Annotated in this window: 47 protein-coding genes and 3 pseudogenes; 24 read left to right on the forward strand and 26 right to left on the reverse strand. The window is 65.2% G+C overall.

The window, feature by feature from the left end; translation table 11 throughout:
* Both NV1_RS36980 and NV1_RS36985 read left to right on the forward strand, forming a co-directional pair.
* A partial coding sequence (locus tag NV1_RS36980) for a hypothetical protein (protein WP_218027327.1) occupies positions 1-777 on the forward strand: 777 nt, incomplete at its 5' end.
* Between the two features lie 367 nt (positions 778-1,144).
* Complete coding sequence (locus NV1_RS36985; RefSeq protein WP_067902663.1) at positions 1,145-1,627, forward strand: hypothetical protein; 483 nt, start codon at positions 1,145-1,147, stop codon at positions 1,625-1,627.
* A gap of 797 nt (positions 1,628-2,424) precedes the next feature.
* Here the strand turns inward: NV1_RS36985 and NV1_RS36990 are convergent.
* The 6 genes from NV1_RS36990 to NV1_RS42840 form a co-directional block, all read right to left on the reverse strand.
* Positions 2,425-3,927: a cutinase family protein gene (locus NV1_RS36990; RefSeq protein ID WP_067902666.1), complete on the reverse strand. Its 1,503-nt coding sequence runs from the start codon at positions 3,925-3,927 to the stop codon at positions 2,425-2,427.
* A gap of 122 nt (positions 3,928-4,049) precedes the next feature.
* Positions 4,050-5,054: a C40 family peptidase gene (locus NV1_RS36995; RefSeq protein ID WP_067902669.1), complete on the reverse strand. Its 1,005-nt coding sequence runs from the start codon at positions 5,052-5,054 to the stop codon at positions 4,050-4,052.
* A gap of 11 nt (positions 5,055-5,065) precedes the next feature.
* Positions 5,066-6,073: a replication-relaxation family protein gene (locus tag NV1_RS37000; RefSeq protein ID WP_067902671.1), complete on the reverse strand. Its 1,008-nt coding sequence runs from the start codon at positions 6,071-6,073 to the stop codon at positions 5,066-5,068.
* A 75-nt stretch (positions 6,074-6,148) separates the two neighbouring features.
* The gene (locus NV1_RS46530) at positions 6,149-8,656 is read right to left on the reverse strand and encodes a type IV secretory system conjugative DNA transfer family protein (protein WP_157117621.1); all 2,508 of its coding nucleotides are present in this window, start codon (positions 8,654-8,656) and stop codon (positions 6,149-6,151) included.
* Entirely contained in the window at positions 8,653-9,648 is a 996-nt protein-coding gene (locus NV1_RS37010; RefSeq protein WP_084526400.1) for a TRM11 family SAM-dependent methyltransferase, read from the reverse strand. Before NV1_RS37010 ends, NV1_RS46530 begins: the two co-directional genes overlap by 4 nt.
* Before the next feature lie 94 nt (positions 9,649-9,742).
* Positions 9,743-10,420, reverse strand: a complete 678-nt coding sequence (locus tag NV1_RS42840) for a hypothetical protein (RefSeq protein ID WP_084526402.1) — start codon at positions 10,418-10,420, stop codon at positions 9,743-9,745.
* Positions 10,421-10,879: 459 nt separating this feature from the next.
* Here NV1_RS42840 and NV1_RS37020 point away from each other — a divergent pair, with 459 nt between their 5' ends.
* Genes NV1_RS37020 through NV1_RS37030 form a run of 3 tightly spaced genes read left to right on the forward strand, consistent with a single transcriptional unit; the run spans position 10,880 to position 13,892 of the window.
* Positions 10,880-11,863, forward strand: a complete 984-nt coding sequence (locus NV1_RS37020) for a hypothetical protein (RefSeq protein WP_067902674.1) — start codon at positions 10,880-10,882, stop codon at positions 11,861-11,863.
* On the forward strand, positions 11,854-12,249 hold the full coding sequence (locus tag NV1_RS37025) for a pilin (protein WP_218027328.1): 396 nt from the start codon (positions 11,854-11,856) through the stop codon (positions 12,247-12,249). The genes NV1_RS37020 and NV1_RS37025 overlap by 10 nt, the downstream gene beginning before the upstream one ends.
* A 2-nt stretch (positions 12,250-12,251) precedes the next feature.
* A complete protein-coding gene (locus NV1_RS37030; protein ID WP_157117622.1) occupies positions 12,252-13,892 on the forward strand; it encodes a TrbL/VirB6 family protein in 1,641 nt (546 codons plus the stop codon).
* Positions 13,893-14,126: 234 nt separating this feature from the next.
* Here NV1_RS37030 and NV1_RS37035 read toward each other — a convergent pair whose 3' ends face one another.
* Together NV1_RS37035 and NV1_RS47095 are read right to left on the reverse strand one after the other, a co-directional pair.
* Positions 14,127-16,190, reverse strand: a complete 2,064-nt coding sequence (locus tag NV1_RS37035) for a recombinase family protein (RefSeq protein ID WP_067902683.1) — start codon at positions 16,188-16,190, stop codon at positions 14,127-14,129.
* Positions 16,191-16,329: 139 nt separating this feature from the next.
* The gene (locus tag NV1_RS47095) at positions 16,330-16,623 is read right to left on the reverse strand and encodes a DUF5372 family protein (protein ID WP_373864699.1); all 294 of its coding nucleotides are present in this window, start codon (positions 16,621-16,623) and stop codon (positions 16,330-16,332) included.
* On the opposite strand from NV1_RS47095, the gene NV1_RS42845 reads away from it, so the two are divergent.
* The 3 genes from NV1_RS42845 (at position 16,584) to NV1_RS37050 (ending at position 21,331) form a co-directional block, all read left to right on the forward strand.
* Positions 16,584-19,514 (forward strand): PrgI family protein, encoded by a 2,931-nt coding sequence (locus NV1_RS42845; protein ID WP_084526404.1) that lies wholly within the window; start codon positions 16,584-16,586, stop codon positions 19,512-19,514. The genes NV1_RS47095 and NV1_RS42845 overlap by 40 nt on opposite strands.
* Before the next feature lie 271 nt (positions 19,515-19,785).
* Positions 19,786-20,031, forward strand: coding sequence for a helix-turn-helix domain-containing protein (locus tag NV1_RS37045; protein ID WP_067902762.1), 246 nt, complete (start codon positions 19,786-19,788; stop codon positions 20,029-20,031).
* Between the two features lie 16 nt (positions 20,032-20,047).
* Positions 20,048-21,331: a tyrosine-type recombinase/integrase gene (locus NV1_RS37050; RefSeq protein WP_067902685.1), complete on the forward strand. Its 1,284-nt coding sequence runs from the start codon at positions 20,048-20,050 to the stop codon at positions 21,329-21,331.
* 8 nt (positions 21,332-21,339) lie between these two features.
* Here the strand turns inward: NV1_RS37050 and NV1_RS37055 are convergent, their stop codons facing one another.
* Positions 21,340-21,567 carry an acyl-CoA dehydrogenase family protein gene (locus tag NV1_RS37055; RefSeq protein WP_067902688.1) on the reverse strand — a complete coding sequence of 76 codons (228 nt, stop codon included), beginning with the start codon at positions 21,565-21,567 and terminating at the stop codon, positions 21,340-21,342.
* On the opposite strand from NV1_RS37055, the gene NV1_RS37060 reads away from it, so the two are divergent.
* Positions 21,566-22,069 carry an SRPBCC family protein gene (locus NV1_RS37060; protein WP_084526406.1) on the forward strand — a complete coding sequence of 168 codons (504 nt, stop codon included), beginning with the start codon at positions 21,566-21,568 and terminating at the stop codon, positions 22,067-22,069. The two genes, NV1_RS37055 and NV1_RS37060, sit on opposite strands and share 2 nt — an antisense overlap.
* A 286-nt stretch (positions 22,070-22,355) precedes the next feature.
* Here the strand turns inward: NV1_RS37060 and NV1_RS37065 are convergent, their stop codons facing one another.
* Both NV1_RS37065 and NV1_RS37070 read right to left on the reverse strand, forming a co-directional pair.
* Positions 22,356-23,411, reverse strand: coding sequence for a hypothetical protein (locus tag NV1_RS37065; RefSeq protein ID WP_157117623.1), 1,056 nt, complete (start codon positions 23,409-23,411; stop codon positions 22,356-22,358).
* Positions 23,412-23,599: 188 nt separating this feature from the next.
* Positions 23,600-24,382 (reverse strand): DeoR/GlpR family DNA-binding transcription regulator, encoded by a 783-nt coding sequence (locus NV1_RS37070; RefSeq protein WP_067902693.1) that lies wholly within the window; start codon positions 24,380-24,382, stop codon positions 23,600-23,602.
* Between the two features lie 151 nt (positions 24,383-24,533).
* On the opposite strand from NV1_RS37070, the gene tal reads away from it, so the two are divergent.
* The 5 genes from tal (at position 24,534) to NV1_RS37095 (ending at position 30,872) form a co-directional block, all read left to right on the forward strand.
* Entirely contained in the window at positions 24,534-25,643 is a 1,110-nt protein-coding gene (tal, locus tag NV1_RS37075; RefSeq protein ID WP_067902696.1) for a transaldolase, read from the forward strand.
* Between the two features lie 50 nt (positions 25,644-25,693).
* Positions 25,694-27,334 (forward strand): glucose-6-phosphate isomerase, encoded by a 1,641-nt coding sequence (gene pgi, locus NV1_RS37080; protein WP_067902767.1) that lies wholly within the window; start codon positions 25,694-25,696, stop codon positions 27,332-27,334.
* A gap of 2 nt (positions 27,335-27,336) precedes the next feature.
* Positions 27,337-28,782 carry an NADP-dependent phosphogluconate dehydrogenase gene (gene gnd / locus NV1_RS37085; RefSeq protein WP_067902699.1) on the forward strand — a complete coding sequence of 482 codons (1,446 nt, stop codon included), beginning with the start codon at positions 27,337-27,339 and terminating at the stop codon, positions 28,780-28,782.
* Positions 28,783-28,830: 48 nt separating this feature from the next.
* Positions 28,831-29,835 carry a glucose-6-phosphate dehydrogenase (coenzyme-F420) gene (gene fgd / locus NV1_RS37090; RefSeq protein WP_067902702.1) on the forward strand — a complete coding sequence of 335 codons (1,005 nt, stop codon included), beginning with the start codon at positions 28,831-28,833 and terminating at the stop codon, positions 29,833-29,835.
* A 152-nt stretch (positions 29,836-29,987) separates the two neighbouring features.
* Positions 29,988-30,872, forward strand: a complete 885-nt coding sequence (locus NV1_RS37095; RefSeq protein ID WP_373864700.1) for an enoyl-CoA hydratase/isomerase family protein — start codon at positions 29,988-29,990, stop codon at positions 30,870-30,872.
* A gap of 671 nt (positions 30,873-31,543) precedes the next feature.
* Here NV1_RS37095 and NV1_RS37100 read toward each other — a convergent pair.
* Positions 31,544-32,230, reverse strand: coding sequence for a TetR/AcrR family transcriptional regulator (locus tag NV1_RS37100; RefSeq protein WP_067902704.1), 687 nt, complete (start codon positions 32,228-32,230; stop codon positions 31,544-31,546).
* Positions 32,231-32,636: 406 nt separating this feature from the next.
* On the opposite strand from NV1_RS37100, the gene NV1_RS37105 reads away from it, so the two are divergent.
* From NV1_RS37105 to NV1_RS47100, 5 genes and pseudogenes are all read left to right on the forward strand, one after another.
* Positions 32,637-33,080 carry a nitroreductase/quinone reductase family protein gene (locus tag NV1_RS37105; RefSeq protein WP_084526410.1) on the forward strand — a complete coding sequence of 148 codons (444 nt, stop codon included), beginning with the start codon at positions 32,637-32,639 and terminating at the stop codon, positions 33,078-33,080.
* A gap of 65 nt (positions 33,081-33,145) precedes the next feature.
* The gene (locus NV1_RS37110) at positions 33,146-33,802 is read left to right on the forward strand and encodes an LppX_LprAFG lipoprotein (protein ID WP_067902707.1); all 657 of its coding nucleotides are present in this window, start codon (positions 33,146-33,148) and stop codon (positions 33,800-33,802) included.
* Positions 33,803-33,813: 11 nt separating this feature from the next.
* Positions 33,814-34,557, forward strand: coding sequence for an ABC transporter ATP-binding protein (locus NV1_RS37115; protein ID WP_067902711.1), 744 nt, complete (start codon positions 33,814-33,816; stop codon positions 34,555-34,557).
* The gene (locus NV1_RS37120; protein ID WP_067902714.1) at positions 34,557-35,294 is read left to right on the forward strand and encodes an ABC transporter permease; all 738 of its coding nucleotides are present in this window, start codon (positions 34,557-34,559) and stop codon (positions 35,292-35,294) included. The genes NV1_RS37115 and NV1_RS37120 overlap by 1 nt, the downstream gene beginning before the upstream one ends.
* A gap of 768 nt (positions 35,295-36,062) precedes the next feature.
* A pseudogene (locus NV1_RS47100) lies at positions 36,063-36,347 on the forward strand (FAD-dependent oxidoreductase); the annotation flags it as partial.
* 55 nt (positions 36,348-36,402) lie between these two features.
* Here the strand turns inward: NV1_RS47100 and NV1_RS37130 are convergent.
* From NV1_RS37130 to NV1_RS37175, 10 genes are all read right to left on the reverse strand, one after another.
* Positions 36,403-37,980 carry a multicopper oxidase family protein gene (locus NV1_RS37130; RefSeq protein ID WP_218027329.1) on the reverse strand — a complete coding sequence of 526 codons (1,578 nt, stop codon included), beginning with the start codon at positions 37,978-37,980 and terminating at the stop codon, positions 36,403-36,405.
* Positions 37,981-38,785: 805 nt separating this feature from the next.
* Complete coding sequence (locus NV1_RS37135; protein WP_245714122.1) at positions 38,786-39,433, reverse strand: hypothetical protein; 648 nt, start codon at positions 39,431-39,433, stop codon at positions 38,786-38,788.
* Between the two features lie 40 nt (positions 39,434-39,473).
* The gene (locus tag NV1_RS37140; RefSeq protein WP_067902722.1) at positions 39,474-40,451 is read right to left on the reverse strand and encodes an MlaD family protein; all 978 of its coding nucleotides are present in this window, start codon (positions 40,449-40,451) and stop codon (positions 39,474-39,476) included.
* Positions 40,448-41,509, reverse strand: coding sequence for an MlaD family protein (locus tag NV1_RS37145; protein WP_245714123.1), 1,062 nt, complete (start codon positions 41,507-41,509; stop codon positions 40,448-40,450). The genes NV1_RS37140 and NV1_RS37145 overlap by 4 nt, the downstream gene beginning before the upstream one ends.
* Positions 41,506-42,603: an MlaD family protein gene (locus NV1_RS37150; protein WP_067902725.1), complete on the reverse strand. Its 1,098-nt coding sequence runs from the start codon at positions 42,601-42,603 to the stop codon at positions 41,506-41,508. The genes NV1_RS37145 and NV1_RS37150 overlap by 4 nt, the downstream gene beginning before the upstream one ends.
* A gap of 3 nt (positions 42,604-42,606) precedes the next feature.
* Entirely contained in the window at positions 42,607-43,614 is a 1,008-nt protein-coding gene (locus tag NV1_RS37155; protein WP_067902728.1) for an MlaD family protein, read from the reverse strand.
* Entirely contained in the window at positions 43,611-44,618 is a 1,008-nt protein-coding gene (locus NV1_RS37160; RefSeq protein WP_174557526.1) for an MCE family protein, read from the reverse strand. The genes NV1_RS37155 and NV1_RS37160 overlap by 4 nt, the downstream gene beginning before the upstream one ends.
* Positions 44,615-45,661 (reverse strand): MlaD family protein, encoded by a 1,047-nt coding sequence (locus NV1_RS37165; protein WP_067902732.1) that lies wholly within the window; start codon positions 45,659-45,661, stop codon positions 44,615-44,617. The genes NV1_RS37160 and NV1_RS37165 overlap by 4 nt, the downstream gene beginning before the upstream one ends.
* A 4-nt stretch (positions 45,662-45,665) precedes the next feature.
* Positions 45,666-46,532 carry an MlaE family ABC transporter permease gene (locus tag NV1_RS37170; protein WP_067902735.1) on the reverse strand — a complete coding sequence of 289 codons (867 nt, stop codon included), beginning with the start codon at positions 46,530-46,532 and terminating at the stop codon, positions 45,666-45,668.
* Positions 46,532-47,332: an MlaE family ABC transporter permease gene (locus NV1_RS37175; protein ID WP_067902779.1), complete on the reverse strand. Its 801-nt coding sequence runs from the start codon at positions 47,330-47,332 to the stop codon at positions 46,532-46,534. Before NV1_RS37175 ends, NV1_RS37170 begins: the two co-directional genes overlap by 1 nt.
* A 1,146-nt stretch (positions 47,333-48,478) precedes the next feature.
* On the opposite strand from NV1_RS37175, the gene NV1_RS37180 reads away from it, so the two are divergent.
* The 4 genes and pseudogenes from NV1_RS37180 to NV1_RS47110 all read left to right on the forward strand — a co-directional run bounded on the left by NV1_RS37180 (position 48,479) and on the right by NV1_RS47110 (position 50,498).
* On the forward strand, positions 48,479-49,309 hold the full coding sequence (locus tag NV1_RS37180; RefSeq protein WP_307631106.1) for a cytochrome P450: 831 nt from the start codon (positions 48,479-48,481) through the stop codon (positions 49,307-49,309).
* 14 nt (positions 49,310-49,323) lie between these two features.
* Positions 49,324-49,521, forward strand: coding sequence for a ferredoxin (locus tag NV1_RS37185; protein ID WP_067902738.1), 198 nt, complete (start codon positions 49,324-49,326; stop codon positions 49,519-49,521).
* A 14-nt stretch (positions 49,522-49,535) separates the two neighbouring features.
* A complete protein-coding gene (locus NV1_RS47105; protein ID WP_373864701.1) occupies positions 49,536-49,781 on the forward strand; it encodes a hypothetical protein in 246 nt (81 codons plus the stop codon).
* Positions 49,748-50,498 (forward strand): annotated as a pseudogene (locus NV1_RS47110) (FAD-dependent oxidoreductase). Before NV1_RS47105 ends, NV1_RS47110 begins: the two are co-directional and overlap by 34 nt.
* Here NV1_RS47110 and NV1_RS47115 read toward each other — a convergent pair.
* Entirely contained in the window at positions 50,440-50,616 is a 177-nt protein-coding gene (locus NV1_RS47115; protein WP_373864702.1) for an integrase core domain-containing protein, read from the reverse strand. The pseudogene NV1_RS47110 and the gene NV1_RS47115 overlap by 59 nt on opposite strands.
* Positions 50,617-50,636: 20 nt before the next feature.
* A pseudogene (locus NV1_RS47120) lies at positions 50,637-50,870 on the reverse strand (integrase catalytic domain-containing protein); the annotation flags it as partial.
* A 65-nt stretch (positions 50,871-50,935) separates the two neighbouring features.
* On the opposite strand from NV1_RS47120, the gene NV1_RS44175 reads away from it, so the two are divergent.
* Positions 50,936-51,127: a hypothetical protein gene (locus NV1_RS44175; protein ID WP_245714127.1), complete on the forward strand. Its 192-nt coding sequence runs from the start codon at positions 50,936-50,938 to the stop codon at positions 51,125-51,127.
* 181 nt (positions 51,128-51,308) lie between these two features.
* Here the strand turns inward: NV1_RS44175 and NV1_RS37205 are convergent, their stop codons facing one another.
* Together NV1_RS37205 and NV1_RS37210 are read right to left on the reverse strand one after the other, a co-directional pair.
* The gene (locus NV1_RS37205; RefSeq protein WP_067902748.1) at positions 51,309-52,154 is read right to left on the reverse strand and encodes a dioxygenase family protein; all 846 of its coding nucleotides are present in this window, start codon (positions 52,152-52,154) and stop codon (positions 51,309-51,311) included.
* Positions 52,154-52,747, reverse strand: a 594-nt coding sequence (locus NV1_RS37210) for a nuclear transport factor 2 family protein (protein WP_067902751.1), incomplete at its 5' end; no start/stop codon positions are given. The genes NV1_RS37210 and NV1_RS37205, both read right to left, overlap by 1 nt.

Below are 52,747 nucleotides of genomic sequence, written 5' to 3' on the forward strand. Positions count from 1 at the left end.
GCCCGTGGAACGATCACCGCTTTCGGGCAACAGAAAACGCTCACAGAATGGGCGAAAGATCCGCGTTGCGTGGTGAGCCGGGAGACCGTCAGAACCCGTCTCGCGCTGGGCTGGTCACCAGAAGATGCCATCACCCGCACCAGGCACGACAAGCCTGCGCTGGAGTTCACCCACAACGGGCGGACGCTGAGCTTGCGGGGATGGGCCGAGCAAAGCGCGATCAAATACCACACCCTGTACCGGCGGATCACCAAGCGCGGCATGACAATCGCGGACGCGCTGGCCCTGGGGCCGGACGGGCCGCTGTTGCGGTTGCCGGTCACCGCGTTCGGCGAAACCAAACCGCTGTACCTGTGGGGCGTGGACGCACGAGCGAACTGCAGCACCACCACCCTGCGCAAACGCCTGCGCGAGGGGTGGGAACCCGAGCAAGCGATCACCCAGGAACCGGACAACCGCACCGTCCTGGGCACCGGCGCACCGGTATCCGCGTTCGGATCTCGGATGGGCCTGGAGGACTGGGCACGCCGCACCCACATCCCCGCCAGCGTGCTACGGCACTGGATGGACAACCACGACCTCACCCTGGAAGCGACCCTTCGCTCGTTCGGCTGGACACCACACCACACAGGCAGCACGAAACTGGACCTGCTACAGCTCAGCGCCGAGGAACTACGCCCGGCAGACACCATCGCGGCCGTCACCCAGGACGCAGACTCCGGTGACCTCCGATTCACCGTGCGGCGAATCGAACGGCCCCCGAACACCCCCTCGTGAACCCAGCGTTCAGGCTGCTCGCTGGTGCGCCGCAACGGTTTCCGTCGCGCGCCCCGCACAGGCGTTGCGGGACCCGCTGCTGGTCCGTTGTGGCCGGTGTCCAGCACCGGCACGCCGCGCGTCCGGGTACCGGTGCGGGAATTCCGGGTTGTCATGGCGGGGTGGCGTGTTCGGGATGCCGGGTGTGAATCGGTTGGGTTGACATTTGCATAGTATCGAGCGTCAATACATTGGCGGGGGATTAATCCGGCGGAATTATCGGCCCGCCCGGTACACCGTCAATGTTCGGCATCTCCGGTGTGATGCGGGGTGTCATCTCATGAAAAGGAGTACGCGCATGATAAGGCATGCGATTGCGGATACCGTTGTGTATCACGTGGTGCGCGGCGACGACCTCGAGGTATTGGAAGGTTTCGTCGCAGAACAGGTCACCGCAGGATATCAGGCGACACAACTGTACAGGTTGGGAGAGAACACATGGGAGGTCACGCTATGGCAATCGATCAGCTCTGACCTCGGGCGCACGGGAATGGAGAGCCGATGCGCCGCAACGGGCACAACCTATCGGTTCATGCAAATCGAGCACGTATTGCACGAGAACGAAACCCATGACGAACGAGGCGCGATCAACTCGTCGGCGACACCCGACGGCAGCCTGTACGTGCCGGTGCAATTGAAAGAGGACACGAAAGAAGATGACCGGTTACTGGTCATGTTCCCCGACCAATGCAACCACGGTGTCACGATATGCACCGAATGCGCCGGAAGCTGGGAAATAGATTACGAGGTGCGGTACTCCGACACCGAGGCCGGGCGGGAATTGTCCGAGCAGCGCGCCGCACAACCGTAACCTTGAACGAACCCACATTCGAATAGGTGCCCCGACCGTAGAGGCCCTGGGGGTGATCCGCCGCCCGCGCGGATCACCCCCCAGGGCCCGCCGCCCGGCCACCGCACCGGCGATCGCTGAAACCTGTGCCGCGCCGCCGTCATCGCCGATGCCTTCGAATACGTGGCGATGTAGCCTGCACAGCCCACGCCCGTACGGTGCCACCGTCGCCACCCGCCGACCTGCTTTGGGGGAATGCCACACGGTGCCAACAGGTTCCGGCTACACCCCTGGTGGCCATCGGTGCGCATCGCACCCGACCCGGTCCGCCGGGGCTGTGGCGGGTGAATCAGCACGCAACACTCGAACCGACACCCCGGGAAGGGAAAAGGGGCATGAAACTTCATGGATGGTGCACGCAATGCCGGAAAGTCAAGCGGGTCACCACTTCCGGCCGCAACCTCACCACGCAGCCGATCATCGGCCTCTGCGACGAGTGCGGCGAAACCACCAACGACACCTCCGCCCCCCACGCGCGTCAAGAGACCGTATAGGCCCGACTCCCCGAAGTAGTAGCCCGGTGCCGAGATAGACACATCATCGAATAGGCCCGGGGGATGATCCGCGTTGGCGGGTCCCCCCCGGGCCTTATCAGTGACCGGTCGCGATGGCACAGGGTGGCGCACATGCACCGGCACAGGCCACCATCACCCGGCCGCACCGGCACCCCGGCCCCGGCCGGGCACCGGCCCGATGTTCACGACGGGCAGGTGCGTTGGAAACCGCGCCCGCGCCAGCTCCTACTCCCGCGACCTCGGTCACCTGGTCTGGTCGATTCGGCTGTCGAGCCAGTTCAGGATTTGCTGAACGGCGGTGGTGTAGCCGTTCTGGTGCACGCCCGAGGTAGCGAACCGGGCCGCGTCGCTGCCTTGGCGGGCCAGATCCCCCAGCGCGGTGCTGGTGCCGGGAGTGGTAGTGGCGGTGAAGGTGCGAGCGAGCCCAGCCAGGCGAGCACCAGTGTCTCCGGTCAGCGCGGAGGCCGCGGTGGCCGCGAGGTCCGCGACGACGGGAATGACTCCGGAGAGGGCGAGGGCGGCTCCGACGGGGTCGCCGGTAGTGAGTTTCTGGACTGCGCCCCAGGCGATTTCCTGAGCTTGGCCGATATCGGTGGCGAACCGCCCGATATCGAGATTCGCCACGATACCCACAATCTGCGAGGCGATCCCGATCCACCCGGAGGTATCCAAGGGCGCAGCGAGGGCGAGGGCTTGAGCGACCAGGTGCAGGTCGATCTGCGCGGCAATCTGGACCAGAGGCGCGAACTGATTGTTCAGATCTCCCGAAACCTGGTGCAGGCCCGCTAGATTCCCGCTGCCGATCAACCCGGGCAGCTGGGCGAGGTCGTTCACGATCGCGGGCACGTCAGCGGCGAACCCCGCCAGCCCACCCAGGACAGTGACCACCTGCTCGACGACCTGGGACGGGTCGAGCCCGCCGAGCGACCCCGGTGTGACCGGAGTCGAATCCGGGCTCGCCTGCGAGCTGGCCGTCGGATCGGTTGTCGGGCTGGGGGTTAGCGCTGGGCTCGGGACCGTGGTATCGCTGCTGGCTGTGGTGGTGGTGCCGGTGAAGGCACGGCCGACCGCGGCGAGGGCGGGTGCGGCTTGCGGGGAGGTGCCGCAGTAGAGGTCACCGCTCGCGCAGACCGTTCGGACGCGGCCGGCGAGGGCGCCGAAGTCCTCGCCGCGAGGGCCGGCGATGCCCTCGCCCGGCTCGGTGTGCCCGAGCTGCGGAGTACTCGTGTTGCGGCGCGGGTCGGAGATCAGCGCGACCGCCACCACCCGCGAAGCGGGCAGCGGGCCCTGATCGTGCCCGATCTTCGTGGCCACGTCCCCGGCGACGTCCGCGCCTTGGGAATATCCGGCCAGCACGACTCGCGTGGACGTGCACAGCCCGGCGAGGGTCGTCGAGAGGGCCTGCACACCTTCGGATTCCGAGGTGTTGTACGGGGTCACCGATGCGGGATAGGAGAGCGTGTGTACGGAGATGTTCGAGCCATACCGCTGGCGCAGGCCCTGCCCGATCGGGCCGAGCATCCCCGTGGATTGGTCCGGGGTCGCGGGCTGTGTCTCCCACGTGCCCGGCACCAGCAGCGCGGTCCACCTCGGGCAGCCCGTCACGTTCGGTGCGGGGTCGGCAGCGGCGGGGCCAGTACCCAGCACCGCTACAGCGGCCACCACGGCCGCGACGATGCCGCTCAGGGCACGGATGGCACGGCGGGCGCGGGCGGGGCGGTGTGCGGGAGAAGGCGTGTGTGTCACAGTGGGACCTCCACAGGTGTCGGGAATTCGGAGCAGGTGCGCGGGTGCCCCTGGTGAGGGCTGAGCCCGAGGGGCGTTGGTGAGCGAGGGCGGTACCGGGGTGTGCGGGGTTCGTGCGCGGGTCACTCATCGGCACCGCCTGGCACGGTAGGAGTCGCGCGTATCCAGGGGCGGGTCGCTGCGAAAAAGTCCGGCAGAGACCGGTACCCGCTCACTTGGACGGGTTGATGCAGGTCGGGGGCGTGGACCATTTTTCCCGCACCCAGGTAGAGACCGACGTGATGCACGTCCGCGGCGGTGCCGTAGAACACCAGGTCACCGGGCTGGAGTTGGTTCTCGGGGATGCGGGGGCCTGTGTGGACTTGGTCGTAGGTGGTGCGCGGCAGGGTGATCCCGGCCCTCGCGTAGGCGGCCTGGACCAGGCCGGAGCAGTCCCAGCCGCCGTTGACCGTGGCGCCGTTGCCGCCCCACACGTACGGTTGCCCCAGTTGCGAGCAGGCGAACGAGATCGCCTTCGCCGCAGCAGGATTCACTGTCCGTACGGTGCGGCAGTCGCCGCTGCCGGGGGCCGGTGTGCTGCGGTATCGGGCGGCTTGCGTCAGGACTTGCTGGACGTAGTCTTCGGAGTGGTTGTAGGTGAAGATCGCGCGGTGGAGGTCCTGGGGCGCGCCGGAGTCGCACAGGTAGTAGGCGGCGGCGTGGATCGCGTCGCTGGGGTAGTACCGCGAGGGCGGGCTCGCCCCGCCGGCCGGGAGCCGGTGCCGGGTGGTGACGGCCTGGAAGGTCGGGGCGAGGAATTGCATGAGACCACCCGCGCCAGCGAAGTTCTCACCGGTCTGGACGCCGGGGAGGGTGGAGCGGCCGTGGTCGGTTTCGATCTTCCCGATCCCGGCCAGTACCGACCAGTCCAGGCCGGGGCAATCGCGCGCGGCGCGTTGATACAGCACGAGCAGGTTCGGTGGGATGTCGGCGCGGGCTTGCGGACTGGGCTCACTGCCCGGCCCGGGCGAGGCGCTGGTGCCGGGCACAGGTTGGTTGAGGACCAGGGCGGTGGTGATCGCGGCGGCGATGACGACGCATAAGAACACCACGATCGTGGAGCCTGCGCCGAGGGCTTTGATGAGCATCCGCCGATCACCTACTGGCCGTGGAAGATCGGTGGGGGTGGGGTGAGCATGATCTGTCCGCCCAGGAGGACGGGTGTGTGGTCGGTGTGGGTGTTTTCCGGCGGTGGTGGGGTGCGGCGGGGCCAGGCATCGGCCAGCTCGTGCAACCGCACGCGGGTAGTGCCGGTCGCGTCCAAAGGCAGCCACACCCGGTCGGCGGGGCTCGGGTGGTCCTGGGCAGGGTTCAGGAGTTCGGCGGCGGCGGTGGCTACGGGCACCGCGTCCGGGTCGGGTAACGCGGTGGCGGTGTCTCGCATCGCGTGGCGGAGGGCGGCTTCGCGGCGGGAGGTGGGTACCCATACCAGGACCGGGGTGATGACGCCGGTGGAGCGCGCCAGTTCCGCGTAGCCCAGGAGTTTGGCGGCGACGCGGGTGAGGCTGGTGGTGCCGAGGTCGTATTCGAGGAACAGGTCCAGTCGAGTGTCGGTGTGGGTGTAGCGGGCGAATCCGTCGGGGCGGGCGAGGTCGCCCCAGAGGCGGCGGCAGCGGGTTTCGGACCACCACTGCGCGACGTGTGCGTCGTACTGGTTGGCGGTGACGGTGAGGGTGGTGAACCAGTCGTTGACGCCGATGGTGTGGGTCAGGTGCAGGCTGTGGGCGATGTCGAGTCTGCGGCGGGCGCGGTAGCCCAGCTCGCGGACCTCGGCCCCGGCTTCGGCGGCCAGCACGGCCGCACCGGCCGGGGCCAGCACCCAATGCCAGGGCGCGCTACCCGATGGCCGGAACGGCCGGAACCGGTCCACGACGCGCTGATGCAGTAGCGCCACCAGGCGGCGGCGTGCCTTGTTGGGGGTGGGGAACGCCAGCGCGGCGAGTTGGTTGGTGGTCAGGACGCGGTGCTCGTGCAGCATGCGCAGGATCCACCGGTCGCGGTCGGTCAGGCGCGCGACCAGCCCGAGGGAATCGGCGACCAGCAGCCCGGGTTGGCCGGGACGCGGGGCCCGCAGACCGGCTTGCCGGTCGGGACGAGTGATCATCATGAGGAAGGGAAACCTTTCGTGTGCAGCGCAAAGACAGCCGTTGAGGGGCGAGGACCCAGGTGAGTCGGCTGGCGGCTAGGTCAGTCGCGGGTCGCCGGTGCCCGACGAGGTGTTGCTGTGACCGTCGGCGCGCTCGTCGGTGGGGGTGGAGTGCTCGTCGGTGCGGGGTCCGGGTGGGCGGTGGGGCCGGGCGTTGGCGGTGGCCGCGATCTGCCTGGCACGGCCTGGTGTCGGCGCAGGTAGGGGTTGGGTGGTGAGGGTGAACGGGCGAGCTTGCTGGCCGTGCACGAGCAGCCGGGCGGCGGCGTGGAACGCGTCGAGGTGGGTCAGGTCGTGCTCGGACAGCCACGGTGCGGTGTGGCGTGCCAGCTCGCGGGCGTCGTCCGGAGAACACGCGAAGATGATTTTGTTGCGGGCGTTGGCGGAGATCCCGTCCCGTAGATCTCTGGGGAGCTGGGCGAGGTTCTGATGCGCCAACAGCAAGGACAGGTGCAGGCCGCGGGCTTCGGCGAGCATGTCCTCGACCGGCGTACTCAAATTGAGGAAGTTCTGTGCTTCGTCCAGGACCAGACTGGCGTCGGCGCGGTCGGCGGCGGGCTGGCGGGCGCGAGCGGTCGCGGCTTGCCAGGTGCGCGCGACGAGTAGGGAGCCGACCAGGCGGCTGGTCTCTTCACCGAGTGAGCCTTTGGGCAGGCGGGCCAGGCAGATCCCGCCGTGATCGAGGACGTCGCCGAATTCGAGGGTGGACGGGCCTGCGGCGATCGCGGCTTTGACGAAGGGCCGCAGCAGAAACGCGCGCAGCTTGTTCAGCAGCGGCCCGATGACTTGGGCCCGTGCGGCCTCGGACAGTGTTTCGTAGCCTTCCCAGAATCCGCGCAGCACCGGATCAGCGGTGCTGCGAGTGACTCTGGCCCGGAACGCGGGCTCGGTGAGCAGGCGCGGCAAATCCGCGAGAGTGGGTGTGCCGGGCTGGGCGCACAACGTCAAAAGGCTCGCCCGCATCACGTCGTCGGTGCGCGGCCCCCACCACTGGGCGAACACGCGGTGGAACACGGTGACGAGGTTGTCCACGGCCAGATCCAGTCCCGCGCGCCCGACCCGGCCGATATCGAGGGGGTTGACGCACGGTGGCGGGGCGGTGGAGTCGGCGTCGAACAGCACGACCCGGTCGGCGAAGCGGCGCGGGAGCCGGGACAGCACGTCGGTGACGAGGTCGCCTTTGGGGTCGATGACGATCATGCCGCGTTCGGCCTCGGCGTCGGCCAGGATGGTGTTGGCCAGGAGGGTGGATTTGCCGACGCCGGTGGGGCCGAGGATGTGCAGGTGGTGGCGGGCGTCGGCGACGCGGACCGCGACCGGGCGGCGACTGGCGGTGTCGGCCACCCCGAGCGGCTTGGCGTGCGGGCCGGGCGCGGGGATCTCCGGGGCCGGAGCCAGCGCGCGAGCCCCGGCGCGGTGCAGGCCGGGCAGCCCGTCCTCGGTGGGCAGGTGCGCGAGGGTGGCCAGCTCGGGTACCGAGAGCACGTCCCCGCGCCCGAGCCGGCGCGCGCCGAGGGCTTGGGCGAGCCGCCACGTGCGCCGTCGCCGGTAGAAGTTGTGATCCGCGCACGCCCCGAACACTGTCGCCAGGGCATCTGCGCGGCCCCTCGCGGCCCTGCGTGCCCCGCCCACGCCACCGGAGTCCGGCTCCACCGGGATCGAGACCGCGTACCGGATGAGCGTTTCCCAATGAGGGCCACGCGCTTTCACCGCCGCGGCCCGCGCGGCCGAGTTGTACTCCATCGCGGTCTGCCGGTCCGACGGCGCGGCGTTCGCGTGCGGTGAACGAGCAACCGGCCCGGGGGCGAGCAGGTCCAGCACCTCCCGCGCCAGCGTCACGACCAGCCCGCCCCTCGCGGTGCCCGAGCGGGCGGCGCGTGCGACGCGGCGGCCGGTGACCGGGCGGGCCAGGATCTGCACGCACGCGCCCTGGCCCGGTCCGAGATCATCGGCGGCGGTGATCAGGTCGCGCACGAGGTCTCCGCTGTGGTCGGTGCGGATGGGGAGCGCTTCGCGGCGGCCCAGCCGTAACTCCCCACCCGCCAGCACCCGCCCAGTGGTAGGGCCGGGCAAGGGTGGGGCGGGGGTGTCGTCGGTGTCGGTGTGTGCGCCGGGCCAGGCCGAGGCGATCGCCCGCTCCACCAGGCCGGGCGGGATGCTGCCGGGCACCCACATCCGGATCGCGGCTCCGTCTTCGGGGGTGATGGTGTACTCGAACGCCAGGTGCGGTTGCCCGAGCAGGGTGCGTCGCCAGGCGGGGCGGAGTTGCCCGATCAGGTGCGCCCACAACGCGGTCGCGGCTTTCGGGTCGACCTCGGGCGGGGTCATGATGGTGATCCGGCGAGCCCGCGCGGTCAGCCGGCCCCGCCGCACTCCCGCGAGGACCCGCACCGCGGCGAGTACGCCGGCCACACCCAGGACCACTGGAATCGCCAGCGGCGAGTCCAGTGCGTGTCCAAGGTCTCCGAGCAGCTCGTGCAGGGCGGTGCTGGGAGTGAGGAGAAACCGGGCCAGCCAGCCGTGAGGTGAGGTGGACGCGCTCACGCCGCCACCTCCCCGGGCCGGGCGAATGTTCCTGCGTCTGTTCCCGCGAACGGGTCTGCGGTAGGCTCGGGTGTGCGATGGAAACTGTTGCGGCCCAACGTGTTACCCGCCCCATCGCGTTTCTGGAGGATGATGACGTCCTCATGCGCGATCAAATGCATCGGGAGCCCAGCACGGCGCTGTTTGACGATGAAATCGCGCTGGAAGAACGAGCTGCGGGCCACGAGGTCCCCGTCCGCGAGGCGCCCGAGTAGTGCGGCGCAGCGTTCGACGGGAGTGAGTCCGGCCAGGGTGCCGCAGGTGATCAGATGCGCGGGCAGGTTGACCAGCTCCGCGTGCTGCCGCCACGGGCGCGCGGTGATCACCACATGCCCACCCGGGGCCAGGAATTCCGCCGCGCCGGACAGGATGCGCGTGAACCCGGACAGCAACCGGCCGAGCCCGACGTTGGCGAGGTTGCCGCGGTCCAGGACCGAGCCGTAGCGGTGGTCGGTCTTGTGCACGCCTTCTCCGGCGCGGACGCGGACGTGGCCGTGGGTGGAGTCCCCGTAGGGCGGGGAGGTGATCACCAGATCGACCTGGCCGCGTAGATGTTCGGGGAGGAGGGTGGGGAGTTTGCGGGCGTCGCCGGTGTAGACGGCGGCCTCGGCGGTGATCCCGGCCTCGCGAGCGAAACCAAGGTTGGTGCGGGCCAGCTCGGCCCAGCGGGTTTCGTATTCGATGCCGATCGCGCGGCGGCCCAGGTGGAGGGATTCGACGAGGGTGGTGCCGATTCCGCACATCGGATCCAGCACGAGGTCCCCGGGGCGGGTGTATGCCTGCACGGCGTGCTGCACGATCGCGGGCAGCATCTTGGCGGGGTGCTTGACGCTGTCGGGGTGATAGCGGCCACGCACGCGCTGTGCAGCGGGGGCGGCTTGCCCGGTCGCCCATACCGACACGGCGGGTGCGGGGCCGGTCGCGGCGCCGGGTGTGGTGGGGTCGAGTGTCATCGGGTGTCCTGCCTTTGCGATGGGTCGGTCGGTCGCGGGATCGAGCGAGAGGTTCGGGCGGCTGGTGCGCCGGGCTGGGTGTGGTGGTGGGTGATCACGGCTGCGGGGCTGGCGTGGGCTCGACGCGCAGGAACACGAAAAGATCCGTATGCGTCACCGTGTGGCGGGCAGGAGTGGGCGCGGGTGCGCCGGGCGCGGGGATGCTGACGGTGTCGCCGTGCAGGGGTGCGGCGATGATGTGCTGGAGGTAGAGCAGGTCCGCGGCTTGGGCGGCGGCGACGACCGCACCGGCCGGGTCGCACAGGACACCCTCGCTGCTGTGGCCGCAGCGGCTGAGCACGACCAGCAGACCGCCCTCGGCCAAGCGTGCGGCGGCCAGGTCCACCACCTGATCGGCGGCGAGGACGGGATCGGTGTCCGGGGCCAGCAGGCTCGCCAGCACAAGCTCGGCGGCCTGGTCGGGGCCCGGGTTGCCCGCGGTGATTCGGCCGGTTCGGTCCAGGGCCTCGATCGCGGCGAGCGCTGACGAGGTGCCGGGCGGCAGCACCGTGAGCGGGCCGCGTGTGGCGGGTGCGGGCCACGTCAGCAGCAGCACCTGCTCGCCTGGGTAGGAGAACTCGCTCACGGCGCGGGACACGATCGGCATCGGCCACCGCTCACCGGGGTCGAGCGGTTCGGTGCCCGCCGCCCACAGGGTCGAAGGGACCGTCCTGGTGGCGGCCGGGCGCGGGGACCAGGTCCGGGACAATGGCTGCGGAGATTGCGCGGTCATACGGGAATGCTCCTGACTCGGTGGGAAATGCTGTCTACTGATCAACTTCCATCCGGGCCCCCGTTTTTTGCATCGCCGTAACCAAGAAATTCCTGAGAATTCCGCGAGCGCGAGACCTGGCGGGAAAAACATCGGAGACGCGGCCACGGCTGCCGGAAAAAATTTTGAAGAAAATTTCAGGCCGATATGTCAGAGCTGGCATGCCACTCTCCAAAACATCCCCAAATCATCTCCGGTGAATCATAAGCCCTGGTAGATGTGCCTGTTCCGTGGTGACTTCCCTGCTCGGAAGGCTGGTGCCGACAGGTTCCCATAGTGGACTCGGTGTGTTTTGGAGAGTGCGCGGAGAGTGTGGGGAGAGTGGTTCGTGATTGCGCGGAGAGTGCGTGGAGATTCCTTCGTGCTGTCGTTGTCACCGACGAAATTCCTCGTCGTTTATCGAGTAAGGAGTTCTGGGTGATGAATGGGGAATATGTGGATTTGCGGCGCTGGCGCGCTGGCGTCGAGAGATCACCCCTGGCAGTGGTGTCTTCAGGGTTCGACCGCATCGCGGACGAGCCGGTGCCTGCCGGGCCGCGCCCACTACCGCACGGCGTGGCGGAGACATCGTGGGGTGCGGTGCGCGGGCAGTTGCTGGGCGCGTCGCTACCGTTCGAAACCGTCGATTCCCTCTGGGGGTGGCTGATCGAGCACGCCCGCCGACGGTGGGCTACGCGTGGGGGCGAGGCAGTGCTGGCGTGCTGTGGGCTGGCGGTGCCGATGCTCGCCGGTATCACCGGCCGGTACGCCGTGGCCGCCAGCCCGCATCGCCTCGACGCCGAAGCCGAGATCGTGGCGGGATTCGTGCGACAAGTCCGCGAGATCGACCTGGACCCGCCGCACCTGTGGCCCCGATTGCGATTCGCGACATGGCATGCGGGGCGTTCGTGGGCGCAGGGACAGCGCACTGCGCCCCTGGCCGCAGACCTCGACGACGGCGCAGATCACCACCTGCGCAGGATGCAGATACCCCCCGGCCACCCGGAACTGGTGCTCGCCCAGGCAGTCGCCGCCGGAGTGATCACCGCGCAGGCCGCAGAACTGATCGTGGCCACACGCCTGCAGCAGCAGCCGGTGATCTCGGCCGCGCAGCAACTGCGCCGGTCGCAGTCCTATTGGATGGTGCGCCGAGAACGCCAGCGCGCCGAACACGCACTCGCAGCCTGGCTCAGCGCACGCGCCCGCGATACCGAACACACCAGCGTCGTGGAAGCCCGCGTCATGAACGACTTCCCCTCCGCCCAGGGCGTCGATCCCGCCCAGCGGCCGGAAGACCAGCATCCGCGGCGAGCAGCGTCTGCCACGGGACCGGTCTCCGGCAGCGACACAGACGAGCAGACCGTCCCCGGCCAGCCGATCCCGGCATCCATGCACGCGCAGAAGGGAGCGCGGCGATGCGCATAACCCGATTCCCCACAGCCCTCACCACCCCAGGCCGCTGGCGGCATCAGCGAACCCGGCGGCGCGTGGCGGCGGTCACTGTCCTGGCCACGCTCGCCGTGCTCACCCTCGCAGCCGGTCCGGCCGCAGCCCAGTCGGTGTCAGTGCTGGCGATCGCGACCTCCCTCGACCAGGTGATCGACAACGCCCGCACCTGGCTGATCGGCATCCTGGCCGGGGTGGCGACGATCTGTCTGACCGTCGCGGGTGTGCGGTACGTGATCGCCTCGGGTGACCCGGCCGAGATCGAGAAATCCAAAGCCGCCCTGCGCGCAGCCTGCCTGGGCTACGTGCTGGCGATGCTGGCCCCGCTGATCGTGACCGTCCTCAAATCCATCGTGGGAGCCTGACCATGCCCACACCCCACCACCTCCCACGAGCCACGGCCGCGCCCCATCAGCGGCCGACGGTGCGGGCCGCACTGGTAGCAGTCCTGGTGGTCGCGGCGAGCGTGCTCGCCACCCTCACCGCCGGCACCACCCTCGCGCAACCCCTGACCACACCACCGCCGACACCGCCGGTCACGACGACACCAGCACCCCACCACTGGCACGTCGAACCCACCCCGACACCCACGGCCCCCACCTCACCGGACCCGCAGTCTCCGGCCGACCCGTCCTTTCCCGCCGATCCGGGCACCGGGACACCAGAGGATTCGCCCGGGGGCGGGCAGGGTGATTGCGGGGTCAGCAATATCACCGGATGTGTCGGGGCCGCGATCGACGGCTTCTTCCGAGGTCTGGTCACCACGGCGCTGCAACCGCTGCTGAAACTGATCTCCCACACCCTGCTCACCACTCCGGACCTGACCGGCCTGCCGCACGTGCGCGCGTTGTGGAGCTCCTCGTGGCAGCTGGTGCTGGCCCTGTACGGGTTGATCATCACCGCGGCCGGGGTGCTGCTGATGCTGCACGAGACCGTGCAGACACGCTGGTCGCTACGCGAGCTCGCGCCCCGGATCGTGCTCGGATTCCTCGCCGGCGCGTTCAGCATGGCCGTGGCGACCGCCGCGATCCAGGGAGCCAACGCGCTCGCGCACGCGGTCTCGGGCAACGGCGTGGACGCGGACTCCGCGGCTGCCGCGCTGACCCAGCTGGCGAATCAGGGCACCGAGGGCGGCACCTTCACGATCATGCTGGAACTCGCCCTCGTGGTGATGATCGTGCTGCTGATCCTGTCGTACGTGGTGCGCGTAGCGGTCACCGTCATCCTGGTAGTCGCCGCGCCGCTGGCGTTGATGTGTCACGCCCTGCCGGGGATCGAGGCGATCGCGGCGTGGTGGTGGCGTTCGTTCGCCGCGTGCCTCGCGGTCCAGGTGGTGCAGTCCCTGGTCTTGGTGACCTGCCTGCGGGTGTTCCTGGCTCCGGGCGGGTGGGGATTCTTCGGCCCGAACGCTGACGGGCTGGTCGATGTCATGGTGGCCCTGGCATTGATGGGTGTGCTGGTCAAAACCCCGTTCTGGCTGTTGTCGGCGATGAAGATCGGTCACGGCCGCACCTTCGCGGGCTCGATCGTGCGCAGCTACCTCACCTACAAAACCCTCGGCCTCCTCAAAGGAGCCACCACACCCGCCCGCACCACCCCCCCGCACGAAACCCGCCCCGGCGCGTCGCGCACCCAAACCCGCCGACCCGTACACGAGGGTGCGCGCCACCCGGGACGGGCAGCTGATGCTGCCCCTGGAAGGCGTGCACCGGGTCAAGCGCAAGCCCAATCCCGCTGCCGCGCAACCGGGCTCGGCACCCAAGCCGACGACGGCTCGCACACCCCGGGGCAAACAGCTTGCGTTCGACTTCACTCCACCGGACCCGTACCGGGGTATCCGGCCCGGCCGGGGTGGGCAGTACCCGCTCCCGATCCCGGTGACCAGGGTGCGGCCCGCCCGAGCACCATCGCCCGCGCCGACACCGCCTCCGGCGAAGCGAGCAGCCACGTGGGTTGCTCGCGGGAAGCAACTCGCGTTCGACTTCGACCCGCCCGCTGCAACACGTGACCCCTATGCCCGCGTCCGCCCACTGCGCAGCGGGCAGTACCCGCTGCCGATCCCGGCAACCCGGGTACGGCCCGCCCCGGCACCCATACCGCCACAACCCCCAGCGGCGGAGCCGAAGAGGTCCTCGGGCCGGCAACTGCATCTGCCGTTGCCGGATCTGCCCGTCCGTCGCCGCGCATCCCGCACTCCTGGAAGGAGGCAGCCGTGAATACCGTGCGTATTCCGACAGCTGTTTCATACTGCACCTCCTGTGTTGGTTGGGGTCGTTCGTTTGCCTCGTCCGGCTGGTTTGGCAGCCTGGCGGCGGTAGATGGTTTGGGTGTCGGTGTCCCAGGGGATGCACCAGCGTCGTGCCTGGTGGTCGCGTCGGGCGGGCACGAGGTCGTGGCGGATCCAGTAGTAGATCGCTTTGGTCGAGACACCCAATGCTGCGGCGGCCTGTGTCACGCTGAGCTCGCCGTCGTGGACGGCGGCGGTGCGTGGGGCGGGGATGGTGTAGGTGTCGCGGATTCTGGCGACGGCCTCGGCGTCGAACCGGCGTCCTTTGCCGGTGGTCAGGCCGGCGGCGTTGAGTTCGTCGGCGAGTTGCTGGCTGGTTTTCACCGCGCCGTGTCGGCGGATGATCTCGAGCGCGGTGGTTGGTGTGCGGCCGACGCTGTTGCGGTTGGCGGTGATCTCGTCGGTGGCGCCGGTGTGCCAGCGCACCCCGATCCGGACTTGCCCGGAATCGGCGGTCGGCAGCAGGGTGACATCGGCGATCAGTGTGCGCAGCAACCGCTTTCGGTCGCGGGGACTGGTATCGGGGTCGTTCCACAATCCCGGCAGATCAGCGGCCAGCGCCTCCAGTGTCGAGCGCGGAGGCAGGGGCGGTTTGGCCGCCCGCGCGGTCTCCAATGCCGCTTCCGCCTCGGACAACGCGGCGAGCTTGGCTTCCCATCGTGCTTCCAAGCTCCTAGCTACCAAACGATTTTCGGGCTCGACCTGGGAGAAGGCGCGTTCGGCGCGATCAGCGTCGTAGCGGGCGCGTTCCACCGCGAGCTCGGCAGCCCGATGCGACCGCATGTGCCGCTGGGTGACCTCGTCGGCCACCGCCAACGCCGAGGCGATCTGGGCCGGGGTGACCGCGTCGAGCAGCAACCGGCCGACCACCTCGTCCACCGTCGAGGCGACAACACCGCGGCAGTGCGCCGTCTTGGCATGGTCGCGGGCAGCGCAACAGAAATAGAACCCGTTGCGGGCGCCGCCGTATCGGGTGCCCATCCGCCCGCCGCAACCACCGCAATAGATGATTCCCTGACACAACGCGCTGCCCTCACGCGGCGGACGAGCACCGACGCCGGTGTGGTTGGCCGCGAGTTTGGCCTCGTTGTCCAGGAACTGCTGCCAACTGATGTAGCCCTGGTGGTGGTCGTGGATCAGCACGGTCCAGTCCTCACGGGCACGTTTGCGTCGCGCCGAACGCACCGTGCCGTCGGGCTGGACCCGGCGTTTGTCGTAGCTGCGGCCGTAGGAATAGGCACCGGCGTAAGCGGGGTTCTTCAACGCCTGCAGCACCCGCTGATGGACGAGCTTTCCCCACTTCAACCGGCCCGCCCACACTCCGCCATAGGCGCGTTGCGGGAACAGCCGCCCCGTCTGCGCGAACGCCGCGACCACCCCATAAGCCGAGCCGGTGCGGGCGAACTCGGCGAACAGATCCTCGACCGCGGTGCGGACCTGTTCGTCAGGATCGATCACCACCGCACCGTCGAGGTCGTAGACGAACCCGACCGCGAGCTGGGCACGCAACTCACCTCGGTGCGCCGCGGCCAGTTTCGCGCCGTGCAAGCGCCCGGCGAGCAGGTGGAGCTCGGCCTCCGACATCGATCCCTTGAGTCCCAGCAACAATCGGTCGTTGACATCGCCGAGGTCGTAGACGCCGTCGCCATCGATGAGCAACGTGTCGGTCAGCCGCGCCAACTCCAGCAGCCGCGCGAACTCCGCCGAGGACCGCGCCAGCCGCGAGACCTCCAGTCCGAAGATCGCGCCGACCTCGCCGAGGCACACCCGCGAGATCAGCTCCCGGAACCCGTCGCGGTCGGACCCGAACCGCCCCGACACCCCGAGATCGGCGTCGACGATGACGACCTGCTCGGCGGTCCAGCCGAGTCCGATCGCGACGTCGGACAACCCGTACTGGCGCGCGGTCGATTCGGCGTGCTCGCGGACCTGCATCGCCGTCGACTGCCGCACGTAGACCACCGCGCTGCGGGACCGATGCGCCGTGCTGATCTTCGTCGCGCCGTTCACCGCAGCCACCGCCAGATCCCTTGCGCAGCAACGCCTCGACCATGTTCGCCACGGCCATCACCGCCTCGCCGCAGCACGTCGCGGCCACCGCGCCTCATCTCCGAACCTGCCCGACCGACACCGGCCGGATCCAGCGTCTTCAAGATCATCATTCACTCACCTGTTCGCCGCCCGAACAGCGACCCCGCATGGCATCGATCACCGCACGTAGAGCTGTCAAACCATCGGCAGCCAGCCGCTGATCACCTTGCGGCGCACCACGATCGGTCCACTCCTGCCGCAACGTCACCCGTGCTCGGCCGTCGACCTCGCACACGAACCACAACCCACGCCGAGTCCGGCGTTCGAACAAGACCGGCAACTGCCTGCCGCGCAACGGATGAAAAGGATGCGTGACCACCAATGAGCTACCACGAGACCCGGACGAACGGGTCTTTAGCATTTCGTATCCCCGCTGATGTCGAGCGTCGTGATCGTTTGATCGGCCCGTTCACCGCCCGGCAGCTCGCCATCCTCGCCGTCACCGCGGTGCTGCTGTACCTCACCTGGATCAGCACGCGCACGATGCTCGCGCCGCTGGTGTTCCTGGCTGGTGCCGCCCCGATCGGCGTCCTCGTGACGGTCGTCATCTCCACGACCCGCGACGGCCTCGCAGTCGATCGGCTCCTGCTCGCCGCGATCGGTCACCGCCTCCGGCCTCGCTACTTCGTGCGCCACCCAGGGCGCAGTGCGGTGGTGCCGCGTTGGGTCACCGACCACGCCACGCCGGGATATCGGCCGCCGGTCCCGGCCGCGTTGTCGGCCGAGGCGGTGCGGTTACCCCGATCGGTCACCAGCAGCACCGGCGGAATCGGTGTGGTGGATCTGGGTGCCGACGGGCTCGCGGTAATTGCTGCGGCCAGCAGCGTGAACCTCGCGTTGCGCACCCCGGCCGAGCAGGACAGCCTGGTCGCGCAACTCGGTGGCTGGCTGCACACGCTGCGCCAGCCCGTGCAGATCCTGATCCGGTCCGCACGCCTGGACATGACCGCCCACCTGGCCGGCCTGGACGCCGCCACCGACGACATGTCTCCCGAGCTGGCCACCGCCGCACGCGATCACGCTGATCACCTCGCTGAGTTGGCTGCTACCGAAGACCTGATCCAGCACCAAGTGCTGCTGGTCTGGCGCGAACACATCCAGACACCCGCATCCGCGTCGCCGACCGGGCTGTCGTGGCTGTTCCCGGGCCGCTCTCGCGGGCGAGCGTCAGGGGCCGCGCATCGGGCTGCGGAGTCCCGGCTGGTGCGTCGTCTCGGCGAGGCCACCGAGCTGCTGGCCCCGCTCGGAGTGAACGTGACCGCCCTGGACCAGGCACAGGCCACCGCCATGCTGGACAGCTGCTGCAACCCGGGCAGCCTCGTCGCGGGCTCGGCCGATACCGCCGGCCCCGGCGAGATCATCACCGGCGAGCACGCCGGCGCCTTCGACCTGGGCATCGTGGGGGACGACGAATCCGGGGGAGAGGCAGGGGGTTTCGGGCCCGAGTCGCTGTCGATCCGGACCCGGCACCTCGAAGTCGGGTCGGACTGGGTCGCCACCCTCGCAGTGACCGGATTCCCCCGCGAAGTCACCTCCGGCTGGCTCACCCCACTACTCTCGCACCCCGGCCGCCTCGACATCGCCGTGCACGTGGACCCGATCGACCCGGTCACCGCCGCCGGGCGGCTACGCCGCCAACTCGCCCGCCTCGAATCCTCCCGCCTGCACGACACCAACCGCGGCCGCCTCGCCGACCCGCACCTCGACGTCGCCGTCGAAGACGCCGCCGACCTGTCCGCGCGGGTCGCCCGCGCCGAAGCCCGCCTGTTTCGTGTCGGGGTCTATTTGACGGTGCACGCCGACTCGGAAGCCGAGCTGGCCGAGGAGGTCGCCGCGGTGCGCGCGCTGGCCGCGAGCCTGCTCGTGGACACCAGCCCCATGAGTTTCCGTGCCGCGCAAGCATGGGTCACCACCCTGCCGGTCGGCCTGGACCTGATCGGAATCCACCGCACCTTCGACACCACCGCCCTGGCCGCGGCGTTCCCCTTCGACTCCCCACAACTCCCGGTCACCGACCCGGCCACAGCTACCCAGCCGCGTGGGGTGCTCTACGGGCGTGACGCCGCGTCGGGTTTGGTGTTCGTGGACCGCTTCGCCCCCGAAGCGCACAACCACAACATGGTCGTGCTCGGCCGTAGCGGCGCGGGTAAGTCGTATCTGGTCAAGACAGAGATCCTGCGCTCGCTCTACCGCGGCATCGAACAAGTCATCATCGACCCCGAAGACGAATACCGCCGCCTGGCCGATGCGGTCGGCGGTGCGCACCTGCGTCTCGGCGCGCCTGGGGTTCGGCTCAACCCGTTCGACCTGGAAATCCGCACCCGCCACGACGGCCGCTGCACCGCCCCCTCCGACGCGCTCACCCGCCGGAAACTGTTCCTGCACACCCTCATTCAAGTTTTGCTCGGTGAGCAAACCCCCACCCAGCGCACTGTCCTGGACACCGCCCTCACCGCCGCCTACGCCGCGGCCGGCATCACCGACGAGCCCGCCACCTGGACCCGCCCCGCACCCATCTTGAGCACCCTGCGCGACCAACTCGTCCACCTCGACACCCCCGCCGCACACGAACTCGCCGCCGCACTGCACCCCTATGTCGCCGAGGGTGCGTACGCCGGGCTGCTGGACGGGCCGACCACGACCGAACCCGACGCCGGGCTGGTCGTCTTCTCGCTCCGAGACTTGCCCGAGGAACTCAAAACGATCGGCACCCTACTGGTCCTGGACGCAACCTGGCGACGGGTATCCGACCCAGCCACCCGACGACCGCGCATGGTCACCGTCGACGAAGCGTGGCTGATCATGCGTCAACCCGCCGGGGCGGAGTTCCTGTTCAAGGCGGCCAAGAGCTTCCGCAAACACTGGGCCGGCCTCACCGTCGCCACCCAAGACTCCGCCGATGTGCTGTCCACCGAACTCGGGCGCGCAATCGTCTCCAACGCCGCCACCCAAATCCTGCTCCGCCAAGCACCGCAAGCCATCGACGAGGTCGCGGCCGCGTTCAAACTGTCCGACGGTGAGCAGCAATTCTTGTTGTCGGCCGCACGGGGAAGTGGGCTGCTCGCTGCGGGCGGTACTGATCGTGCGGTGTTCGGCTCCCTGGCGTCACCTGCCGAGGATGCCCTGATCACCAGTTCTCCGGAGTTTCTGGCTTCTGCCGAGAATCCCGATGAGAACGTCGATGTGGTCGACATACCCGAGACCGACACCGCCGAGGAAGACCTGGTACTTAACGCGAAGAACACGCCATGACACCGCAACTGTCAGGTACAACCATCGACGTCGCAAAGAATTTAAATCCATGCATCCGCGCGTCTCGATCGATACCGAATTCCAAATTCGTGGAATTATGCACGAGAAAGAGGCATCCACCGCCCGGGAAACGAGATGACGTGAATTGGTGATTCCGGCCCAGGGAATGGGCCCGCTACCCGAGATGAATTTGACAATCGGTCTATGGAGCGTGGATATAGGTATGGCATTCATTTATTCGTGGATACACACGATTGGGAAAAGGTTGTCGATGGAACGGATAGGGCGTAATGGGTCCGACCCCGGTGCGGATCTAACCGACAAGCGGGGGAGTGGTGAGAATTGCTGGGATATCGGTGATGTGGCGCAGTTCTTCAAAGTCACGCCCGATACGGTGCGCGAGTGGCGGCGCAACGGGTACGGGCCTCCGGCGCGGCGGGTGGGCAGGCATCTGAGGTGGGTGCCGGAAGAAGTATCCGACTGGTTCCGTGACCTGCCGATGGACAACGCCGCATAAGGGGGAGTGGTCGTCGATGTCGCATGTAGAGGACAGATGGTTCAAGGAGATCCCCGACCCGAACAAGCCGGGCGCGGTGCTGCGGGTCAAGTCCGACGCCTACGGGCGGGGGATGCGGTACAAGGTGCGGTGGCTGACCCCGGACGGGGCGGATCGGTCGAAGTCGTTCCCGGACAAGCAGAAAGCTGCCGCAGAGGCCTTTCAGAAGCAGCTCGACGCCGAGATGATCATGGGCCGGTACGTCGACCCCCACGCCCGCCGACGGCAGTTCGACCCGTTGATCGTGAAGTGGCTCAAAGGAACATCGCCGGACCCGGTCAGCCGGGAGAAGTACGCTTCGCGGGCCCGTAACCACATCACCCCCTACTTCGGTGGACGTTCGATCGCGGGTGCCTGCACCGTGGACACGGTGCGGGACTACCTGGAATGGCTCAACACGCGCGGGCTGGACCCGAGCTCGCAAGGAGTGATTTTCGATCACCTGGTGACGATCATGGATATCGCGGTGGCCGAGCATACGATCCCGGAGAACCCGTGCCGGTCGCGGCTGATCAAACGCCCCCGAGGCGTCAGCCGGAAAATCATCCCGTGGACCGAAGACCGCATGAACGCGATCTGGACGGCACTGCCCGACCGCAACAAGATCGCCATCCCTTTGGGGGCTGGCTGCGGGTTGCGAATGGGGGAGATCATGGGATTCTCACCCGATGACATCCGCCGCAAAGAACGGGACTTCGTGGTGCAGCGGCAGATTCGGCGGTTGAACGGCGGGTGCGTGTTTTCACCACCCAAGGGCGGCAAGACACGCATCGTCCCGATGGCCGAGGATATTCTCGAGGAGATCGACTCCTACCTGCAGATGTTCGAACCGGTCACCATCACCCTGCCCTGGCGGGTACTGGACGGACGCCCGGTATCGGTGCGGGTGTTGATGTCCCGGGACGGTACATCGCAGCCGATGTACGGCTACCTGTTCCTAGCGACGGTGTGGGTCACCGCGTTCCGGCACGCCGGATTGACCAAACGAGACCGCGTCGACGGTATGCACGCACTGCGGCACTACTATGCGTCCTCCTGTCTGGCCGAAGGGGTTTCGATCCTGGAGCTGGCGAACTATTTGGGCCACAGTGACCCAGCGGTCACTTTGCGGCACTACGCGCACCTGATGCCGACCAGCCACGCCCGCGCGCGCCGCGCGGTGAACGCATCATGGTCGGCCATCCGCACGCGCCCGGACAACCACGGCCTACCAGCGACCACACCGAACGGCGACAGCGAACCAACCGAACCGGCCGCGTAGGGCCCACGTCATGAGGCTGCTGCGCTGCGGCCCATGAGCTGGCGGCTGACCAGCATCCGCATGATCTGGGCGGTGCCCTCGTAGATGTCGGGGATTTTGACGTCGCGGTGCCACTTCTCGAGCGGTAGCTCGGTGCAGGGGTGGCGTGGGTCGGACTGCGGCGGGTCAGCCATCGGATGAAGCTCATCGGGCCGCGAGTTGCCCCACGCCGTGACCGTGATCAGGATCGGGGCCATGGATTTGGAACCACGTATGCATCAGGATTCGATCGAGATCGCGGCGAGCCCGGAGGCGATCTACGATCTCGTCTCCGACGTCGCCAGAACCGGTGAGTGGTCACCGGTGTGCAAGCGGTCCTGGTGGGATGAGGGCGGTGGACCGCATGTCGGTGCACGGTTCACCGGCCGTAACGAGACATCCGAACATACCTGGGAGACCACCTCGACCGTCACCGCAGCCGAGGCGGGCCGTGCGTTCGCTTGGGAGGTGGGGAAGGGATTCGTTCGCTGGGGCTACCGCATCGAGCCCCTGGACGGGCGGACAAGACTGACCGAGAGCTGGACGTTCACCACCGCAGGACAGGAGTACTTCGTCGCTGTCTTCGGCGATGCTGCTCCGGCCCGGATCGACGGGGCTACCCGAACCGCGCACGACGGCATTCGCGCGACGCTGGAAGCGATCAAACGCATCGCCGAAGCGGCCGAGCGCGCCGACGGCGCCCTGCTCGGCAACGACTAGCAAGCCGATGGAAATGTCGTACGATCAGCAACAGAACCATTGTCGCTGTCGTACTTTTCGTCACCAAACCGTCCACTCGGCTCCCTGTCCGCCCCAGTCCCAACCCCAGGGCGGGCAGCATCCGGAACAGCAGCCACCTCTTCGGTAACGAGCTGCTTGGTAGCTGGCTGAGTTGTACGGCGTGTGGCTGGTCGGCACCGTCGCTGCGGCCTATGACGGCCGTCTGACAAACCGGCTGACCGATCATTTATATGCGGCTGTCCGTTCGGGTTGTCTGCCGAATCGGTCAGATCCGGTCCGACCGATCTGGCTGAGGAGACCAGTCCCGCAAGTGGGACAGCACTACCGTCTGTTCGCCGTGCACCGACAACACGGCATCTTCGTTGGGAACGGTGAAATGAAAATCGGTGCACAGGCTGTCGTCTCCGGCCAGTGCGGGGTAGACCTCGGCCATGGTGCGTACCGGGTGGCCGTCCATGGCGATCTCGTCGACGATCGACATCGTGGAAAGGTCGATGACTACGATTCTTCCGTTTGCGGTGCTCCACGAGGCGAAGGCTCCCGGCAGCAGAACAAGGTCGTAGCCCGGACCGTCGCCGTCGCCGTCGCCGTCGCCGTCGTCCTCGGGATCGGCAGTGGTGTCGGCCCATTCGAGCGCGCTCTGCGTAACGGGCGCGGGCCATGTGCACCGGACCATACGGTCGTCATCAGCGGTCAGGAACCAATCCCCGTCCGGACCGAACACGGCGGGTAAGCAATCCTTGGTAGGAAGCCGTTCAGCTGCCAACCCGGTCTCGACGTCGCGAATCAGCCACGACTGCTGGCCATCCTGGCCCGCTGCAATCCACAACACTACCGCGTCGGGATTCGGATGCGGGTGCAGCGTCACTGCTGAGTCACCGAATGCATCCGGCACCGTCAGCTCCGAGCGAATTCGACCCTGTGGGGTGCGGATCTGCACTTGCACGTCGTAACCGGTACCGACGGCAGCCCACAAAGCCGCTGCAGAGCTGGACCATTGGCACGCCGCGGGTCCCTGCGGGAGTTGTTCGTGCATCAGACAAGTCCCGAGTCGTTCGCCAATGTGCAAGTGGTTGTTCATGATCCAAGCCCATTTATCGCCGGTCGTGGTGGCTGTGAAGTCGTTTACCGGGTCGCCGAGATCGGCCTGGTACAGCAGCTGTAACTGGTCACCGAGCACCGAGACCGTCCCGTCTTGCGATGCGACGGCAAATCCCTTGCCGCACGTTCGCCCGAGATGGATCTTGTGATCGACCGTGGCTACGGCGTGAACAGGAATCGTTCGGACAGGTCGATCGGCGAAACCGATAAGCATGCTCACGAGCCCGAAACTTACTGTCAAGCAAGTCCGTCGGCCACCTGACAATCACTCGCACATCGGCTACATAGAAGATGGCTGCAGGGCTTCGCCTGATCCACCGATCTGGGCTGTCGGGGCTGCTGCACGATCAGGTGACAGTGTGACCCGGTCGTGCAGCAGCCCCCACCGAAGACTGATGACGGAGGCGACTACTGCCTCGGCGATGAGTGGGTAGCGGCGTCGGCGTGGATGGCCAGGTCGCCGAATTGGCGGGCACTGGTGGGGTCGAGGTCGGAATCTGTGATGACTCCGCTGATTTCGTCGAGTCCTGCGACTTTGGCGAGCGCGCGTCTGCCGAATTTCGAACTGTCTGCTACGACGAAGGAATTCCCGGCGGCAGCGAGCATGGCTCGTTTGAGGGGTACTTCGAGGGTGTTCATGTTGGTGATGCCGGCGTCGAGGTCGATCGCGTCGGCGCCGAGGAAGGCCCAGTCGGCGGTGTAGTCGGATAGGAACGCGATCGCTCGTTCCCCGACGAGGGTGAAGACCGAACCCAGCAGTTCGCCTCCGGTGACGAGCAGGCGCATGCCGGGTGTCTCGGCAATGTATTTGGCGATGCGCAGGTCGTTGGTGATTATCGTTAAGTCCGTGTGGTTCCGCAGGGCTCGCGCGACTTCGTAAGTGGTGGAACCGCTGTCGAGTATCACTGTCTGGCCGTCGCGCACTCGTGCCGCGGCCGCGGCGCCGATCGCGGCCTTCTCGTCGAGGCGTTCGCTCTCTTTCATGGTGTAGGGCAGCTTGGCGGTGGCTCCGGGAGTCGGGCGCGCGCCGCCGTGGGTGCGTTGGGCCTGTCCTGCTCGTTCGAGTGCGTCGAGGTCGCGGCGGATCGTCGAGGTGTCGACGCCCAGTTCGTCGGCGAGCGCTTTGGCCTCGACGTAGCCGTCGGTGACCAGTCGATGCATGATTTCGCGCCGTCGGGTGCTCGCGAGCAACAGTGCCTCCCGGGTCCTGGTCGTGTATCAGTGGTGCGTCGTGCGGTTTCCGCATCGTAGTCGAGCTGGGTGTTGACTTGTTCGCGCATCAGTGTGCATGATTCCGAGCATTGGCTGCGCGGTTTCGTGCGCAACGTATTCGAGGGATCTGATGAATCGCACAGTGAAGGCTCTGGCCGATGAGGGGGTGTCGGTCTGGCTGGACGACCTGAGCCGGCACCTGCTGCGGTCGGGAGAATTGGCTCAGCTCGTCCGGTCGGGCACGGTCGTCGGCTTGACGACGAACCCGACGATCTTCCACAACGCGATCGGCCGGGACGCGGAATACGAAGAGGAACTTCAGGTCCTGCGCGAGCGCGGTGTTTCCGCCCTCCACGCCGTGCGGACATTGACCACGGGAGATGTTCGTTCGGCCTGCGATGTGCTCCGGCCTGTCCACCAAGGGACCGGCGGACGCGACGGGCGGGTGTCGATCGAAGTCGACCCACGCTGGGCCCGTGACACGGAGCGCACGATCGAGGAGGCCCGGCAGTTGTGGCGGCTCGTGAACCGCCCCAACGCGATGATCAAGATTCCCGCCACTGTCGAGGGCTTGCCGGCGATCACCACATGCCTCGCCGAGGGGATCAGCGTCAACGTGACGCTCATCTTCTCCGTGCGGCGCTACCACCAGGTCATCGACGCATTCTTGGAGGGACTGGAACGAGCGCATGCCGCCGGGCATTCGCTGGCCGAGATCGGTGCTGTCGCATCATTTTTCATCTCGCGCGTCGATACCGAAGTGGATCGGCGTCTCGACGCGCTCGCGAAACCGGACGCTGCGACACTGCGCGGGCGCGCGGCGATCGCGAACGCGCGTTTGGCATATCTGCGGTACGAGAACATGCTGCGTGATTCTCGCTGGCTGAAGCTGCGCGCGGCCGGGGCGTCGCCGCTGCGGCCGCTGTGGGCGTCGACCGGTGTGAAGGACCCCGCCTACGCCGATACCCGGTATGTGACAGAGCTTGTCGCGCCCGGAACGGTCAACACGATGCCTGCGGCGACTCTGGACGCGGTGATCTCGCACGGAACCGTTCTGGGTGACCGCATCAGGCCCAACTATGACGACGCGTGGGAGATCGTCCGCCAACTCGGCGAGACAGGGCTCGATTTCGATGATGTGCTGGAGCAGCTCGAACGCGAGGGGATCGAGAAGTTTCAGACCTCGTGGCAAGCGATGCTCGAGGATGTCGACCGGCTCCTGTCGGGTGTGCGCTCATGAGGTCGTGGGCTCCGGAGACCGCCGGCATCGGCTCGGAGCGCGGTGAAGAGGTGTCGGCGAGCGTGTCCGCCTTGCCCGTGTGGGGTGAATTGGCGGCTCACCGTTCGGAACTGGCGAGCACCTCGATGCGGGAGCTGTTCGGGCGGGATCCTCGGCGAGGAACCGCGCTGGCCATCGAGCATGACGGTGTGGTGCTCGACTATTCGAAGAACGTGATCACCGATCGCACCCTGAGCCTGCTGATGCGCCTGGCCCGCGATCGTGGCCTGGTCGCGGGGATCGACGCGATGTTCGGTGGCGCACGGATCAATACGACCGAGGACCGAGCGGTCCTGCACACCGTGTTGCGTACTCCCGCAGGAGGATCCGTTCTGCTGGACGGTGTCGATGTCGCCGGTTCGGTGCACCAGGTGCTGGATCGGATGAGTGATCTCGCCGATGCGATTCGGTCGGGTCGGTGGCGTGGCGCGACCGGCCGTCCGATCCGCACCGTGGTGAATATCGGTATCGGCGGATCCGATCTGGGCCCCGCGATGGCGTATCACGCGTTGCGCGAATTCGCGCACGCCGCGGTCGAGGCGCGGTTCGTGTCGAACGTCGACGGTCACGATATCGACCGAGTGCTGCGCGGTCTGGAGCCCGAGACGACGTTGTTCATCGTTTCGTCGAAGACGTTCACCACGATCGAGACGTTGACCAATGCCCGCACCGCTCGCCGGTGGCTGGTGGAGAGTCTCGGTGCCGAGGCGGTGGGTAAGCATTTCGTCGCGGTGTCGACCAACGGGCGGGAGGTGGCCGGGTTCGGGATCGATCCGGCGAACATGTTCGAATTCTGGGACTGGGTCGGTGGTCGGTACTCGTTGCCGTCGGCGATCGGGCTGTCGCTGATGATCGTCATCGGCCCCGAACGGTTTCGTGAGTTCCTGGCCGGAGCCCACAGCATGGATCGGCATTTCCGCGCGGCTCCGCTCGAAAAGAATCTGCCGGTGCTGCTCGGCCTGCTGGGTATCTGGCATCGGAACTTCTGTGGCGCACAGGCTTTCGCGGTGCTGCCCTATGATCAACGGCTCGCGCTGCTGCCGGCCTATCTGCAGCAGCTCGACATGGAAAGCAACGGCAAATCCGTCGACCGGTACGGACGTGCGGTGGGTGTGGATACCGCGCCGATTCTGTGGGGTGCGCCGGGCACGAATGGGCAGCACGCGTTCTTCCAGATGCTGCATCAGGGAACGACTCTGGTGCCGAGTGACTTCATCGGTGTGCTCGAACCCGCGCACACCCATCGGGAACACCACGACCTGTTGATGGCGAACCTGTTCGCACAGACCCGCGCTCTGGCTTTCGGCGAACCCGACGGCTCGGGTGAGCGGCCGCCGCATCGTGCGTTCCCGGGGGATCGGCCGAGCAACACGATCCTGGTGCCGCGTCTGAGTCCTTACACACTGGGGCAATTGCTCGCGTTGTACGAGCACAAAGTGTTCGTTCAGGGCTGGATCTGGGGAGTGAACTCGTTCGACCAGTGGGGTGTCGAACTCGGCAAGAAGCTCGCGACCGGTCTCCGCGACGATCTCGAATCGGATCGAACACCGGCCTGGGACAGCTCCACGAATGCTCTGATGATGCGCTACCGACGTGTCCGCCGAGCGGGCACAGCCGGCCGTGACGCTACTACTACCGACGAAATGATCTGAATATGACTTCCTCCACTGCAATTGCTCAGATCGGTGTGACCGGTCTTGCGGTCATGGGCAGCAACATCGCCCGCAACTTCGCCCGCCACGGCTACACCGTGGCCCTGCACAACCGCAGCGTCGCCAAGACCGACGCTCTGCTCGGCGCCCACGGCGACGAGGGTGAGTTCGTTCGCACCGAGACGATCGCCGAATTCGTCGGCGCGCTGGAGAAGCCGCGCCGGGTGCTGATCATGGTCAAGGCGGGGGAGGCCACCGATGCGGTGATCGAGGAACTGGCTGCGGTCATGGAGCCGGGCGACATCATCATCGACGGCGGCAATGCCCTCTACACCGACACCATCCGCCGCGAGGCGGCGATGGCCGCGCGTGGCCTGAACTTCGTGGGCGCGGGCATCTCCGGCGGTGAAGAGGGCGCGCTCAACGGGCCGGCCATCATGCCGGGCGGGCCGAAAGAGTCCTACGAGTCGCTGGGCCCGTTGCTGGAATCGATCTCCGCGAAGGTCGACGGCGTTCCCTGCTGCACCCACATCGGCCCCGACGGCTCCGGTCATTTCGTGAAGATGGTGCACAACGGCATCGAATACGCCGACATGCAACTCATCGGCGAGGCCTACCACCTGCTGCGCGACGCCCTCGGCTTCGAGGCGGGCCACATCGCCGCAGTGTTCACCGAATGGAACTCCGGCGAACTGGAAAGCTACCTCGTCGAAATCACCGCACAGGTCCTCGAACAGATCGACGCGACCACCGGCAAGCCACTGGTCGATGTCATCGTCGACGCCGCCGAGCAGAAGGGCACCGGCCGGTGGACGGTCAAGTCCGCGCTCGATCTCGGCGTCCCCGTCACCGGCATCGCCGAGGCCGTCTTCGCCCGCGCACTGTCCGGAGTTCGCGCGCAACGCCAGGCGGCACACGGCCTGGCGTCGGGAGCTCTCGCTGAAAAGCCTACCGATGCAACGCAATTTGCCGAGGACATCCGCAGGGCCCTGTACGCCTCCAAGATCGTCGCCTACGCCCAGGGCTTCGACCAGATCGCGGCCGGCAGCACCGAATACGGCTGGAACCTGCGCCCGGGGGACCTGGCCACCATCTGGCGCGGCGGCTGCATCATCCGGGCCCGCTTCCTCAACCGCATCAAAGACGCCTACGAGCACAACCCCGAGTTGCCGAGCCTGATCCTGGCCCCCTACTTCCGCGAGGCCATCGAACAGGCCGTCGACAGCTGGCGCCGCGTCGTGGCGACCGCCGTCCAGCTGGGAATCCCGGTGCCCGCCTTCGCTTCCTCGCTGTCCTACTACGACGCCCTGCGCGCGCAACGCCTGCCCGCCGCCCTCACCCAGGCCCAGCGTGACTTCTTCGGCGCACACACCTACGAACGCACCGACGCGCCGGGCAAATACCACACGCTGTGGAGCGCAGACCGCAGCGAGATGCGCGTCGAATGACGCGGCAGGCGTCAGCGCACTCGCTCGAAGATTTGGGAGATAAAGACATTGGACCTCAAACTCGGATACAAGGCGTCAGCGGAACAATTCGGCCCACGCGATCTCGTGGAGCTCGGCGTTCTGGTCGAAGAACAGGGGCTCGACAGCGCGACCGTCAGTGATCACTTCCAGCCTTGGCGGCATAAGGGTGGTCATGCTCCGTTCTCGCTGGCGTGGATGACCGCGGTCGGTGAGCGGACCTCCCGCATCCAGCTCGGCACCTCGGTGCTGACCCCGACCTTCCGCTACAACCCCGCGGTGATCGCGCAAGCATTCGCGACGATGGGTTGCCTGTACCCGGACCGCATCATGCTCGGGGTCGGCACCGGTGAGGCTCTGAACGAAATCGCCACTGGCCATCGCGGCGAGTGGCCGGAGTTCAAGGAACGCTTCGCGCGGCTGCGCGAATCGATCGAGCTGATGCGCGCGTTATGGATGGGCGAGCGTGTGGATTTCGACGGCGACTACTACAACACCGTCGGCGCGTCGATCTACGACGTACCCGAGCACGGCATCCCGGTGTATATCGCGGCCGGGGGGCCCCTGGTGGCCCGGTATGCGGGCCGGGCCGGCGACGGATTCATCTGCACCTCGGGAAAGGGCATGGACCTCTACACCGACAAACTGATGCCGGCCGTCACCGAGGGAGCGAACAAAGCGGACCGTAAGCTCGACGCCATCGACCGCATGATCGAGATCAAGATCTCCTACGACACGGAACACCAAGTGGCATTGGAGAATACGCGTTTCTGGGCGCCTCTGTCCCTGACTGCCGAACAGAAGCACTCGATCACCGATCCGATCGAGATGGAGGCCGCCGCCGACGCGCTGCCGATCGAACAGATCGCCAAACGGTGGATCGTCGCCAGCGACCCGGACGAAGCCGTCGAACAGATCAAGCCCTACATCGACGCAGGCCTGAACCACCTGGTCTTTCACGCCCCAGGCCACGATCAACGCCGCTTCCTGGACCACTTCGCACGTGACCTGGCACCGAGACTACGAGCGTTGTGACAGTCGATTCTACTTCCCGGTAGTCAGCGCGGCCGGCGTCGAGCATGCTGTCGCCCGGGCACCGCGACCTCTTCCGGCGGGTCGGCTCTCGTGCGGCGTGGTGAGGGCTGACCGTCGGGGACGGTTTCGAACGGCACCCGTGTCGATCGATCGTGGTCGCGCGGCGTCCGTCGATTCCGTCGGTCCGCGGGCCGCACGTTGAATCATCCCATCGAACAAGGACTCGAAAGTCGACTGCCGCGAACGAGACAACCGCACCTCGAGATGAACCCACGCAGCCGATTCTGCTCGACGTCGTCGGATCGGTAGCCCATCTGACATTGAATCGGCCGCACCGGTCCAACGCCATCGACTTGCCCACGGCCCGGGCCTTCGCCCGCGCGGTCGCCGAGATAGAGCAACTCCCACACCTGAAGGCAGTTCTGCTACGAGCCGAAGGTGCCGACTTCTGTGTCGGAGGCGATCTGAGCGCCATGGCGGTCGCGGCCGACACCGGTGCGTTCGCCGCCGAGCTTGCCGAGCAGATGCACCGAGCGTTGAGCCGGTTGGCGGGCTTGGCGATTCCGGTCGTCGGCGCGGTGCAGGGTGCTGCCGCAGGCGCGGGACTCGGCCTCGTGCTGGCGGCCGACCTCGTCCTGTGCGCGGAGTCCGCGCGCTTCCGTACCGCGTACTCGGGTGTCGGCCTGAGCCCGGATTGCGGCGTGAGCTATTGGTTGCCCCGCGTCATCGGAACCGGTCGCGCGCTGCAGATGTTGCTATCGAACAAGGTCGTCGACGCGGACACCGCGTGGGAATGGGGACTGGTCGGCGCCATCGTGCCCAATGCCGAATTGGATTCTCACGCAACAGCAGTGGTCTCCTCTTTGGTGCAGGAGTCGGCTCCGGCTCTCGGCCAGGCGCGGCGCCTCGTCCGGGCCGCACCATCTCGATCGCTGGATGCACACCTCGGTGACGAGGCAGCCACGATCGCGCTGCTGGCCGGCGGCACGGATGCGCGCGAACGAATAGGCTCCTTCGTTGTCGGAAGGCGAGCTTAGGTGCGATGGGGTGGGACTCATGAGGGGGTTTAAGATCGTGGGGGAGGACGAAGCAGGCGCGCATGGCTGACCGGCCCTTCGGCGGTTGCCCCATCGCTAGTGATTCCGCGACGTCCTGTCGACGTTCTGCTGGGTGCCAGCGAATCGGCGATCACGAGTGAATCCAATCGTTCTTGCCGTACGAAATGCCCGTTGAACTGCGGATTGGCTATTCAACGAAACGGAGCAGAGCGGGCCGAACGAGGAACGGCCCCAGTCTATTTGCGTATCGATCGCATCCTTTGATGCTACTTTCGACCTGCCCGGTCTGTCCGGCGAACTGGCCTGACCTGTGGGTTCGTCGTGCGCATTTGAACGGTTCCCGCCCGAAGTGATGTCCATGTGCGAATCTGGCTGGGCGGCATAGCCTTCGACTATGCGGCGACTGTGGCCGCAGCGAATCACCTGATCCTTGATTGGCGGCACAAGCCTTGGTTCGCACTCGAACTCGTACACGAGACGATCGACGACCTTCGGCGGCTGCCGCGCCTTCCCTGCGAACAACTGTTCCCCGGACCTCGAGTGGCCCGTGCAGAGATGACAGCGGGGGCACGTTCGATCGCCGGCCCGGACCATGGCACTGGCTGTCCATGCGTATCCCAACTCGCTGCGGGAGTGGGGAATTGACGCGCTCAGCTCGGTTGCGGCGCTGTGGACGGCCCGTGCAACAGTAGGCGCGCCACAGGCGCATCGAAGTCGACCGTTATGCCGACGGTCGTGGCCGCGAGTTCGACGATCGATCGGACCGCGGGCTCCAGGCGCCCGACGAACGCATCGACCGACTCGCGCGGTTCTTGGCCGTTGATCCACCAATTCGCAGCCCCCGCAACAACTCCGACGATCGTGGAGGCGTAGAATGACACGTCGGCCTTACCGCCACCGAACCCCTCGATGATCGTCTCCAGAAGCGAAGCGATCGTGCCTGCGACGACACGGGAGTTCTCCAGTGCGTTGGATCCTCCGTTGTCGAGCCCGAACATCAAGAACCTGAATACATTCGGATAACCGTTGATCGCCGTCGCGTGCCCCAGGACGGCCACATGGATAACGTCGCCGACAGTTTGTATCGAAGGCTGCTGGGCTGCCATCAACTGCTGGAGCGCATCGTCTCTGGCTTGGTCACCGATGGCCTTGGCCAACTCCGATTTGTCGGTGAAGAACCGATAGAGCGTGGGCTTCGGAACCTTGGCCTCGGCGGCGATCTCGCGCATGCTCACCTGTGGCCCGATCTGCTCGATCGCTCGTATCGCGGATTCGACCAGTTGGCGACGCACCTCTGCGCGGTGTTCCACCCAGCGATCTGTTCGCCCGTCGCCCACCGCAGCTCACTCCTCGTCTGTTGTCGCCTGTCGAACTCGGTGTCCGAAACCGATGGTATCAGGTAACTTCGGTCCGCTGCATTCGCCGTGCGGGCTGATGCTCAGCGTTGACGCGTAAGTGTAGGCATCGGCGGGATGTGAAAAAGGGTCGACTGCGCGGGTGAACCTTCGCTCATCAATGACGACATCCTCAGTAGTGGGCGGGAGGTGTAGTCCTCTTCGGTCACGTGCTGGTTGGCGCCTCTTGACGTGGAAGGTGCGGTGCGTGCAGAATCCTACCATTGGTATCAGATACCATCGGTAACGGAGTGCCGCAAACCTCTGGTCATCAGACGCCCCATCGTCTCGGGTGCGACCAGCGCCGCCGTCGCACCGACGGATCGGCAATCTTCGAAAGGACCAAACAATGCCGCGCAAGTTGGATCCGTTCATGCGGAGCTTCAACAAGATGCATCAAGCGCTGTTCCGAAAAACGGGTGGGCGCATCGGCCACTCGATGGGCGGTGTGGAGACGGTCGCGCTGACCACCATCGGACGTAAGTCGGGTGAGCGACGAACATCGATGGTGGGTGCGCCGATCGTTCGAGACGACATGGTCGTCGTCGTCGCCTCCTACATGGCGGGGCCGACGCATCCACAGTGGTACCTCAACCTGGTCGCGAACCCCAACGTCGAAGTCACCATCAAGAAGGAAACTCGACACCTTGTCGCGCGGGAGGCTCGAGGGGAAGAGCGGGAGAAATTGACGGCTCTGATAGTCGAGAAGTCCCCGATGGCCAAGCATCAACCCAAAGCAGAAGCCAGAGTCGGCCGCGTGTTTCCGGTGATCGTCATGGAGCCACCGGCCTGATCGCAGGTCAGTAGCTCATTCAATTCTGTTTCTGGCGTGCGAGGTTCGACGATGGGAAGTGTCCTGTGCTGCGTATCCGGCTGGTATGGGCAGCGGTAGCGGTGCTTGTCGCGCTACCGATAGCGGGCTGCGGCGACGGTTCCGGCGGACTGCCGGACGCCGACCTGCTGGTGCGCGATGCCGCAATCGGCGTTCGGTATCTGAAGTCGGCGCACATTGCGCTGCAGAGTGAGGGTGCGGTACCCGGGTTTCCGGTCCGTGCCCTGCAGGCCGATCTCTTCGACGGCGGGAGTTCGGGAACGGGCTCGGTGACGACGACGTCCGCACAGGTGATCCACTTCGCCGAGACAAGCGACGGAATTTTCACCGTCAACGCCGATGGCACACGAATGCCGGTGGCAGAGGCCGGCGGGCTTCCACGGCTTACCTCGATGATCGGTGACAATGGTCTCGCGAAAATGCTCGACGAGTTGCAGGATACGAGAACTGTTGCCCGACAAGACGCCGACGGCATCGATGCCTTTCGGATCGAGGCCAAGGTGCCGGCCTCGGCGATGACCGCGCTGCTCCCCGCAGCCAACTCGGGCGCCTCGCTCGCCACCTGGGTGCGGGTCCGGGGCGCACACACTCCGATACACACCGTGCTGACCTTCCCCGGTGGGGCGACATTGGATCTTCGGGTGTCACCGATCGCCGCCAGATCCAAATCCGATACCCGATAAAGGAATACGAGATGACCGAGCCAGCGATCGAGGTGCGTGATCTGGTCGTGCACCGTGGGCGCCAACTGATTTTGGACCATGTGGGATTCACGCTCGCCCCCGGGACCGTGACCGGACTCCTCGGGCCGAGCGGCTCCGGTAAGACAACGCTGCTGCGATCGATCGTCGGAGTGCAGCGCATCAGATCGGGGACGGTTCGTGTGCTCGGGAGGCCCGCGGGTGCCGCATGGCTGCGCGGGCAGGTCGGGTATGTGACGCAACAGCCCTCGGTCTACGACGATCTCACCGTTCGGCAGAACGTCCGGTATTTCGCGCTCATTCAGGGCACGGGCATGGCTGCGGTCGATACGGTGATTCGCGACGTCGGGTTGATCGAGTGCGCGGATCGTCGAGTCGACGCTTTGTCCGGTGGGCAGCGCGCCCGGGCGTCGCTTGCCTGCGCGTTGATCGCACAACCCTCGGTGCTGATCCTCGACGAACCGACGGTGGGGCTGGACCCGGTGTTACGACGGGACCTTTGGCAACAGTTCCATGAATTGGCAAGCGGTGGAACGACTCTGCTCATATCGAGTCATGTCATGGATGAGGCTGACCGCTGCGAGCGGCTACTGCTGCTCCGGGCTGGGCAACTGCTTGCCGACGAGTCCCCGCAGCAACTGCGCGAGTCCACCGGTGCCACGCAATTGGAGGATGCGTTCGTCCGTCTGATTCTGCAGCGAGAAGACGCGTCCGAACCGCGAGAGGCTGTGGCGTGATGTCGGCTTCCCTACTGTTCGGCACCGCGGTTCGGGTGCTTGCCCAGGTGCGTCACGATCGCCGCACACTCGCGTTGATCTTCGCCACCCCCAGCCTGCTGTTGTTGTTGCTGCGCTTCGTGTTCGACCAGCGGGTCGACATCTTCGACCAGATCGGGCTCATGCTCCTCGGAGTCTTTCCCTTCACATCGATGTTTCTGGTCACCAGCGTCGCGATGCTGCGTGAACGGGTGAGTGGCACTCTCGAGCGATTGCTCAGCACTCCTCTGCACAAGCTGGATCTGCTGTTCGGTTATGCGATCGCGTTCGCGGGTCTGGCCGCGGTGCAAGCCGCTATCGCGACCGCCGTTGCCTACGGCGCGCTCGGACTGCGCAGCCAAGGGCATATCCTGACCGTGCTCCTCATCGCGGTCGCCGCGGCCGTCCTCGGATGTTGCCTTGGCCTGTTTACCAGCGCCTTCGCGCGAACGGAATACCAAGCCCTGCAATTCGCTCCGATTGTTGCGCTCCCGCAGACCCTGCTATGTGGCCTGATTTGGCCGCGCGAGGAGATGTCTCCTGTGCTGCGGGTGGTGAGTGACGCCATGCCTTTGCGATACGTCGCGTCGGCGATGAGTGAGGTCGGCAGTTTCCCCGAACCGACCACTTCACTGTGGCTCGACCTCCTCGCGGTTGTCGGATTCGGAATGCTCACCCTTGTCGGGGGTGCCGCGACCTTGCGGCGTCAGGAGGGCTGACTTCCGCCGCGCCTCGGTGCGGCGGAAACCTCTGATGGCGGAAGGGATGTGGCCATGAGAAGAAGTTGGCAGTGGTACGGCGCTCGCATGGTCGACCGATGGCTGGAGCGCCCGTTCCGCGCCCGGAGCGGACTGAACTCGGATCCGGTCACGGTGCTGGAGATGGTAAGCGTGCGGGGCATTTCTTCAGCCGCGTGTACCCGAATCTGGGCGACACTCTCGCTCGCATCCCCACCGGCGATGGGTCGTACCGTCGCCGACAATCTCACCACCGGTCCCGCGGACTTGTCGATCGCGATGCGGTTCAACGAGACCGTCCACGTGGTTACGTTGCCTTCCCACGGTCGGCTGCTGACGGGCCTGCCGCGGTCGGCGAGGCAGCTGTCGGCATTGGCCCGTCGGTTCACCGTCTCGGATCTGGCGCTGCTGGCCGTGGGCACGTCACCTGCGCAGTCTCGGCACCAGAATTCATTTACGGACCGCCCTGATCGGACTGGACTTCCGCGACGGAGAGGTCGCCGGCGCGCGGGTCCCGGATGACCTGCCACGAAACCCGGATCGAGGCCGACTGGTACGTCGTGGCGGTCCCCTTCGACAAGGCCGCTGCCCTCGTGACTCGGCCCTGGCCGCCGCTGACCCTGCTCTGGGTCGCATCGCCGGGTTGCGACGCATCGACGGGGCGTCGATCGGGCTCCTGCTCAACCGCAAAGTGCCGCGACTGAATACGCTGTTCACCAGCTTCGACTCGACGAACCGCTATTCGCCGCCACCCAGTCCTGTCGAGCCAGCCAACCCCGTTCCGCCACCGCGATCGCGAACATGTTCGTCGCCGGCGCCTACACCCGCAACATCCTCACGGGCGACTCCATGGACGGAGCCGACGAATCCGGCAAACGCGCCGCCCAGGCCATCCTCACTGCCTCCGGCGTCTCACCGTCACCGAATACGCCCCGGTGCGCCCGATCGCTCTCCTCCAGAAATACGACAACCATCGCTATATGTGCGGCCGTGCCAACCTCTTCGACACCATCGCACCCGCAACACCCGGCATAGGCCGGTCTGCAATCCCTCCCGAGGAAGGAGGTACGCAGGCAACCTGAGGCGATCATTACGCGTGCACGCGAAAACGCGACATCATGCAGTCATCCTCGTGATCGAGCAGATGACAGTGCCACACGTAACCCTGAGCCATCCCCATCTTCATTTTCATCCCCATGCCGTCATCTCCTGCGGAAATGCTGAACATCGCGTCCGGGTCGAATCCCAATTCGTCGGCGCTGGGGAAGGTGACAGACACTCGGGTAACCATGCCGAAGGGGGCCGTGATGGTGTCTTTAGGACCCGTTTCCCATGCCTCTGGGGGCTGCGGTGCGCCATTCAGGAAGCGGTCAGGCTCAGGTGCCCAGAACGTACCGACCGGCGGACGGGGATTTGCCGCGAGATATCCGAGGACATCGAACGGCTGGCGGTTGACGATCCGCATCTTCACCAGATGCAGATGCATCGGGTGCGCCTCACCGGATACGTTGACGAACTCCCATATCTCCGTGGTGCCTTGGCGCGGATCCGGGATCGGGTCATCGTGGTAGCACAGGTTGTTCATGTTCAGCGTCACCGGTGGCAACCGATTCATCGCCAGTTCGGTGTTGATTGTGACGACGCGACGTCGATCCGGGGTGCGGAGCGGTGGCAACGCTGGTGGCCGTCGTCGTCCGCCTCGCAATGTCGCCGGCGGTGCAGTGGTGAATCCATTCGTGCCGTTGCAGACGAACCGCATCAGTGTCGGGATCGTCTGGGCGCCGAGGACTTGCTGCAATCCGGTCGGGTACTGATAGGTGTTTACAAGGTCGACGGTGTCCCCTGAGCGGAGTCCCGTGAAGTCGGCCACGATGTCGAGCCGTTCGCCCGGCGCGAGAGCGAACTCCTGAATGTAGGCGGGGCTGTCGAGCAAGCCGGTGTCGTTGCCGATCACCCAGAACCGGGCACGGTTGCTGAACGCCAATTGATACTCGCGGAAGTTGGATGCGTTCAGGACACGAAAGCGGTACATGCCGCCGGCGACGTTCATGCGGGGATGGACGACCCCATTGATGGTGATCAGATCGCCCAGCATTCCTCCCTCCCAATGTCCATCCTGAACAAAGCGTGTGGTGTGGAATCGGAGCGAACCGTCCTCGTTGAAACGGCGATCGGCGATCACCAGGGGGAGTTCGAACTCGCCACTGGGCAGGCCGAGAGAATTGGCGGCTGTGCCCGTATCGTACTGGTCCCGCAAAAAGTACATACCGGCAAGGCCGGCAACAACATTGAGGCGAGTGATGCCCATCGCGTGGTCGTGGTACCACAAGGTGGCAGCATCCTGGCGGTTTTCGTGCCGGTAGACCTTCGATTCGCCGGGCCGGAAGGTGTCTTCCGGGTGGCCGTCCATGTCGGGAGCCGTCACGGCTCCATGCAGGTGCACCGTTACCCGGGGTGCTGCGCGGTCCAGGTCGGTGGTGTCGTCCATCGAGGTATCGACCTGGTCGGCGAACAGATGGGGGCCCAGGGAATTGGTGAATCGCATTTCGATCGGCTGGTCGGCGTGGGCTTCGATCGTCGGCCCCAGGTAGGGACTACCGCCATAGGACCATGTCGGTGCCACACCCAGATCACGGTGAAACCGATGACTCGCGGTTCCGACGGCCATCGACTGATTTCCTCGCACGACGGACGGGATCGCCAAATCGTCGACGAACGGCTCGACGCGGGGAGATGGAGGGGCGGTGAGGTCGACACTCGGATCCGGTTGCGGGACTTTCGGATCCGCGTCAGCGGCGACGTAGGGACCTGTGATCCACGCACTCGAGAAGACGGCGGTACCGGCGAGCAGAAAGTTCCGACGTCCCAGTGCGCGCCCGGGAATCCGGCGGTCTCCCTTGTTGTCTCGAACTGTGCGCTCGGGCTCTTCGTGTGCTTCTCTGTCTCGGTCGTGTTGATCGACCACCGAGCACTCCTTTCAAAAAACTGAATCGATATTCACTTTTGGAGATCAAGTGGGTCAGGGGGTGTTCGTCACCCTGCGGGGGTTGGGGCCCGACGGCTGTCTGATCTGGGAGCTATGGCAACTTCCTACCGACGGTATCCGATATCGATGGTTCAGAACTGTGCATCGACGAGCCTCGGAAGTAACACGTCACGGTCAATCAGCAGGTGAACATCCTGAGATCGCCGCAAGTTTCCCGGGATTTGCCCTCGCTCAGCGCTAGGAGTTGTGGCAATTCGGACGCCAATATCCGATACCAGCGGTATGAGATGCGTTGCCACCCAACGGCTGCGATGTGTGCATATCGGCGCGCGGGAGGTCAGATGGGCGTGCGTAATCGCCACGGGCGCAGCACTTTTGAAACGCCCGGTACGGGGTTCTGTTGGGCACGAGAGAATCTCACGAGGTCAGCGACTGGCTCTTGGAGTCGGCTCGTCAGGGAGGCGTTCGCCAACCGAAGTATTTCTGATCACTTTGTCGGCAAGGCGGCGTTGATCCCGCCTACGTCGGTGATCTTCCAGCCCAAGCTCTTGTCGAGGGTCACGTTGTATGTGACCGTGGTCTGAGCCCCGTCGGGGTTCTGTGCGTTGGTAGACGAGACGTTGACGAACACATTGACCTTGTAGATATCGCCGTTGCGCGATTCCAGTTTGGCTGTGATGGGGCTGGCCGTGGAGGTCCATTTCAGAGGGGTGAGAATCTGCTCGAGTTTGGGCGCGGTGGCGTCGAACTTGTTGGCGAGCTGGGGAGTGGTGCCGTTCTTGAGCCGACCGATCCAGCTGTTGATGTCATCGAACTTGATGGTCGCCGCACCGACGGAGTAGTCGGAAGCGATTTGCTCGGCATGCTGCTGGTCGCTCGCCCGCTTGTTGTTGTCTGCGAGCTCGCTCTTGGCGGACCAGAGGAGCCCGCCCAAAACCGCAGAAATCACCAGTAGAACCGTGGCTGCCGTAGCTGCAATGAGCGTCGACTTCGGAATCGAAACCGAGCTGGCCGCAGAGCCAGGCTTGGCGACGGGTATGAGCTTTTCATCGACGTCAGCGATTGGCGGCGCCATGCCATCTTCTGCTGGGGAAGCCGTGGCCTCGCCCGTCGTGGTTGCTGTATCTGTGGACATCGGTGTCGCCTACTTTCTCGTCGAACCGTCGACGGCTCGTCTATTTGACGTTGATCTGCAGTTTCACCGCGGCGTCATCCGTAGTGTTGAGAGCCTGTTCGATCAAGCTCCCGAGATCGAGATTGCTGATGACCCGGGTCATGCTCGTGGCGACCGGCTGAAAGACCGGAGCCAAGGTCAGGAAGTCCGGGCCGAGATTGTTCATCTTCTCCACGTATTCCTCGAAGAACGGGACCAACCCGACCTCCTTATCTGTATCGGTCAGGTACACCTCGGGCACATCGGGACCAGACCGGATCAGCCGAGTCATCGCCGCGGTCGCCTCAGCGGTCCGTGGACCGAACTCGCCCCAGGGCACCGAGGCTCTCGACAATGCCGGTCCGGCCCAGTCCATGTCGTCCACGTGAAGTTGGAGATCATGCATCATCTGGCGGATCAGATCGGTGCGACTGAGCAGCGTTTGAGCCAAAAGCTCTGTGGCGCGCGTGATGTCGGGCATCACGGCTTCGGTGCCGGCGATTGCCGTGGTGAATGTGCCGACGATCGAGTTGATCTCGTCGGGGTCGATCTGCTGGATGAGCTTCGTGAGGGCCTTCGCGACGTCGGGTATCGAGACCGGGGCGGTCACCTGCTTGGCGTCGACGGTGCCGCCGTCTCGGAGGTACGGGCCGTCGCTGTTGTTGGTCGGAGTGAACTCCAGATACGGCTCGCCGAGCCAGGACAGGCTTTCGATCCGTGCCGACCCGGACAGGGGGACGTGGTATCGATCGTCGATCTCCAGTGTCGCAGTGACGTTTTGTCCTTTGTGAAGTACATCGGTCACTTTGCCGATTTCGATCCCCGACAGCAGCACTTTTGATCGCGGAACGAGCCCCCCGGAGTTCGGCAGCGTCATAGTCGCCGTGAGATGAGATTCCGGTCCGGATATCTTTGCGACACCGAATGTCAGATATGTGATCCCGCCAACGAGGATGCACAGGATCGCACCCATCGAGGTAGCGGTGCCAGCCTTGCTCATCGAACAGCTCCGATCATACGCAGTGTGCCGATTATGCTGTCTACCTGCACGTTCTTCGAAACTTTCGACCTGGGATCCACTTCGGTCCGGACGCCGCGCACATTGATCTTGGGTCCGCTCGCCGCGAAGGGAATGATCTTCTCGCGTAGCAGCTTCTCCAGCCGGTTCAGATTCGACGGTGCGCTGGTATCGAACGGCTCGTCGGCGAGTAACAGTGGAACGAACGCCTTGGCCGCAGAATTGCTAGCGGTCAAGAAGGGGCCCAGCCAAGCGACCGCGTGGCCGATGATGCCGAAGTTCCCGAGCAGGCCGAGTGTCCCGATCAGCGATCGCACGTTGGCGGTGAGCGTGGTCGTTCCGCGTTCGGTCAGCAGGTCGTCGAGCGCCGCCGAATTATCCAGTGCGACATGGAGATCGGACTGAATCGCCGCGAGCATCCGGTCGACCGAGTCGACGTTGTCCGCAAGGTCGCGGATGTCGTTGCCGACCACTCCGAAGATGCGTGCTGTTTCCTTCGAGTCGGCGGGCATTACGGTGTTGGCGCTGTTGACGATATCGGTGATGCGTTGCATCGAGCCCCCGGTGACGAATGTCGACATGCTCGCCATGAGGTCCTCGATCTGTGCTGCGGGCTTTGTGTGATCCAAAGTGATCGTCCCGTGGGGCGGGATCGTGGGACCGTCATCGCCGACCGGCGACGCCAGCCCGATATAGACATCGCCCAAGATGGTGTCCTGCCGCAATTGCGCGGTGGTACCGATCGGGAGGCGCACGGACTTCATCAAGCGGACATCGGCGACGACTCGGCCAGGATGCCCGGGGGTGGGGTCGACAACTGTGACATTTCGTAGTGCGCCGACGCGCGCGCCGTTGGCTACAACCTTCGCCTGAGTGGGCAGGTTCAGCGCATTCGAAAATTCGATGTTTATCGAGTAGGTCGGTCCGTCGACGGTGGTTCCCGGGATCGGCACGGCCGCCGGGTCGATCCCGCATCCGCCGAGAAGCACGGCCGCGGTTGTCGTCAACGTCAGGCTTGTCCAAACTCGCAGCACTGTCACCTCGCACCTGCCATTCCAAGGATCAATGGAACCAGATCGACATGGGCAAGTCCGGAATCGGTAGTGTGGCAATGGCTGGGGGTTTCAGCATTGGCCCGGGCGCAGATCATGTCGGCAAGCGGCTGGGAGAGCGCAACTTTCGGCTGAGCATAGGTGAGCCGAATCTGACCGGTCGCCGGGTCGGTGACGCGCTCGAACGCGTCGACAATCGGAGGAATCATATCCACGAGTTGCTGCAGGGTGCCCACTTGGGCCGCGATCTGATTGAATGATGGGCCGACCGCGTCGAGAAAGTTGAAGATCGGTCTGCCGTATTCCAGTGTTATCGAATTGAACCAGGGAAATACAAGCACCAGCGAATCCATTATTTCGCTCACCGTATTCCACACGGTGTTGATCATGTCGATGCCGGGTTCCGCATTGACGATCGCGACCTTGATATCTTCCCAGTTGTACGCCATGGCCTTCGTTATGGATGCCATCGCATCGATGAGATCCCCGATGTGGCCGATTGCCGCGTCTGGTGAATGCAGCACGGCACCGAGCTGATTGATCAGTTCGTTCAACCGCGGCCCGGTCCCTGAGGTGGCCGCGTCGATGGCTGCGACGCCCTTTCGGATCTCGTCGTTGCCGGGAGAGCCGTCGCCGCCGAGTTCGCCGGCCAACTTCGAGAACGCTGATAGTGACTCGGTGAGGCTTTTGGGCGTGAAGGTCTTGGTTATGCAGGTGTTCGATTGCCACTTGTTCTGTGCGGTGGGCTCACCGAGGACTGCCAGATCGCGGTCCGCGACGATGGTGTCCGACACCGTGGTCGCTGTGACATCCCCGTACAGCGGGAAGCTGGGCGCGATGTCGAAGTCGACTCGAACGCCGGTGCCCTCGGGACGGATACCGGTGACCGCACCTACCGGGATGCCGCGGACCGTCACGTGGTTGCCGATATAGAGACCGATCGAGTCCGGCATCAGCGCGCAGTAGGACAGCTTCTTTTGCAGCGGATCGGTGGTGATCACGTAAAAGCTGGCCGCGAGAGCAGCAATGATCGCGGCCACAACGATGGACAGAAAGCCACGTGATGCGACGAGGTTCCTCACTTCTCAGCACCTCATTCCTGGAACGGGAACGCAGACCGCCGGCGCTGCTAGCGTGACTGCGGACTGGTCTATGGTCAGTCCGCCTCCGGGGCTGATCGCGCTTTGGATCTTGTCGCGCGCGGTGTTCAGGCTCGCGACTGCTTGATCGAGTTGCCGGAGCAAGGTTTGCAGAGATGGACCCATTTCGGTCAGTTTGTGGAGGACCGGTTGAAATACCTCCTGCCAAGTCGGCTCCATTTGCTCGATCCGTTCCATGAGTTCCTTGATGATTTGAAGACTTGCCGTTATCTCGGCCTTCTTGGCAACGGTCTTTGTTTCGAGGGAACCGATTTTGCGAACGAAGACACCGAAATACGATCGGTTTCGGTCGATAACTGTGAGGAACTCGTCTGCGACGCTGAGCGCTCGAGACACCTGCGTCTGTTGCTGGTTGAGTACAGAAACAAGGGAGTCGACCGCACGTCCGACGTTTCGAAGTCCGTCCGGTGTGGTTGTGAGTGCCGAATTCAGCGCCGCGACGCTTTCACGCATGGTCTGACCATCGACCTCGGCGATCGGCTGCGCGGCGTTCTGCAATGTTCGCGACAGGCTGTACGGCAATCGGATCCGGTCTTGCGGTATCGCCCTGTCGCCCAGCGGTTTCGAACCCGCAGGGGTCAGTGCGATGTAATGTCCGCCGACGACCGTCAACATGCGGATGTCCAGTGTCGACTGATCACCGACGGCGATCTGACGCTTCACCGTGAAGGTCATGTGCACCCGGTCGGGCCGGAGTTCGAGGCTGGTGACCTTGCCGACTGTGATTCCCGCCAGCCGTACTTCGTCGCCGCTCTTGACCGACTGTGCCTCTGTGAGATCGGCATTGTAGGTGGTGTAACCGATAGGGAGCACATAGATGACGCTGGTCACGGCAAGGACGAGAACGAGAACGGCTGCGCAGACCACCCCGAGCCGGAGTTGCTGGTGATCCTGAGCGGACTGCGTGCGGGGTGGCCCGGATCGATTCTTCATGGTTTGCAAATTGCTATCCTTTGCCCGCCGATGAGTACCTGAAACGCTTCCGGAACTGGGCTCTTGCCCTTGGAACAAGTGAGGTTCACTTGCCCTGCGGGCAGGGCCGGAGGGAGTAGGGCCGAGAGCGACTGGATCAGGCCCGGGACTTTCCCGAGCAGGTCGACTGCCTGTTCGGGATCGGGGAACAATGCCCGCAGATCGGGTCCGCTGTTCTCGGTCAAACCGAGCGTGCCCAGGAGGTCGTTCAGCGGCCCGAGCCCTGAGGGTGCGATGTCGGCGAAATCGATCAACCCGTCGATCTTCTGTTCGAAGACCTCGAAGACTCCCGCGAGTTGTTGGATCAGAGTGACGAGATGAGGCGATTTACCGCCGATCTGATCGGATATCGTCGATAGATTGTTGATGATCGTCGAAATGACTGTCTGTCGATCGGCCGCGTAACGACTGAGCTGATCAAGGGCGTCCATCGCCGACCCGATGCCCGAGCCGTCACCGTTGATCACCGCAAGCGTGCTCTCGGCGAACTGGTTGATCGCCCCCGGGGAAAGCTCTGACAGGACCGGCTGCAGGCCGTTGAAGAGCTGCGTTATATCGAACGAGGGGACAGTGTGGTCGGAGCTGATCGCGCTGTGGGAGGGGAGCCGATTGCCGGGTTCATCGGGCTGGCGTATGTCGATGTACCGCTGTCCGACCAGAGATTGGAAACGAATAGCAACCGTGCTTTCCTCGTAGATCGGGTGCTTATTTTGCAGGGTGAATTCGACGCGAGCCGCAGAGCCCGTGATCGAAATCTTGGTGACCTTTCCCACCTGGACGCCGAACATCCTGACGTCATCGCCTGTTTTCAGGCCGTTGACATCTGTGAAGGTCGCTGAGTACATACTTGTTTCGCCTGCTACCGGCCGCTGGATCGCTTGTACGACAATCAGCAGCAAGACCGCCATCGCGGCGGTGAAGAGGATCAGTCGGGCGGCGATGCCCCGAATCGTCAATCTCGTCATCGATTGCCTCCGGCCTCGAGGGCCTGCTGCGCCCGCAACGGAATGGCCAGACCGGGTACTCCGCGCAATACGACGTCCAAGTTCATCACCGGGCCTTCTGGCGAATCAGCGAAGGCCCGATCCAGTCGGGACAGCAAGTCGGTGAGTTGCGCACGTGAGGTCGCTGGATCGGGAAGCGTCGCTGCTAGGGCGGTCATGACGGGTGTGTACATGTCCGTATACGGACCGAAATACTCACGCGTGACGTCGCCGTCGTGTCCCATCGCGGGAAATGCTCGGTCGAACATGGCGATTGTCGCGTCGAATCGGTCACGCTCGTGAACGAAGACTTCGATGTTGAGAATTGAATGCATCAATGTCAAGGTGGAGGAGCTGTATTTTCCCAGGCCATCGGCGAAGGAAGAATAGTGGTCGATCACCGAGGTCGGCGTATATCGCTGCGCGTCGACCGCGGTTCTGGTGAGGACCATCATCGATTCCAGGAACGGCGCTAGTCTGCGGAGGTCGCTGCTTGCGGTCGTAAGCAAGTCCGTGAGCTGGGGTGTAAGCACTGTCGTCGATTCCGCCGTCAGCGTCTCCAACAGTCGGCCGAGGGTGAAATCACTGACTTTGCTCGAATTGGCGCCGGTCAGGTCGATGGTTGCGTCGTCCTTCAGCTGTGGACCGCCATCTGTCGGCTTGATGACCACCGCGCTCACTCCGAAGAGATTCACCGGCGCATAGCTGAGTTCGAAGTCGTCGTTGAGCCCGGAAATCTGGGAACGGTCGAGATCGAGGGTGACGAGCTGGCGCCCCTTCTCTGTACTCGTTATGGAAGCGACTTTGCCGACTTTCACGCCGTCGAGCTGTACGACGGTTCCGTTCGTGATGCCGTCGCCCACCTGCTCCGTCCGGACGTGGGCCTCCAGGCCGTCGCTTCCTTGTTGTCCGGAAAAAGTGTAAATGCTTGCGGTGGTCAGCACTGCGGCGGCGACCAGTAACGAGCCCGTGGTTCGTGCGCCACGCAAGCTGACGGTGACACCCGGCACGATGTAATTTCGCATACTTTCACCCGGTGAATTCGATCGCGGAGCTCACGCCCCACAGGGTTATGGTCATGACCATGTCGAGGGTGATGATCGCTATAAAGCTTGCTCGTATCGCGCGTCCAGAAGCGACGCCCACTCCCTCCGGCCCGCCGGCGGCAAAGAATCCATAGTAGCAGTGGATCAGGATGACTACCACGGAGAATGCGAAGATCTTTGCTGTCGCGGCGAGAAGGTCGTAACCGCTGGTGAACTGGAAGAAGTAATGTTCATAAACTCCGGAGGCTTGCGCGTGAAGCAGAACGACGATGGTTGAACAGGCGAAATAGCTCAAGATCAGAGTAATGAGGAACGTGGGCACTATTGCGACCGCACCGGCGATCACGCGGGTGGTGACGACGAATGGCACTGATCGCAAACCCAGCGATTCGATCGCGTCGATCTCCTCGGATATCCGCATGGACCCGATCTCTGCGGTCATCCGGCAGCCGGCCTGAGCGGCGAATCCCACCGCGGCGATGATCGGGGCCAGTTCCCTGGTATTGGCGAAGGCCGACACCACTCCGGTCACCGGGCCCAGTCCGATCATGTCGAGCGTGGCGAACGACTGGACTGCGACGCCGCTGCCGATGGCGATGCCGAGCACGATCAAGACCGGCACCGTGCCGCCGCCCACAATGATGGAGCCACGCCCCCACGTGATGTCCGTGATCGTCCGGATTGTCTGTGGACGGTATCGGCGCAGGACGAACGGGACCGAGCTGAGGGCCTGCCAGACGAATGCCGCGATGAATCCGATGGATTCCAGTGGGCGCAACGCTTCGCGGCGCCGCATGAACATGAGCTGGGCCCATCGCAGTCCGGGAGGTGCATAGGGTGTTGGTGTCATCACGCGATCCGAACTGGAAGGAACATGGCCACGACCTGGGTGATCGCCAGGTTGACGACGATGATGGCCGCGACGGACAACACCACGGCCGCGTTCACACCGTCGGCGACACCCCGGGGACCGCCCTTGGCTTCCAGCCCGCGTTGGCAGGCGATGATGACAACCAGAAATCCGAACAGCATCGATTTTGCGAGTGAGATCCACAGATCTGCGAGCGCGGTGAAGGAGCCGAACGTCGCCCAATAGCTGCCGGGCGTGACGTTCTCGGGGCCGATCGCGATCGCGTAACCAGCGAGAACCCCGACAAAGACAATCAAGACATTGAGCAGCGGCGCGACGAAGAGCATCGCGGCAACCCGAGGGATGACCAGCCTGTGCACCGGGCTGATCCCCATCGTGTGCAGCGCGTCGATTTCTTCACGAATGTTCCGTGCACCGAGGTCGGCGGCTATCGCTGAGGCACCGGCACCGCCCAGCAGCAATCCGGTCGTGATCGGTGCTCCCTGCTGGATCACACCCATGCCGCTGGCGGCGCCGACCATGGAGTCGGCTCCGAGTTGATGGATCAGGTTGCCGACCTGCATGGACACCACGACCCCGAAGGGAATCGCCATCAGAACGGCAGGAATCGCGGTGACCGTTATGAGGTACCAGGACTGCTGCAGCATTTCGCGCCATTGGAACTTCAATGTGACGATGTCGGTGAAGATGCCACGAACCGATTCTCGAGCGAGATCGGCGACCCGCCCGAACGTCCGAAGTGCAGACTTCGATGTCTCGGCAAGATTGTGCCCGGCGATCGTTGCCGTCGATTCTGGGCCGGGTGGCCTCGCATTCGCTGGCAACTCCGTCACGTCGCTGTGATCGGAAATGGGATCCTGGCGTCTCGCCACCAACGTTCTTACCTCTTTCGGTCCGAGAGGCGGCTTCGGCCCATCGTGGGGCCATCTTCTCGACAGCGCTGATGAAGGGCCAGGTAGCTCCTCTTTGTCATCGCTACCATCGGTAGCTGATACCGATGGATCAGTAGTGTGCTCCGGGACACGTTCGACGTCAAGGGGGTCCGGCGATTCCTGTAGGCCCGCCTGGAGCGATGCGGCGAAGAGGGCTTCGGGGTCCGGTTCTACGGCCTGCTTGAAGCGAGCCCATTGATACCTGCGGTCCAGCAACTCCTAGCCTATGGCGGACTGTCGAAGGGGCGTCGTCGAAGGGCATCGGTTCGTCGCGTGCGGTCAGTTGTGAGGAAATCCTCAGAAACTCTTGACTGAGAACTTCTTCGTAAGTGACGATATAGTCAGAAGGTGAAGGGAGTGGTCGATGGCAGACTGCGCGATCTCGATGCTGATCTGCGCGGCGGGGACGGAGCCCTGGATTGCGAACAGCCGGGGCGAGTTCGGAATCCGACCCTCGAGGTACACCACCGCCCATGGTCGGAATACGAGAAGCCCGACCTTGTCGGTGCCGAAACATTCACCACAGCATCAGGTTTCATGGCGATCGCGCGGTCCTCGTCGAGCATCACCGCGCACCGAGCGCGCACGGATTTCCGTTCCCGTCGTGGGTGGTTGCCTCGATTTCTCCAGGAGTTCCGATGCGTAAGCACGCCGATGTGCCAACCTATGAGCCGGATCTGTATTCGCCGCGGGCGGTTCGCGACACCTATCCGCACGACGAGCGGTTGCGGGGGCTCGGAGCGGTGGTGTGGCTGGCCCGTCAGAAGGCGTATGCGCTGCCGCGGTATGCCGAATGCAAGCAGGTGCTGCTCGATGACGCGACTTTCGTTTCTGGTGCCGGCGTCGGCCTGAACCCGGTCTCTAACCGGCTCTCGCGCGGAACCACCTTGAACAGCGATGGTGTCGACCACGTCCGTCGTCGAGCGCTGCTGTCCCCGCACTTGGCTCCGCGAGCGTTGCGCACGATGCGTGATTCCGTCGACAAGCAGGCGGATGCGGTCGTCGCGGCCCGCAACCGCGGAAGGTCGCATCGACGGTGTCGAGCTGGCGACCGCGCTCCCGATGTCGGTCGTGCCCGATTTGATCGGCTGGCCGCACGAAGGCCGCGAAAACCTTTTACGTTGGGCGGGAGCGACTTTCGACGCGCTCGGACCCATCAACCAGCAAACGGTGCGATCCACCCCTTCGGGTATCGAGATGATGCGATTCGCTCGGCGGGTCGCCCGTGATCGCACGATCCTGCCCGGCGGCGCGGGTCAAGACGTGTTGCGCGCGGCCGACGAGGGCACGATCCCGCGTTCCGACTGCCCGGCGGTGCTGATCGACTACTTGGCGCCGTCACTGGACACCACGATCAGCGCGATCTCGAGTGCGTTGTATCTGCTGGCCGCCCATCCCGAGCAATGGCGGCTGCTGAAATCGGATCCGTCGCTGATCCCTAACACAGTGAACGAGGTCGTCCGATACGAATCTCCGATCCGCGCGTTCTCGCGCAAAGCCGTTCGCGATGCCGAGATCGCCGGAACGCCGATCGAGAAGGACGCGCGGGTCGTGGTCATCTACGGTTCGGCCAATCGTGACCCACTCGAATGGGAATCCCCGGACACCTTCGATATTCGCCGCGACGCCACCCGCCAACTCGGATTCGGCCACGGAACCCATGGCTGCGCGGGCCAAGGGCTGGCCCGGCTGGAGACCCAGGCCATGCTGCGTGCGCTGGTCGAACGTGTCGACCGGATCGAGGTGGCCGGAGAGCCCGAATGGGCGATGAACAACATCATCCACCGCTACGCGCGTTTGCCGCTGCGACTGATTCCGGCCTGAAGGAGGGCACTTCGATGAAGATCGCCATCGGCTACGACCGCTGTGAAGGACACGGGCTGTGCGCCGAACAAGCACCGGCTGTGTTCAGTCTCGACGACGACGCCGAACTGACTTATCGCTTCGACGGTGCAGAAGTGCCCGGCGACCAGGTCGCCGCGGCTGGTGCGGCTATCGTGTCCTGCCCGGTCGCGGCCTTGCGAGCATCGTCGTGAGCGAGCGCCATGCCGTGGTTGTCGGTGCATCCATCGCCGGTGTGACGGCGGTCCGCGAATTGCGGGCCCTCGGCCATCGCGGAGCGATCACCATGATCGGCGCGGACCCGCACGGCTCCTCTGCGCGCCCGCCACTGTCGAAGGCTGTGCTCGAGGATTCGACCGCCGACGCAACCCTCGGCTACGGCTCGATGATCTCGACGTCACTAGCGTGCGTTCCGCTGCGGTGGCCGCTGATTTCGACCGACGCACGGTCGTAATCGCTGATAGCGACACCTTTTCCTACGGTGCGCTGATCATCGCAAGCGGCGCCGAAGCCCGTCGCATCGCCGCCCCCGGGCAACGCGGCGAACTCGAGCTGCGGACGCTCGATGATGCGCGCACATTGCGCCCACGCCTGGACACCGCCACCGCGGTGATCGTTGTCGGCGCGGGATTCCTCGGGATGGAAGTCGCCAGTGCCTGCGTTGCGCGCGGCATTCCCGTCACCGTGATCGATATCGATCCGCCCCTGCGAACCCGTCCTGGGTTCGTACCTGAGCGGCGTGATCAGCGCACGCGCCGTAGAACGGGGCGTTCGAATAGTGCAGACAACAGAATTCGCCACCCTCGTTCGTGATCCGGTCAGCGGTGTGGCCCTTTCGAGCGGTGACGTATTGACAGCTGACTTGGTGGTTACCTGCGCCGGAGAAATTCCGAACACCTCTTGGCTGGCAGGCACCGGTTTGGCTGACCGCAACGGTATCGGCATAGACGACGCGTGCATGACCACGGCCCTTGATGTTTATGCCGCTGGGGAGGTCGCATATCTGCGAACGGGAAACAGCGCGCGCCATTCCGGTCCAACGTCGTTGCTCAAGCCGAGGTCGCCGCGGCTTCGGGGCTGGGGCTACAGCCGGTCGGAGCCGCGAGCGACCACTATTTCTGGACCGAAATCCTCGGCATATCGATCAAGGTACTCGGGCCATTGCCACTGATCGGCGCTCCCACCAGCATCGAGGGAAGCCTCGCCGACGGATCTGCCCTGCGCAGCCGCCGGTTGAACGATTCGACGAATCCGTTGTTCCACGGCGTGCCGGGCGGAGGATAGACAATCCCACCCGATCAGCGCAGAACTGTTGCAGCGTATGAGAAATCATTTCCGGTCCGTTGTCCATGCGCAGCACCCTCGGTGGACCACCACGTGCGGTGAACACCTCCTGGAGCTCAGTCACGAGTTTCTCGGCGGTGATCGACCGCTCCACCAGATGTAGCAGCGATTCGCGGGTGTGTTCGTCGATCATCGAGGCGATCCTCACCGCCTTGCCGTCGACGGTGGAGTCGAACTGGAAATCCAACGCCCACAACACTTTCGGTGCGTCGGCGTCGATCGGAGGGCAGCGTCGCCAACCGGCCCGTCTACGTCGCCGTCGGCGTGGACACCGCTGGTGAACGCGACGTCCTGGGCATGTGGGTCGGCACCGGAGGTGAGGGAGCCAAGGAATCTGTCACCTACCTGTCGGACCTGCAAAACTGGGGCGTCGAGGATTATCTGCCTCGTCGCCTGCGAGGGCCTCAAAGGTCTGCCCGATGCGTTGCACTCGCTCTGGCCACGCGCGCTCAGTGACCAGTCAGGCGATCACCGGCTCGCCCACGAAGATCCTTACAGTCCCTCCTCCGGTGCGGGCAGTTGCGCGACCAGGCCGGCGAAGTCTTCGGGTGCCAGGTGGTGACGATGCTCCGGGACTATCTGCTGGAGGTTCTCCGCCTTGGTCATCTGCTTGCTTGGACCTCTCTTTTCCTGTCCTCTATACAGGGGCGCGGCTGAGGACGATGTCGAAGGTCGCCACCTGGACACCGTCGGCGTCGGTGAGGAACTCCAGGATCAGTTCGGGTGCGACCCCGAACACGGCATCTGAATCGAGGTAGTCGCTCTCGGCGTCGAACACCTCGGTCGTGAGGGGGCGAAAGCCGGCCGCAGTCACGAGCAGATGGATGTGCGCAGCCCGCCACGGGTGTCGTCCCGTCGCCGCGAGCAATGCCCCCACCGGCCCATCATCGGGGATCGTGTACGGAACCGGCCTGATCGTGCGGATCTCGTAGCGCCCATCTGCGTCGGTGGTGTACTTGCCACGTAGGTTGAACTCCGGTTGCTCGGGATCCTGAATCGCGTACAGCCGGTTTGACGCGTTCTGCCACACGTCGAGCGTCGCGCCCGCGACCGGCCGGCCGTCGAGGTCGGTCACGCGGCCGCGGAGCAGCGCCGGCGCGTCTCCATCGTCGCGCTCGACCATCGACTCCCCAAACGCCCGGTGTGGCGATCCCGCCGCATAGAACGGTCCTGTCAGCGTCTGGATCGTCGCGCCGTCGGCTGTGGAGGTGGTCTCCACCAGGCTGGACAGGCCGAGCACGTCGGAGAGCAACTCCGCCTCCTGGCGCACCTCGGTCGAGATCTGGCCCACAGCCGTGAGAAAGCGCATAGCTGTGCGCCGTTCCTTGGTCTGCAGCCCCGCCTCGCTGGCAAAGGCGTGCAGATGCCGCACGGCCGCCTGCATGACCTTGCGCAACCGCGGGTCGGGGGTGTTCTCGAACGTGGCCAGCACTTGGTCGAGTAACAGCTCGGGGCTGAAGTGGCTGTCCTGCTGCTCCGACATCAGCGGTTGAGCACCCCGCCGGCCAGCCAGGTCCGGCCATCCGCGTAGAGCGCCTCGACCTCCGGTCCGGTCAGTCCTGGCATGTCGCGCTTGACCTCGTAGCCGATACCGGCCTGGAGATACGCGAGATGCCGGTAGCCCTCAGGAAAGGAGGCGAGCAGCTCGCGGTCGAGGCTCGGCGCCTCGGTCGGGTCCAGCGGGTCGAGACGATCCTTCTCGTAGATCGGCTGGCGCAGCACCAGCCCCCAGCGCCGTTCACGGCGTTCGAAGAAGTCGTAGAACCGGCCGGTGCAGACCACGTCGCAGATCACCCCCTCCACCGGTGCGCGCTGCGAGATCGTCATCTTCGTCTGCGCGATCGCGCGGTCATCAGCGACATCAACGCTGGCTCCGCCGAGAAAGTGCAGGATCCTGACGCCTCGCTCGAACCCTTCGCGACTCACGCTGATGAAGTCCTCGAAGGCTCCCTGCCACCAGGTCGCCATCATCCGCCCGTCCTCGTGCCAGACGGTGCGGAAGCGGTCCCAGTCGCAGGCGTCCCGCCACAGCGCCCAGTTCTCGACGAGGCTGCGGATCTCGAGCTCTGCGGCGGC

This window comes from Nocardia vaccinii NBRC 15922 (assembly GCF_001613305.1).
Lineage (GTDB): Bacteria > Actinomycetota > Actinomycetes > Mycobacteriales > Mycobacteriaceae > Nocardia > Nocardia vaccinii.

Bases quoted from the DNA above. Each gene is read 5' to 3' on its own strand.
- NV1_RS36995 (WP_067902669.1), bottom strand. From the start codon at position 5,054: ATGCTCATCAAAGCCCTCGGCGCAGGCTCCACGATCGTGGTGTTCTTA.
- NV1_RS37000 (WP_067902671.1), bottom strand. From the start codon at position 6,073: ATGATGATCACTCGTCCCGACCGGCAAGCCGGTCTGCGGGCCCCGCGT.
- NV1_RS37010 (WP_084526400.1), bottom strand. From the start codon at position 9,648: ATGACACTCGACCCCACCACACCCGGCGCCGCGACCGGCCCCGCACCC.
- NV1_RS42840 (WP_084526402.1), bottom strand. From the start codon at position 10,420: ATGACCGCGCAATCTCCGCAGCCATTGTCCCGGACCTGGTCCCCGCGC.
- NV1_RS37020 (WP_067902674.1), top strand. From the start codon at position 10,880: ATGAATGGGGAATATGTGGATTTGCGGCGCTGGCGCGCTGGCGTCGAG.
- NV1_RS37025 (WP_218027328.1), top strand. From the start codon at position 11,854: ATGCGCATAACCCGATTCCCCACAGCCCTCACCACCCCAGGCCGCTGG.
- NV1_RS37030 (WP_157117622.1), top strand. From the start codon at position 12,252: ATGCCCACACCCCACCACCTCCCACGAGCCACGGCCGCGCCCCATCAG.
- NV1_RS42845 (WP_084526404.1), top strand. From the start codon at position 16,584: ATGAGCTACCACGAGACCCGGACGAACGGGTCTTTAGCATTTCGTATC.
- NV1_RS47095 (WP_373864699.1), bottom strand. From the start codon at position 16,623: ATGCTAAAGACCCGTTCGTCCGGGTCTCGTGGTAGCTCATTGGTGGTC.
- NV1_RS37045 (WP_067902762.1), top strand. From the start codon at position 19,786: ATGGAACGGATAGGGCGTAATGGGTCCGACCCCGGTGCGGATCTAACC.
- NV1_RS37050 (WP_067902685.1), top strand. From the start codon at position 20,048: ATGTCGCATGTAGAGGACAGATGGTTCAAGGAGATCCCCGACCCGAAC.
- NV1_RS37060 (WP_084526406.1), top strand. From the start codon at position 21,566: ATGGATTTGGAACCACGTATGCATCAGGATTCGATCGAGATCGCGGCG.
- NV1_RS37055 (WP_067902688.1), bottom strand. From the start codon at position 21,567: ATGGCCCCGATCCTGATCACGGTCACGGCGTGGGGCAACTCGCGGCCC.
- tal (WP_067902696.1), top strand. From the start codon at position 24,534: ATGAATCGCACAGTGAAGGCTCTGGCCGATGAGGGGGTGTCGGTCTGG.
- gnd (WP_067902699.1), top strand. From the start codon at position 27,337: ATGACTTCCTCCACTGCAATTGCTCAGATCGGTGTGACCGGTCTTGCG.
- NV1_RS37105 (WP_084526410.1), top strand. From the start codon at position 32,637: ATGCCGCGCAAGTTGGATCCGTTCATGCGGAGCTTCAACAAGATGCAT.
- NV1_RS37115 (WP_067902711.1), top strand. From the start codon at position 33,814: ATGACCGAGCCAGCGATCGAGGTGCGTGATCTGGTCGTGCACCGTGGG.
- NV1_RS37120 (WP_067902714.1), top strand. From the start codon at position 34,557: ATGTCGGCTTCCCTACTGTTCGGCACCGCGGTTCGGGTGCTTGCCCAG.
- NV1_RS37130 (WP_218027329.1), bottom strand. From the start codon at position 37,980: ATGGCCGTCGGAACCGCGAGTCATCGGTTTCACCGTGATCTGGGTGTG.
- NV1_RS37135 (WP_245714122.1), bottom strand. From the start codon at position 39,433: ATGTCCACAGATACAGCAACCACGACGGGCGAGGCCACGGCTTCCCCA.
- NV1_RS37140 (WP_067902722.1), bottom strand. From the start codon at position 40,451: ATGAGCAAGGCTGGCACCGCTACCTCGATGGGTGCGATCCTGTGCATC.
- NV1_RS37155 (WP_067902728.1), bottom strand. From the start codon at position 43,614: ATGAAGAATCGATCCGGGCCACCCCGCACGCAGTCCGCTCAGGATCAC.
- NV1_RS37160 (WP_174557526.1), bottom strand. From the start codon at position 44,618: ATGACGAGATTGACGATTCGGGGCATCGCCGCCCGACTGATCCTCTTC.
- NV1_RS37165 (WP_067902732.1), bottom strand. From the start codon at position 45,661: ATGCGAAATTACATCGTGCCGGGTGTCACCGTCAGCTTGCGTGGCGCA.
- NV1_RS37170 (WP_067902735.1), bottom strand. From the start codon at position 46,532: ATGACACCAACACCCTATGCACCTCCCGGACTGCGATGGGCCCAGCTC.
- NV1_RS37180 (WP_307631106.1), top strand. From the start codon at position 48,479: ATGCGGTCGTCGCGGCCCGCAACCGCGGAAGGTCGCATCGACGGTGTC.
- NV1_RS37185 (WP_067902738.1), top strand. From the start codon at position 49,324: ATGAAGATCGCCATCGGCTACGACCGCTGTGAAGGACACGGGCTGTGC.
- NV1_RS37205 (WP_067902748.1), bottom strand. From the start codon at position 52,154: ATGTCGGAGCAGCAGGACAGCCACTTCAGCCCCGAGCTGTTACTCGAC.